This is a genomic window from Enterococcus sp. HY326, assembly GCF_026157065.1.
In the GTDB taxonomy this organism is placed as follows: domain Bacteria; phylum Bacillota; class Bacilli; order Lactobacillales; family Enterococcaceae; genus HY326.
Map to the genome: position 1 here is coordinate 57,672 of NZ_JANLGQ010000007.1, position 57,671 is coordinate 115,342.

At 38.7% G+C, this 57,671-nt stretch carries 49 protein-coding genes (2 of these 49 cut by a window edge); 12 read left to right on the top strand and 37 right to left on the bottom strand.

Annotated features, from left to right (window positions below; genetic code table 11):
• Together ORH16_RS16175 and ORH16_RS16180 are read left to right on the top strand one after the other, a co-directional pair.
• Positions 1-182 carry the 3' portion of a 2-methylaconitate cis-trans isomerase PrpF family protein gene (locus tag ORH16_RS16175; protein ID WP_265459913.1) on the top strand. It extends 952 nt beyond the left edge of the window, so only the last 182 of its 1,134 coding nucleotides appear in the window; its start codon lies beyond the left edge, outside the window; its stop codon occupies positions 180-182.
• 14 nt (positions 183-196) lie between these two features.
• On the top strand, positions 197-1,564 hold the full coding sequence (locus tag ORH16_RS16180) for a CitMHS family transporter (RefSeq protein ID WP_265459914.1): 1,368 nt from the start codon (positions 197-199) through the stop codon (positions 1,562-1,564).
• Here the strand turns inward: ORH16_RS16180 and ORH16_RS16185 are convergent.
• The gene (locus ORH16_RS16185) at positions 1,556-2,473 is read right to left on the bottom strand and encodes a LysR family transcriptional regulator (protein WP_265459915.1); all 918 of its coding nucleotides are present in this window, start codon (positions 2,471-2,473) and stop codon (positions 1,556-1,558) included. The genes ORH16_RS16180 and ORH16_RS16185 overlap by 9 nt on opposite strands.
• An 87-nt stretch (positions 2,474-2,560) precedes the next feature.
• Between ORH16_RS16185 and acnA the strand changes: the two genes are divergently transcribed.
• On the top strand, positions 2,561-5,233 hold the full coding sequence (gene acnA / locus ORH16_RS16190) for an aconitate hydratase AcnA (RefSeq protein ID WP_265459916.1): 2,673 nt from the start codon (positions 2,561-2,563) through the stop codon (positions 5,231-5,233).
• Positions 5,234-5,447: 214 nt separating this feature from the next.
• On the opposite strand, the gene lepB (ORH16_RS16195) is transcribed toward acnA, so the two are convergent.
• The 22 genes from lepB (ORH16_RS16195) to ORH16_RS16295 all read right to left on the bottom strand — a co-directional run bounded on the left by lepB (ORH16_RS16195) (position 5,448) and on the right by ORH16_RS16295 (position 33,924).
• The gene (lepB, locus tag ORH16_RS16195) at positions 5,448-6,224 is read right to left on the bottom strand and encodes a signal peptidase I (protein WP_265459917.1); all 777 of its coding nucleotides are present in this window, start codon (positions 6,222-6,224) and stop codon (positions 5,448-5,450) included.
• 11 nt (positions 6,225-6,235) lie between these two features.
• Positions 6,236-6,901 carry a hypothetical protein gene (locus ORH16_RS16200; protein ID WP_265459918.1) on the bottom strand — a complete coding sequence of 222 codons (666 nt, stop codon included), beginning with the start codon at positions 6,899-6,901 and terminating at the stop codon, positions 6,236-6,238.
• 18 nt (positions 6,902-6,919) lie between these two features.
• Entirely contained in the window at positions 6,920-8,023 is a 1,104-nt protein-coding gene (locus tag ORH16_RS16205) for a DUF916 and DUF3324 domain-containing protein (protein ID WP_265459919.1), read from the bottom strand.
• A gap of 205 nt (positions 8,024-8,228) precedes the next feature.
• Complete coding sequence (locus ORH16_RS16210) at positions 8,229-9,044, bottom strand: WxL domain-containing protein (protein ID WP_265459921.1); 816 nt, start codon at positions 9,042-9,044, stop codon at positions 8,229-8,231.
• A gap of 25 nt (positions 9,045-9,069) precedes the next feature.
• Entirely contained in the window at positions 9,070-9,876 is an 807-nt protein-coding gene (locus ORH16_RS16215; protein ID WP_265459922.1) for a WxL domain-containing protein, read from the bottom strand.
• Positions 9,866-10,249 carry an LPXTG cell wall anchor domain-containing protein gene (locus tag ORH16_RS16220; RefSeq protein WP_265459923.1) on the bottom strand — a complete coding sequence of 128 codons (384 nt, stop codon included), beginning with the start codon at positions 10,247-10,249 and terminating at the stop codon, positions 9,866-9,868. The genes ORH16_RS16215 and ORH16_RS16220 overlap by 11 nt, the downstream gene beginning before the upstream one ends.
• A 19-nt stretch (positions 10,250-10,268) precedes the next feature.
• Positions 10,269-14,204, bottom strand: a complete 3,936-nt coding sequence (locus tag ORH16_RS16225; RefSeq protein ID WP_265459924.1) for an isopeptide-forming domain-containing fimbrial protein — start codon at positions 14,202-14,204, stop codon at positions 10,269-10,271.
• 400 nt (positions 14,205-14,604) lie between these two features.
• Positions 14,605-15,333 carry a winged helix-turn-helix domain-containing protein gene (locus tag ORH16_RS16230; protein ID WP_265459925.1) on the bottom strand — a complete coding sequence of 243 codons (729 nt, stop codon included), beginning with the start codon at positions 15,331-15,333 and terminating at the stop codon, positions 14,605-14,607.
• A gap of 1,230 nt (positions 15,334-16,563) precedes the next feature.
• Positions 16,564-17,037, bottom strand: a complete 474-nt coding sequence (locus ORH16_RS16235; protein WP_265459926.1) for a JAB domain-containing protein — start codon at positions 17,035-17,037, stop codon at positions 16,564-16,566.
• A 17-nt stretch (positions 17,038-17,054) separates the two neighbouring features.
• Positions 17,055-17,291 (bottom strand): DUF960 family protein, encoded by a 237-nt coding sequence (locus tag ORH16_RS18980; RefSeq protein ID WP_416207875.1) that lies wholly within the window; start codon positions 17,289-17,291, stop codon positions 17,055-17,057.
• A gap of 260 nt (positions 17,292-17,551) precedes the next feature.
• A complete protein-coding gene (locus ORH16_RS16240; protein WP_265459927.1) occupies positions 17,552-20,152 on the bottom strand; it encodes a YfhO family protein in 2,601 nt (866 codons plus the stop codon).
• A 20-nt stretch (positions 20,153-20,172) separates the two neighbouring features.
• The gene (lepB, locus tag ORH16_RS16245) at positions 20,173-20,916 is read right to left on the bottom strand and encodes a signal peptidase I (RefSeq protein ID WP_265459928.1); all 744 of its coding nucleotides are present in this window, start codon (positions 20,914-20,916) and stop codon (positions 20,173-20,175) included.
• Between the two features lie 13 nt (positions 20,917-20,929).
• The gene (locus ORH16_RS16250; protein WP_265459929.1) at positions 20,930-21,595 is read right to left on the bottom strand and encodes a hypothetical protein; all 666 of its coding nucleotides are present in this window, start codon (positions 21,593-21,595) and stop codon (positions 20,930-20,932) included.
• A gap of 21 nt (positions 21,596-21,616) precedes the next feature.
• Entirely contained in the window at positions 21,617-22,720 is a 1,104-nt protein-coding gene (locus ORH16_RS16255; RefSeq protein ID WP_265459930.1) for a DUF916 and DUF3324 domain-containing protein, read from the bottom strand.
• Positions 22,721-22,810: 90 nt separating this feature from the next.
• Positions 22,811-23,605: a WxL domain-containing protein gene (locus ORH16_RS16260; RefSeq protein ID WP_265459932.1), complete on the bottom strand. Its 795-nt coding sequence runs from the start codon at positions 23,603-23,605 to the stop codon at positions 22,811-22,813.
• 30 nt (positions 23,606-23,635) lie between these two features.
• Positions 23,636-24,388: a WxL domain-containing protein gene (locus ORH16_RS16265; protein ID WP_265459933.1), complete on the bottom strand. Its 753-nt coding sequence runs from the start codon at positions 24,386-24,388 to the stop codon at positions 23,636-23,638.
• On the bottom strand, positions 24,385-24,768 hold the full coding sequence (locus ORH16_RS16270) for an LPXTG cell wall anchor domain-containing protein (protein WP_265459934.1): 384 nt from the start codon (positions 24,766-24,768) through the stop codon (positions 24,385-24,387). Before ORH16_RS16270 ends, ORH16_RS16265 begins: the two co-directional genes overlap by 4 nt.
• Positions 24,769-24,783: 15 nt before the next feature.
• Complete coding sequence (locus ORH16_RS16275; RefSeq protein WP_265459936.1) at positions 24,784-29,883, bottom strand: WxL domain-containing protein; 5,100 nt, start codon at positions 29,881-29,883, stop codon at positions 24,784-24,786.
• 283 nt (positions 29,884-30,166) lie between these two features.
• Positions 30,167-30,631 (bottom strand): winged helix-turn-helix domain-containing protein, encoded by a 465-nt coding sequence (locus ORH16_RS16280; RefSeq protein ID WP_265459937.1) that lies wholly within the window; start codon positions 30,629-30,631, stop codon positions 30,167-30,169.
• A 34-nt stretch (positions 30,632-30,665) separates the two neighbouring features.
• Positions 30,666-30,938, bottom strand: coding sequence for a hypothetical protein (locus ORH16_RS16285; protein WP_265459938.1), 273 nt, complete (start codon positions 30,936-30,938; stop codon positions 30,666-30,668).
• 298 nt (positions 30,939-31,236) lie between these two features.
• Positions 31,237-32,343: a tyrosine-type recombinase/integrase gene (locus ORH16_RS16290; RefSeq protein ID WP_265459939.1), complete on the bottom strand. Its 1,107-nt coding sequence runs from the start codon at positions 32,341-32,343 to the stop codon at positions 31,237-31,239.
• 477 nt (positions 32,344-32,820) lie between these two features.
• Positions 32,821-33,924: a tyrosine-type recombinase/integrase gene (locus ORH16_RS16295; RefSeq protein WP_265459940.1), complete on the bottom strand. Its 1,104-nt coding sequence runs from the start codon at positions 33,922-33,924 to the stop codon at positions 32,821-32,823.
• Positions 33,925-34,161: 237 nt separating this feature from the next.
• Between ORH16_RS16295 and ORH16_RS16300 the strand changes: the two genes are divergently transcribed.
• Complete coding sequence (locus tag ORH16_RS16300) at positions 34,162-35,667, top strand: helix-turn-helix domain-containing protein (protein ID WP_265459941.1); 1,506 nt, start codon at positions 34,162-34,164, stop codon at positions 35,665-35,667.
• A gap of 103 nt (positions 35,668-35,770) precedes the next feature.
• Here the strand turns inward: ORH16_RS16300 and ORH16_RS16305 are convergent, their stop codons facing one another.
• From ORH16_RS16305 to ORH16_RS16315, 3 genes are all read right to left on the bottom strand, one after another.
• Positions 35,771-36,820 carry a zinc-binding alcohol dehydrogenase family protein gene (locus tag ORH16_RS16305; RefSeq protein ID WP_265459943.1) on the bottom strand — a complete coding sequence of 350 codons (1,050 nt, stop codon included), beginning with the start codon at positions 36,818-36,820 and terminating at the stop codon, positions 35,771-35,773.
• Between the two features lie 317 nt (positions 36,821-37,137).
• Positions 37,138-38,226 (bottom strand): L-dopachrome tautomerase-related protein, encoded by a 1,089-nt coding sequence (locus ORH16_RS16310; protein ID WP_265459945.1) that lies wholly within the window; start codon positions 38,224-38,226, stop codon positions 37,138-37,140.
• Between the two features lie 28 nt (positions 38,227-38,254).
• A complete protein-coding gene (locus ORH16_RS16315) occupies positions 38,255-38,785 on the bottom strand; it encodes a YbhB/YbcL family Raf kinase inhibitor-like protein (RefSeq protein WP_265459946.1) in 531 nt (176 codons plus the stop codon).
• 165 nt (positions 38,786-38,950) lie between these two features.
• Here ORH16_RS16315 and ORH16_RS16320 point away from each other — a divergent pair, with 165 nt between their 5' ends.
• From ORH16_RS16320 to alsS, 3 genes are all read left to right on the top strand, one after another.
• Positions 38,951-39,319, top strand: a complete 369-nt coding sequence (locus ORH16_RS16320; protein WP_265459947.1) for a winged helix-turn-helix transcriptional regulator — start codon at positions 38,951-38,953, stop codon at positions 39,317-39,319.
• A gap of 152 nt (positions 39,320-39,471) precedes the next feature.
• Positions 39,472-40,119, top strand: a complete 648-nt coding sequence (locus ORH16_RS16325) for an endonuclease III domain-containing protein (protein WP_265459948.1) — start codon at positions 39,472-39,474, stop codon at positions 40,117-40,119.
• Positions 40,120-40,297: 178 nt separating this feature from the next.
• Positions 40,298-41,977, top strand: coding sequence for an acetolactate synthase AlsS (gene alsS / locus ORH16_RS16330; protein WP_265459949.1), 1,680 nt, complete (start codon positions 40,298-40,300; stop codon positions 41,975-41,977).
• A gap of 306 nt (positions 41,978-42,283) precedes the next feature.
• Here the strand turns inward: alsS and ORH16_RS16335 are convergent, their stop codons facing one another.
• Both ORH16_RS16335 and rlmH read right to left on the bottom strand, forming a co-directional pair.
• Positions 42,284-43,567, bottom strand: coding sequence for a WG repeat-containing protein (locus ORH16_RS16335; protein ID WP_265459951.1), 1,284 nt, complete (start codon positions 43,565-43,567; stop codon positions 42,284-42,286).
• Positions 43,568-44,139: 572 nt separating this feature from the next.
• The gene (gene rlmH, locus ORH16_RS16340; RefSeq protein ID WP_265459952.1) at positions 44,140-44,619 is read right to left on the bottom strand and encodes a 23S rRNA (pseudouridine(1915)-N(3))-methyltransferase RlmH; all 480 of its coding nucleotides are present in this window, start codon (positions 44,617-44,619) and stop codon (positions 44,140-44,142) included.
• 448 nt (positions 44,620-45,067) lie between these two features.
• Here rlmH and ORH16_RS16345 point away from each other — a divergent pair, with 448 nt between their 5' ends.
• On the top strand, positions 45,068-46,375 hold the full coding sequence (locus ORH16_RS16345; RefSeq protein ID WP_265459953.1) for a S1C family serine protease: 1,308 nt from the start codon (positions 45,068-45,070) through the stop codon (positions 46,373-46,375).
• A 141-nt stretch (positions 46,376-46,516) separates the two neighbouring features.
• Here ORH16_RS16345 and ORH16_RS16350 read toward each other — a convergent pair whose 3' ends face one another.
• The gene (locus tag ORH16_RS16350) at positions 46,517-47,173 is read right to left on the bottom strand and encodes a Crp/Fnr family transcriptional regulator (protein ID WP_265459989.1); all 657 of its coding nucleotides are present in this window, start codon (positions 47,171-47,173) and stop codon (positions 46,517-46,519) included.
• A gap of 222 nt (positions 47,174-47,395) precedes the next feature.
• Here ORH16_RS16350 and ORH16_RS16355 point away from each other — a divergent pair, with 222 nt between their 5' ends.
• Both ORH16_RS16355 and ORH16_RS16360 read left to right on the top strand, forming a co-directional pair.
• The gene (locus ORH16_RS16355) at positions 47,396-48,622 is read left to right on the top strand and encodes an MFS transporter (protein WP_265459954.1); all 1,227 of its coding nucleotides are present in this window, start codon (positions 47,396-47,398) and stop codon (positions 48,620-48,622) included.
• 15 nt (positions 48,623-48,637) lie between these two features.
• Positions 48,638-48,814 carry a hypothetical protein gene (locus tag ORH16_RS16360; protein WP_265459955.1) on the top strand — a complete coding sequence of 59 codons (177 nt, stop codon included), beginning with the start codon at positions 48,638-48,640 and terminating at the stop codon, positions 48,812-48,814.
• Positions 48,815-48,949: 135 nt separating this feature from the next.
• Here the strand turns inward: ORH16_RS16360 and ytpR are convergent, their stop codons facing one another.
• From ytpR to pepA, 4 genes are all read right to left on the bottom strand, one after another.
• The gene (gene ytpR / locus ORH16_RS16365; protein WP_265459956.1) at positions 48,950-49,561 is read right to left on the bottom strand and encodes a YtpR family tRNA-binding protein; all 612 of its coding nucleotides are present in this window, start codon (positions 49,559-49,561) and stop codon (positions 48,950-48,952) included.
• A gap of 93 nt (positions 49,562-49,654) precedes the next feature.
• Complete coding sequence (locus tag ORH16_RS16370) at positions 49,655-50,122, bottom strand: universal stress protein (protein ID WP_265459957.1); 468 nt, start codon at positions 50,120-50,122, stop codon at positions 49,655-49,657.
• A 29-nt stretch (positions 50,123-50,151) separates the two neighbouring features.
• Positions 50,152-50,469 carry a thioredoxin family protein gene (locus tag ORH16_RS16375; protein WP_265459990.1) on the bottom strand — a complete coding sequence of 106 codons (318 nt, stop codon included), beginning with the start codon at positions 50,467-50,469 and terminating at the stop codon, positions 50,152-50,154.
• Positions 50,470-50,577: 108 nt separating this feature from the next.
• Positions 50,578-51,654, bottom strand: coding sequence for a glutamyl aminopeptidase (gene pepA / locus ORH16_RS16380; RefSeq protein ID WP_265459958.1), 1,077 nt, complete (start codon positions 51,652-51,654; stop codon positions 50,578-50,580).
• Positions 51,655-52,069: 415 nt separating this feature from the next.
• Here pepA and ORH16_RS16385 point away from each other — a divergent pair, with 415 nt between their 5' ends.
• The gene (locus ORH16_RS16385; protein WP_265459959.1) at positions 52,070-52,411 is read left to right on the top strand and encodes a PepSY domain-containing protein; all 342 of its coding nucleotides are present in this window, start codon (positions 52,070-52,072) and stop codon (positions 52,409-52,411) included.
• A gap of 152 nt (positions 52,412-52,563) precedes the next feature.
• Here the strand turns inward: ORH16_RS16385 and pepV are convergent, their stop codons facing one another.
• Complete coding sequence (gene pepV / locus ORH16_RS16390) at positions 52,564-53,973, bottom strand: dipeptidase PepV (protein ID WP_265459960.1); 1,410 nt, start codon at positions 53,971-53,973, stop codon at positions 52,564-52,566.
• Between the two features lie 193 nt (positions 53,974-54,166).
• Between pepV and ORH16_RS16395 the strand changes: the two genes are divergently transcribed.
• Entirely contained in the window at positions 54,167-54,991 is an 825-nt protein-coding gene (locus ORH16_RS16395) for an NAD(P)H-hydrate dehydratase (RefSeq protein WP_265459961.1), read from the top strand.
• Positions 54,992-55,044: 53 nt separating this feature from the next.
• Here the strand turns inward: ORH16_RS16395 and ORH16_RS16400 are convergent, their stop codons facing one another.
• The 3 genes from ORH16_RS16400 to mreC form a co-directional block, all read right to left on the bottom strand.
• Positions 55,045-56,292, bottom strand: coding sequence for an NlpC/P60 family protein (locus ORH16_RS16400; RefSeq protein WP_265459962.1), 1,248 nt, complete (start codon positions 56,290-56,292; stop codon positions 55,045-55,047).
• Between the two features lie 161 nt (positions 56,293-56,453).
• Complete coding sequence (gene mreD, locus ORH16_RS16405) at positions 56,454-56,954, bottom strand: rod shape-determining protein MreD (protein ID WP_265459963.1); 501 nt, start codon at positions 56,952-56,954, stop codon at positions 56,454-56,456.
• Between the two features lie 3 nt (positions 56,955-56,957).
• Positions 56,958-57,671, bottom strand: partial view of a rod shape-determining protein MreC gene (gene mreC, locus ORH16_RS16410; protein WP_265459964.1) — the 3' portion only. Its footprint extends 153 nt past the window's final position; the window shows 714 of its 867 coding nt (coding positions 154-867); its start codon lies off the right edge, out of view — the gene reads right to left on this strand; it ends in the stop codon at positions 56,958-56,960.

A 57,671-nucleotide genomic window follows, 5' to 3' on the forward strand; every position in this document is an offset into this window, starting at 1 on the left:
TTCCTAATCAATTGTGCAATTCTAGTGATAAAATTACGCATTTAACATTGGGGCATGGAGACGGCTTGATTGATACAACCATTGACTATCAGGAAGTAGCAAATGAAATCAACATCAAATCGATTTCATCCTTTAGAACAGCCCGAAAAATTTTATCTGGAACTGTCTACATTAATAATTGAGGAGGTAACACAGTATGTTAGCATTTTTGGGATATGCAATGATTATTGTTTTCATGATTTTACTGCTTTCGAAAAAGATTTCCCCCTTCGCCGGACTTATTTTAGTTCCTGTGGCTTTCGGCTTTATTGCAGCTGGAGTCACTGATCAATCTTTCTTAAATGTTTTTGAATGGATTTATGAAGGGTTGTACTATCAAGTCGTTGGTGGTGAAGTGAGTTCTGGGGTTGCGCCAACAATTACATTACTATTATTTGCCATTTTATATTTCTCTATTATGTTAGATGTCGGATTATTTGATCCATTGAGCAAAATCTTAATCAAATGGGCTAAAGGTGATCCCCTGCGCCTCTGTCTAGCAACAGCAGCAATTTCGATGATTGTTTCTTTGGACGGAGATGGAACGACTACAGTTCTAATTGTAACCGCAGCAGTCTTATCCCTCTTCAAGAAAATGAAAATGCGGCAATTATACTTGGCCGTCTTAATCGCCATTCCGAATTCGATTATGAATTTAGTTCCATGGAGCGGGCCGATGGCTAGAGCGATGCCCGTTTTAAATATTGGACCAAAGGAATTCTTTGTACCATTAATCCCTGGGATGATTGGTGCGATGGCCATGACCGTTTATATGGCTTATCGCTATGGGAAAAAGGAACGAGCTCGGTTAAATTATTGTAACGGTGAAAGCATTGTTTCAGAAAAAGAAATTACTTCAATCATAGATTTCCTAGATTCTGATCCAAAAAATTTGAAACGGCCAAAACTGTTGCTCTTCAATTTCTTGTTAACTGTTGTCATCATGGTCCTACTAATTTTAGATATAATAAACGGCGGTATTTTATTCTTAATAGGAACTAGTATTGCATTGATTGCCAACTTTAAGGATCCAAATCTGCAGGCCAAACGTTTAACAGCCAATGGCGCAGAAGCCCTTGGACCTGTCAGTCTAGTCTTTGGTGCTGGTATTATTATGGGCGTGCTTAACGGTAGCGGCATGAGTGCTGGAATTGCCGAAAATATTGTGTCATTGTTACCAGAAAGTATGGGAGCTTATATTCCCTTACTGCTAGCTTTGATTTCATTACCTGGTCTATTCTTCCTGCCAAATGATGCCTTTTACTTTGGAATTTTGCCGGTAATCGCTCCAATAGCCTACAGCTTTGGTGCAACACCTGTCGAAATCGGAGTCGCTTCTTTGCTTGGACAAGCAGTTCGTTTTGCAAGTCCATTAGTTGCCTTCTTATATGTCTTAGTCGATCGAACGGAGGTCAACTTTGGCGACTATCAAAAGGAATATCTGAAATGGGGCATCCCTAGCTTCTTCATTCAATTAATTATCGCCATCTTAATCGGTGTCATTCCTTTGCCCTTCTTAAATTAAGGTTTTACACATCTCAATAAATTCTTGAGTATAGGGCGGCAGCACCCGATTTTTCCGATAACCAATCAACACTTCTGAAGCGAATAAATTAGTATTCGGCTGGCTGATGGAAAAGAAGTACGGCTGCTCCTTCAAGTTTAGATGCTCAACGTGATTTTCATAAACAAATGAAATTCCATAACCTGCAACAGTTAGATTCAAAGCTGTTTCGATATTTTTAGTATAAAAGACATTTTTAGGCTTCATATGATAATAACGAAAAATTTTTTCCGCCATTTGACCCGTTCTCTGGTTCGGGAAATGCAAAATAAATCTTTGGTCTTCTAATTGCTTCAAATCAAGGTAAGGATACTTTTTGGCTGACTGACGTTCCGGCTTTTGTCCTTGGCAAAAAACTCGCGGCACAGCCAGCAGTATCTCTTCTTTTCTGACAATTTCGTAGTCCATGTTTAATGTCCGGTCCGGTTTATTCATGATAATGACATCTGCGTGCCCATCTTGGATTTTTTTCTCCAAGTTAACAGAAGCATCTTCAATTAGTTCAATCTGAACATTAGGATACAGTTCACTAAATTTCGGCAAAATTTCTGGTAGCAGATACGAGCTACGCAGCAAGGGAATTGCTAAACGAATTTTACCGTAGCGCTGCTCCCGCATAGTCTCTAGGGTACTTTGAAAATTATCTTTTAACTCGAGAATTTGAACGCCTGTTGCCAAATACATTTCCCCCATGGACGTCAGCATAAACTTTTTGCCGACGACTTGGAAAACTTGAAAGCCTAAGCGTTCTTCCATATTTTTGATATAAATGCTCAAAGATGGCTGAGTGATAAATAGAGATTCCGCCGCTTTTGTCAAATTTTTGTGATTCATAATCGCCCGGATGTATTCAAAGTCTTTGATTTCCATAAAAACACAGGTCCTTTCAGTCTTATTACCCTTTATCATAAAGTATTTCAACTTTAACACAATACTTACTTATTTGGAGGCACCCACATGCAAAAGAAAATGATGATTAATAATCAAGAATATAGTTATTTTAGCCTTAGAGAATTAGCTGCAAAAAATCAGGTAGAGCTTTCCCGACTACCTTATTCAATCAGAATCTTAATTGAAAATATTCTACGTCAGGAAACAGCAGAAGGCGAATTGGTCCTGCAGCAATTACTACACTGGAATTTACCAGATACACATAAGGTAGAAATCCCATTTAAACCAGGTCGTGTTATTTTACAGGATTTAACTGGTGGCGCTGCTATTGTCGATTTAGCCTCATTAAGAAAAGCTGTGAAGGACTTGGGCAAGGATCCAAAGGTAATTAATCCTGATATTCTAGTTGATTTGGTGATTGATCATTCCGTTCAAGTAGATTTTGCTGGCTCAACAGCGGCTTTTCAAAAAAATGAAGAACTCGAGTTCAAGCGCAACATGGAACGCTACCGCTTTTTCAAATGGGCGGAACAATCCTTTGATAACTTTCGGGTCGTCCCTCCAGCAACTGGCATCGTACATCAGGTCAATCTTGAATATTTAGCAGACGTTGTTACAGAAAGAACGGTCGGCAATGAAACTTTACTTTTCCCAGATACTTTAGTCGGCACCGATTCTCATACGACGATGATTAATGCTTTAGGCGTATTAGGCTGGGGCGTTGGCGGCATTGAAGCGGAAGCCGGCATGTTAGGACAACCATGCTACCTGAGCACACCAGATGTCATTGGCGTTCGCCTAGTTGGAAAATTGCAAAATGGTGCAACAGCAACAGACCTTGCCTTAACTTTGACTAAAGTATTACGGGAGAAAAATGTTGTCGGCAAATTTGTCGAATACTTTGGTGAAGGCTTAGCTAATCTAACGGTATCCGACCGCTCTGTTGTCGCTAATATGGCGCCAGAATACGGTGCTACCTGCGGATTTTTCCCCATTGACCAAGAAACCTTAAATTATTTAGCCTTCAGTGGTCGCAGCCAAGACCAACAAGAAATTATCGAAGCCTATGTAAAGGAAAATCTATTCTTCTATGACGCTACCAAAGAAGCTGACTATACAGACGTCATTGAATTAGACTTAGCTGCTATCGAACCAAGTTTAGCTGGACCAAAAAGACCACAGGACCTGGTTCCTCTTTCAAAAGTCAAACAAGGTTTTATCGATTCCCTAAGCCTACCAAATGGCAATAGCGGTTATGGTTTGCAGCCTGAAGAAGAAAATAAAAAAGCAGTAATCCACTACGCTGACGGAGAAGAAGAAACTATTGAAACCGGCGCTGTAGTGATTGCTTCAATTACAAGTTGTACCAACACAAGCAATCCATTTATCATGTTAAGCGCTGGCTTGCTAGCAAAAAATGCTGTTGAAAAAGGGCTAAAGGTCAAACGCTATGTGAAAACTTCTCTGTCGCCTGGTTCAAAAGTGGCGACGCGTTATTTCGAAGATGCTGGTCTATTACCTTACCTTGACCAATTAGGCTTTGATGTTATCGGCTACGGCTGTATGACTTGTGTCGGCAATTCTGGTCCGTTAGATCCCGCAATCAGCAAGACGATTCAAGACAATAACTTAGTCGTTTCAGCAGTTTTAAGCGGCAATCGGAATTTTGAAGGCCGCATTCATGCTGACGTCAAGGCAGGTTACTTAGCTGCCCCTCACTTGGTCATTGCCTACGCCTTAGCTGGAAATGTCAAAGTCGACTTAACACGGGAACCAATTGGCTATGACGATGCCGGAGCTCCAGTTTATCTAAAAGATATCATGCCTTCAAACGAAGAAGTTGAAAAATTAGTTGCCCAATATGTAAAAACTGATTTATATAAAGAAGAATATAGTTCTGTCTTTACCTCTAATCAGCATTGGAATGAAATCGAAGTCACTCCTTCAACTACCTATGAATGGGATGAGCACTCGACTTATATTGCCAACCCGCCATATTTTGATAATTTTGAAGAACAGGTTCATCCTATTACACAATTAAAAAATCAGCGTGTTTTAGCAAAATTAGGGGATTCGATTACCACCGACCATCTGTCACCAGTTGGAGCTATTCCAATAAACTCACCTGCTGGTAAATACTTAACGAAGCATGGCGTAGATCCACGGGCTTTCAATTCTTACGGTAGCCGCCGAGGCAATCATGAAGTGATGGTCAGAGGAACCTTAAATAATATTCGTCTACGAAATCAACTGGCCGATGGCAAAGAAGGCGGCTTTACCAACTATCTGCCAACAAATGAAATTATGCCGATTTACGATGCCAGCGAAAAATATTTAAAGGATCAAACTGGCTTATTAATCCTTGCAGGAGAGGACTATGGCATGGGCTCATCTAGAGACTGGGCAGCCAAAGGCGTTCGTCTTTTAGGTGTCAATTCCGTGATTGCCAAGAGTTTCGAACGAATTCACCGTTCAAATCTCTTAATGATGGGCGTTTTACCACTACAGTTTTTAACAGGTGAAGATGCCGATAGCTTAGGATTAACTGGCGAAGAATCCTTTGACTTTTCAATTGATGATACTATTCAACCAAATGCTCTTATCACAGTTCGAGCAACAGATGACTCAGGCAACATCAAAGAATTTGAAGTTACTGCTCGCTTTGAATCAGATACCGAAATCGATTATTATCGAAATAATGGCATTTTGCCGATGGTCTTGCGGGGGAAGGTCCAATAGCCCTTCCTTTCTAACATCAACTTCAAAAAACAACCCCATTAACGTTCAGGAAATCTTTCGGAAGATTCCTAAATGTTAATGGGGTTGTTTTTTGTTTATAGCTCTTCAGAATTACCAAACTGCTGCAAACGTAGTATATATGGATGACTAAAGATGCTTTGTAAGAAATAAGTAGTTAGATGGTGATTTATATATAATAGTAGCAGATTGCTTTTTAAAACAATTCTAGCGTTTCCAAAGGAAGTAATCTTGCTGTGACTTTGCCAATGATTTGTTCAGTATTGATTAAGCCATAATAACGACTATCTGTAGCGTATGGACGATTATCACCAAGGAGCAAATATTGATCCATCGGCACTGCTTGTTGGGAAATAATTTCCATGAGCGAAAAGTCCTCAGTAAATTGATGACCATTGCTCTGACTTTCATTTATTTCAGACACAATAAATTTTTCATCTATTGCCTGATCATTTACATATAGAGTGTCTTCACGGTAGGTTATCTTTTCACCGGGCAAGCCGATTACTCGTCTAACTTGAATGGCCTCCCCTCTTTTAAATGCCACAATATCAAAACGTTTTATATCAAAATTTTTTTGAAGTAAAACCAATTCGTCATTGCGCAAAGTAGGTGACATTCCATACCCTTGAACCTCTTTTAGGGATACGAAAGCTGAAGCAATCAGTGATGCTAGCACAGCTGCTAACAATATGGCACCAAAAATCTCTTTCAGCAATCTTTTCCTTCTTCTCTTTTTATATTTAAATCGGCTTTTTTTTGACAAAATTGCTTTTTTCTTTTTTATTGCTAGTGAATTGTTCTTCTTAAGTTGTTTTCCCCTTTTTTTTAATGTAGGATTATCACTTATTCTAGTATTTTTCTTTTTTGCTACTTTTTTTTCACTACTTTGCTTTGTCGAGGCTGAGTTTAAAACTGGCTTTTGTTTATTTCTTTTAATATGTCTTTTCTGTCGATTAGTTGTTTTTCTCATGGAAAACACCTTTATTCCTCAAGAAGAGCAGCTTCATCAACATTGTAAAAATCAAAAACTTGTTTTTCATAACTTTTTACTTTTTCAATGTCCTGTAAATATTCATCCGATAGTTCTGTGTTGCCATAAAATAGGGTATAGTTGGCACTGCCATTCACGCCTAGCTCCTTAATCGCATTATAATAGCGATTTAAAGCTATCTGCCCCTCAGTAGTATTCAATTCACTCGCCTTCAAAGTACCATAGCTAGCCATCGAAGTGGACAAATAACGAATATTTTTTTGTAGTTTATCCTGCTCGTCCTGTTGGTCTTTAGCCAGTTGAATTTGATCTTCAAAATCTCGAATTAAATAATAGGATTTTACAATGGAGTCGGCATCATCCACTGACAAATTCATGGCTTGATAATAATTTACATAACCAGCTCCGCCACCAGCTATAAGAGTCAATATAAGAAGTATTGCAACACTCCTTATGTTGCGCTTTTTTCTTTTTTCCAATTGCATTTTTTGAATAGCAAATCTTTTTCGTTTCTTTTTATTCCGTACTTTTTTCTTCGGCAATCTTTTAATCTTTTTCTTTGTCTGAAAATAACGAATAAAGAAGAAGATAGCAAAAATCAGAAAGAGAATAGCACTTGCCAGACAGCCAATAAAGACCCATTCTAAAACTGTCATCTACTCCCACCTTTTCCTTTAAGCATTATGCTGTTTTTTCAGTTTTCTTCTTTTCAATCGTTCAGCCTTTTCCCGCTTCTTCTTATTTTTTTTGATTACTTGAATGACCACAATCAAAAAAACTACAACTGCAATAAAGCCAGCGACAATTAGAGCAATTAATTTCCAGTCAATTCCTTTTTCCTGTACTAAACCAATGTCCCGTTCGTTAAACTCATCTGCTTGTTCTTGGGTAATCTCAAAATCCTCTGACCACTCCCAGCGTTGATCTCCCGCCGTCACTAAAATAGTTGCTGTATAATTTCCTGCCACCATCTGTTCACCATTCATACTAATCGGAAAATCTATTTGAGTATTTGGTGCCATCCGCATTTGAGTTTTTTTCGTTTCATAAAGGACAGTACTTTCCCCTTGGTTAGTAATTTGCACCTCTGTCGACATATCATTCAAAATAGTCGCCTGTGTGTTGGAATAATTAATAAAAATCGTATTCCGATAATTTGCCGTTCCTGGATAGACTTGATTGAATTGTAAATCAGCTGCCACGGCAGTATCTGTTTCTTGAAGAATCATGGCGATTGCATAGGCAAACTTATTTTTAACAACTGAACCGCTGACTTCTTCCGCTTCTTCATCACTATCTTGTTTTTGCAGGCGAATACCGCCTAAGATGATGCCATCGTAAGTAGTCTCAGGCATTTGAATGTTGAGCTCTAAATCGCGGGACTCCCCAGCTGGAATCTCGACTGTATTGGGACCAGTCACGATATCGGCGAAATCAAATTTCAAAGAAGCATCATTTTCAATAGTCGTTTCACCGTACTCTAGCACACCATTTTGATTTGTTTTGGCACCATTTATGCCTATCTCAACTACAATGTCTTCTTCACTCGGATTGATTAATGAAATAGACACAGTTTGCTGCTGACTAGGACTCATCTGCAAATTAAAATAGCCTGCATCTCCCATCTGATTTTCAGGGAAATTGACATTGTAAGTAAAGCACGCTGCTCCTCCTGCACTATTATCTGAGGTGCTCGCCTCTGCTGAAGTTGCAGTACCTATAACAACACTCAAAATTAACAAAACTAAAGATACTATGTAATTTTTTTTTACTTTCACGCTTATTCACTCCATCCAACTATATAAATTGTGTAGTAATATTTACTTCTTTCTCTTTGGAACAAACTGTATGTTCCGTTGAAGAGTTTTCACTTGGTCTATATAGATTGTTGTAATATGTATAAATCATTGTAGATACCATCTGAAAATAAGAGCTGATGGGGATACCCACATCAGCTCTAGATCTTTTTTAGTTCATTGATAATTAAGGTTGAACAGCAATTGTCCAAGTTACTTCTGCTGCATAGTCACCAGTAGTCATTAACCCAACAGTATTTCTAGGTACAAATAATGAAACTGAGGTATCTGCACTATCAGTAACCCCTTTGTTAGCTCCTAGGTGATCATCCGCAACCCAATCAGCACTTTGTCCATATTCTACAAAGTACTCACCTTTACCTGTTAAGGCATCTGCTGCAACTGTTCCTGTATCAACAACAGTCGCAGAATCACCACTTTCATCTAAAGTAAAGCTAGAAAGCATGCCAGCTTCTGGCCAGATTCCTACATCGTAAGAAGAGTTCATAATTCCGTTATTGTAACTGATTGTTGCACCTTGTAGCGTTTCAGTTCCACCAACTTTAGTAAATTGTGTAGTCAGAGCTGCCGTTAAAGTATAACCCCGTTGATCATTACGAATATCTGTCCATTGTACATAAGCACCACGGCTGATTGGACCATTAGCATCAGTTGATGTATTTGCTCTTGCATAAGTAGTTACTGCATCTGTACCAGTTGTGATTCCATCAAAATAGAGATTAGAAACTGCTTGAATAATTAAAGTTCCAGTTTCTGTAGGTGTTGTTACTTCTCCTGGATCCGGTGTAATAGGTGTTGTTGGATTTTCCGGGTCTTTAGTATCACCGCCACCGCCGGCTTCCCCTTGAGTTACTTCAACTGAACCTGATGATACAACAGAGTTTCCAACAACTCCTGTTGATGCTGCCGCTGTTGTAGCACCCACTAAACTTAATCCCAAAGCAGCAATTAAGGTTGTTGCACATAAACTTCTTTTTTTCATTTTTATTTCCTCCTAGTTTTTTTAATTATGGTAACTCAGCTAAAAGCCAAGTTAACTCCGTTTCGTATTGCACCGGATAAATTTTTGTAGCATCCGGTATCGTTAATGAAATAGCACTATTTTGATAAGCTTGCTTTTGATAAAGCTCATCTATAATGGGAGCGCCAGTTTCATCAACTAATGGTGTTAAGGTGTTCCCCTGATCATTTTGGTTGCTTCCAGATGCCCCAAACTCAATGGTCCATGTCCCATAGCCATTGCCGGAAGCAGCTCTAGCAACCTCATAAGAGTTATTAATATTACTAATATTGATGGTATCCCTTGTAACAGTTGGCATTTTACTGGTATTTATTGCGTTCGCCCAACCTTTGTCAAAGGAAAGAACAGCCCCTGTTAATTCTTGCTCTGAGCTTTCTTGTACAACATCATTTCTAAATTGATAGTTTTGTTTGACTTGTAAGGTCCATCCATCTGCGTTTTCTCGTTCGTCAGTAATCTGAATGTAGCTACCTCTTGCTGGAGTATCACTATGAAAAAGCTGTCCCCGTACATAAAATATCCGATTACTATCGGTAATTTTTGCATCTCCAAAGTCTAGCGAAGAAACAAAGTCAAAGCGCAAAGCGCCTGTTGTAGAGTTATCTTCACCTGGATCGACTTCTTCACCGGGTGTTTCTGGATCAACTGGATCAGTTGTTCCTCTACCGGTCACTGTTACAGATCCGCCTTGATCAAGGCTAGATGCAGAAACTTCACCTTGATTTACGACTAGTGTTAAACTGGCTGCTGTCAATATAAGTAGAAATGAGGAAAGAAATCGTTTAGCTTTCATGATTTTCCTCCTTCTTTCTTTTTCTATAGAAAAGTATCGCAACAATCAGTAACAGAACTCCGCCAGCAACTGCACTAACATTTCTCACAATTTCTCCAGTTTGCGGTAATTTCCCTCCTGTACTTGGAAGTGAACTGGAAGTAGTTGATTCCTCAGTACTACTTGATGAGCTACTTTCACTATCACTGGAAGATGAAGAGGCTTGTGAAGAGTCACTACTTTCTGACTCCTCATAAAAAGTAATTTTCCCTTTGGTAGAAACCTCACCACCATTTACTGTTCCGCCTTGTGCTATGCCGCTAGTCGGAAAAACAATGAACGTTACCAAAAGCAGAACAGAGAAAACGATGATTGATTTAATTTTTTTTCTCATTTCTTCCTCCATTCTGTTTTTACGGTGGAGATACTTCTAATGTCCATAGGATAGTACCTTGATAGTCTCCTAGTCGGCTGGCATCGATGGCTTGGATATCTAGTTTTAGCCCATCTCCATCTGCGCTCCAAGCAGAGCTAATATTTTGACTACCACCACTACTCTTTTGATAGACTGTCGTTGACTCATCTTCTAACAAAGTTAAGTCACTATTCCCATATTGATAATGTAAGGCATTTGCTAAAACATGTGACCCACCCTCTAAAGTCATAGGCTTTTCAACAGTGGCTTTGATTTCCCAAGCGGTTTGACCACTTGCTCCTCGAGTATCACTAACTTCAAGGTCATCTCCAATAATCTTCGCTTCATTTACACGAATATTTTGAGCACGATATTCAATTGGTCCAAAGTTAATTTCTGACGGTGCTCTGACAATTTCAACTGTTCCTAAGACCACACCTCCAGGATTTACTACAGAGTCGGAAGCCGTTAAAGAATCTCCAGGAATAGTTTTTCCTTCAGCATTTACCGTATTAGTGATCGTTGTATTATAAGCATCACTTTCTACAACTGCAGTAAAACTAATCGTTGCTGTTTCTTGTGAAAGCAATGTTCCTGCTGTAAAAGTCAAAGTTCCATTTTCAAAAGAATAGTCTGTTGATTCAAGAGTTGTCCCATTGATATTTCCCGTGATTGAGCTTTCATCAAGTGTTAGAAAATCTGGTAACACATCAGTTGCAGTTACATCATTCAGGGTAGACGTCACACCATCACTACGACTATTTGACACTACAATTGTATATGTCAGCCTATCTCCAACCGATGTTGTACCATCTGTACTACTTGAAACAACTGTTTTGTCAACAGCGATATCCGGCATAATATCCTCTACGACATACTCTGTAACACCGGTAAAGGTTGCATCATGATAACTTATCGTTTGATACGGATTAATATTCCCTGTAGTGTTATTGGTACTTGGTGGGCTTACAACCGTGCTCGCCTCGCCTGCATTATCATTGAAGAAAATTGAAACTTTTTCTCCAGCAACAAAATAATCACTAACTGTCACTGACCAAGTTCCATCCGACTGAACTGTGAAGGTCTCAGGAAGGAAAATTGGCTCGTCTGCATCACCGGCTGTAGCACTTTTAACACCGATATAACCAGTTGCCCCAGGCTCAGCATCACTTCCACTTAATGTTCTAGAAGCATTGGTGACTTGATCGTCAGTTATGGTTGGTGTTGGTATGGTTGGAGGTGTCACATCAACCGCTGTAATTGGAGTTTGTACCCAACGTTCATCAATAGCTGGTGTCCCAACGTGCACTTGACCACTATCAGGATCGCCAGTTCCACGCCAAGCCCTTAAAACTTCTATTTCGGAGCCCGCTTCTATAAACTCAGTGTTACCATTTACAATATTCTCAATCGTGAACATACCGTTACGGGCTGTTTCACCATAGACAGAAACATTCGCAGAAGTTACCCCTGTAAGAACATAACTTGTGCTGTCAGGTTTTGTTACTCTGACCTCAACTGTTACTTCATCCGTCCAAGCATCGCGAATACCTTCTACCCCTTCAGGAATTGAAACGTGTCCATAGATATATTTGTCAGCATCTGTTGAAACTCGCAGCTCATCGACAATTGGGTAGGCATTATTCCCACTTACTCGGGCATAGTTTTGCATCCGATTTGCCGTTACATTGAAAAAATTATACATTTCTGTTGTGGATGCGAAACTAGTTCCAACTAGTCCTGGGAGCAACTCCATTGCGAAACTCGCAGCTACAGTATTAAATTGAGCAGAGCTGCTAAACCCCACATCGCCTAAAGTAAAAGCTTGCGCTGGGTCCCCATCTAAGTTGACGGAGTTACCAATCCTCCAGACACTCATATCCGAATTGACGGAGCGCATCACTCCCGTACCATTGAATACCCTCGTATGATTGTTATTTCGGAAATCGTAATAAAGCATGTTATCAAACTCTAGCGTGCTATTGGTTCCATAATTAAAAGTGTAACCTGACCCGCTAGAAGCAACCTGAAATTCTGTTCCAGATTCAGCTATGATATTCACTGCATAATCTGAGATAATACCTCCAGAACGATATGAGTCGATGTCAACCATACTGCGGGCATCCACTAGGTTGAAAGCATTTCTCATCGAACGGCTTGTATCATACTCAATTGCATATTCATTGGAATTACTTTGGACGTAGACCCGTGATTGTCCAGAAACATTCACCACATTATCGCCGCCATACATACGAATAGCCGCTCCACGATTAGCCGTCGCTGCAGCACCACTAGCGTTGATATCTTCTTTTTCTACTCTAAGAACGGAGTTATTCTTGATATTAAAGGTCATGTGACCTTCTAATCTGAAGCGGATTGTGCCCCCCAAAGTGTAACCATTGTCAGATTGAACAGAAGCATTAAATGTAGATGCTTCGTCTACATCAAATATCCCGTAGTCACTCATCATTACTGTAACTGGTGACCAGCGGCCATCCAAGTCCAATAAAGAACCATTTGCCACGGAGTAATGGGCGTTTGGACCCTCTACGCATATGAGGCCGCCGTAACGGTCGCGATACCTTGTCGTTCCGCTCAATTTAACAGTACTAGGTGCTGAACCATCATCTACTCCCGTGTAAAAATTAAAGTAGGATCCCTCAACAGCTATCAGAGGCGTAATTTGATTACTTCCTTCCAACGTGGATCCTTGTTCAACTCTGAATTGAGCTCCGTTTGTTCGGTCAGTTCCACTAAATGTTGAATAATAAAGCATGTCCACTAAATCCACTTGAAGATGAGCAGCATCAGTCAGAACAAAAGACTTAACTTCAAACATCCGTTGCCAGTCTGTTCCAACAGACGTTTGTCCAGAAGCATTATTTGGTGCGGTTCCATAGTCACTAGCAATCAGGTTATTTTGCCCTCTAAAGGTTGCAGTAGCTGTTGGAGCATACATGATACGCTTTGTATTTCCCAGGCCCTTGTTATAAACAAAATTCTCAAAATTAACCGACCAAAGTCCGTTAGTTTCAGCTGAATAAAGTAGCGCATTTCCCAGTCTATTATCTGCAGTCCGATCTCCCATCCCTCTGAACTCAACATTTGTAAGACTAAGGGAAGTTGCAGTTGTGATACCACTGCTCAATACAATCCCTGCACCAGCCGTTCTGTATGAATTACCAAAATTAATCACTCGATTAGCTGGTTGACCTGTATCGTCTACTCCGATGATTTCTAAGTTTTTGGATAGTGTTGCCACGTATGGATCGACTGTTGGCGTAGGATTCGCAATATCTGCAGTTAATTGGATCACTGTTGTTGTTGCATCAGAAATAGCTGCCGCAAACTCTGCCCAAGTTGCTACTGGTGTAATAACCTGTGTCCCAATAGCTCGTGCATTTCTTGTTGTAGCAGTTTGAATTGTTGGAATTTCCAACTCTTCATAAGTTAATATTTCTGCTTGTTGATATAATTGAAAATCTTGTTCAGCAACAGAAGTCCCATCAATGCTTAGGGAAACTTTACCTTGCTCGACTCCTTCAGTTGCCTTTTCTTTCTTCATGCTGCTTTCAATTCTCAATGATTCATCCGCTGCCTGAGTTTTAATGGTTAGTTGCTGTTTTTCAACATCAACCGTCACATCAATTGCTTGATTGCTTCCTGCAGCCAATTCATCACCATCTTCTTCACCGATTACCAATCCAGTTGTATCTAGTACCAAGGTTTCATCACTTGGATTAGCAATAACAATCGTAAGTGCTAGTCCACCTTCAGATTCTGCAGTGTTGGACAACTCCAATTGATAATTAGAAGACTCAGCTCTAGTTACCTCAGTATTTGCAAGTTCTTTTCCTAAAACCGAAATTAGCATGGTAATCATTACGGCTAGCAGCAACACACTAAATCTGTATTGCTTTTTCCCAAATTTCATTTTTTATCAACCCCTTTCTTGTCCCTTTTTGTGTACTAGGTAGGAATAGACACATTGACAAATTAGTCACTCCCTGTAGTCTAAGGCAGGAAGACAAAGAACCTTTTTTAAGGTTCTTTTCACCAACAAAACACCACCTCCTTTAAATTTCAACTCCTAAAAATTGTCAATCCAATGCTAGTTAGGTAACCGACCTACTACTCAAAAGAAATTTTTCCTTTTCCGCTGATAATTAACGCAAGCCTTATATTCCTTCAGGCTTTTTAAGAATATAGGCAGCAAGTAATGCCTTTGAAAGATTGACAACATACTGCAGGTATAATGCTGGTATATTCACAAAGCTACTTAAACTTATTTCTTGTTCTAATGTTTAACTTCCTGACACGATAGAATAAATTAATTACGTTACTTTCTCCGCTAAATATGTAGGAATACTGGCACACATTTTTTCTTGCAGCGCATATCCTTTGTTCCAATGAGTCTCAATTAGATTTTCATCTAAACCTGCCTTAACCATTTTTTTCTTTAAACGACCAATAATTTGTGATAGCTGTGCTAAAGAAGAATTTGAGACCCCCTGCCCCCAAATTGCATCACTTAACTCCACACGGCTGACAAACTCTCCGTTGTTCTCTAACAAGATATTAAAAAGTTCTTTTTCTTTTTTGGACATCGTTGACATAAACGAAGCTACTAAATGAATTGGAATTTCAGCCATGTTAGCCTCTTCACTACCTTTAGGAAACACCGTCGCAAAAATTTTAACTGCACGAGTATCCATCAAAGTTTCTCGTAATTCTGTCAGTGTCATACTCGAATGCAAAAGTTTAATCTCATCCAATTGATTTGCTTCTTCATGGTTCGTTTCAAAATCCACTTGTTCATCAATCCGAAACAAACGAACTTTGTTGGATTCCGCTAGTTCACTAATTTTTTCTGCCTCATCATTAGCAATGCTTTCACTTAGAACAACTGTTTTGAACAACCTGAACATGCTTGTGTCACGATTACAAAGTATTCGCTCCAACAATTGATTTGAACAAAAAACTTCATAGCCTAATTGTTGAATTCTAGATTGCCATTCTCTATCCATATAGATGTTTTTTGTTAAAAACAGAACCTGTTTCATAATAATCACCTCTATTTATTTATTTCACAGCTAGGTTTTAAAATGAGTTCATATAGGAAAATCTAATTAAACTTTTGTGCTTGCTTTAAAGCCAATTAGGATAATGTGACACATTTGATTGTCAATCCTTCGAAAAATTAAGAAAGTGCTTTAACTTCCTATAACTATATATTATGCGAACCTATTATTTATTAGCTTTACTATCAGGGTAAAACCGTCTTTTGACGGTCTGTAAGACGGCCAAAAGGAATGTGCCATTTTTCTATTTTTAACAAACTGAAAAAAATCATTATTATTGTTCTATCTATAACTTTCAGCCATAATGATATTTGTATAAATATATTTCAATAATATTTTTATCTACCTATTAAAAAAAAATCCTACACATAACCCTCCTTTTTTCTTGAAAGCCTTCCTCAATTAATTCCTAGATTTCAACCATCTATATTTTGTGTACATTAGGAAACAACAACAAATTGCTTCGCTCGCTATATTGCTATCTCATTATTCTAGCTATTTTCACTTTGTTTCACCGACATTTCCGCCATCACTACTCATTTATTCCTAAAAATCTTCGCATCTAAGAAATATTTTTTTGAGAGCAAATTAAAATATCAAAGAATTGACTGTTTTAATGACGGCGGATAATTCTCTCAGCATAATTTGAAACAAGAAACACTGTTAACTAAGCTTTTTATCGGCAAATTTTTCTTTAAATATTTGATAAAAATGAAAAGTTTAAAATCACAAAAAAACCTCATTTTTTTAAAACCTCATTTTTTTAATCATATTTCATAATATTTTATTTGAAATAGGATTGACATTGGAATTAATTACATTTAAAATTTAATTATTACGAAATATATGACGGATAATACCTATTATTTCGCATAATATATAGTTATAAGAAATTTAATCACTAAAAACCGATATTTTTCATCATAAATATAAAAAACAATTCTGAAGATCAGTATTTTAAACTGATTTTCAGAATTGTTTTTTGATTATATTATTTACTTCAAAAATGAACTAGTCCATTTCCTCTTAAAGAAACAGCAAGTCGAGTTATTTCACAAATAAATATTAGCTTGACGGTTAATAAAAGGATTTTACAATCCTTTTCCTTTACGATGCTTACATATAGAGTAACTCTTTCAATGATAGACTTAGAATAATCAAAACTTCTTTTCAGACCATCTCCTCTAGTTCATCCATCAATACCACACCTAGCTAATTGCCTTTCCCAACTCTTAATTTGCGACTTTCGTTGCTGATATATTCCCGCAATAACTTGAATGGAAAAGGGTACACCGTTAGTGAACCATTTTTGACAATATCAATATCTGCTAAAGAAAGTTCAACTAGCTTATGTTCAGAAATTGAACTGGGGTGATTGTGTCCGACCACAACAGAAATACTGTTGGACAACAAAGCTGGTTTCAAGATATCCCGCGGGATTGCCAGACTTTGATTTAGTCCACCAATATGTGCCAAATGGATAAATGTGGGTTTCCTGCGTGCATTTAAGCCGGCGACAATAAGGTGTTCCCGATCTTTTTTCTGAATAAACGGCGCAAATAATTGATACAGTGCGTGCGGGCTATCGACAACCCGTTCGGCATACAAAATGGACGATTCTTTGACTATCTCCAAGTGAACAATGGCGACTCTTTTTTGTGGAATGTAGCTGTCTGTTTGACGCATTTAGTTTCCTCCTCTACTTAATATTCATCTGGTAACAACATCGTTTGATAACTGCCATCGTCTATCACCCAGACCTTTTTTACGTGAAAATGAGCCAGCTCTGTAGTTAAGGGGTATTGATGATGCGAAATGACAAAGGGTTCTTCTTGGTGGTGAATGACTTCTATGGACTGCCTTTGTTGGTCTGGATTGAACTCAAAAATTTGTAAGTAGTCTAACGAGATATCTCCCTTTTCCTCTTTGGTATCAATCAATTGTCACAGGTAGCGTTGTAGCGATTGGGGAACCGCACCAGCCACTCCTTTGGTCATGTATCGATTTTCTTTCCTCTCAAACATGATTTTCCTCCTTTCATTTTGAGCACAAAAATGGACCAATCACCGGTTAGGATGATTGGTCTTCATGGTTATAATATATATTTAAAATTTGAATGGATACAAACAAATCATAGACTAGTTACTCAGAATATGTTTGTGCAAGATAGTGCTGCTTTTTTCTATGAGATGTGTAACCGTTATCTTTTTTTCCGACGTACCGATACCGTTCCTACAAAGCCAATCAACGATACTGCCGCAAGTCCAAAGCCTACTTTTAAGCCTTGGGGAAAGAACACCAGCTCAATCTGATTCTTGCCGGCACTCAACGGGAGGGTCAAAAAGGCTTCCTTAAATAAAGGAATCACCACTTTCTCACCGTTGATATAGGCTGTCCAGCCTTTGTCATAAGGAATCGTAGTAAACAAGACTTGGTCATGGTCCACCGCTACGCTCCCCGTGACGTGGCTCCCCTCAACCGCTAACTCCACTCCCTTTTCAGCCATCTGTTCATAGCTGGATACAAAGCGCTCGTGATCAATTAAAACCATATCGGGTTTGACCCATTCAAATTCTTGTTCTTCCCCCTCATACATCAAGTTACTAATTTCAATCGTAAACTCAATTGTTTCAGCTTCAGAATAGCTGCCAAGATTGTAGTATTGCCCATCCATCAAAGAGGAATTAAATTGCGCCTCGTCCAACTTTAACGTCAAATACGGATTTCCAATGGCAATACGATCGGAAAAATAGGCAGAGAAATAGGCTTGTTTCCCTGCTGGAATCTCTGCACGATAGGTCAGTTCAATCGGCTCGTCAATGTCATCCGGCTCCAATGCTTGTAACGTCGTAGTGTTCACGGTTTCTTCGCTAATGGTGACATTTTGACTGTCCACTAGCTCCACTGCTTCAAAATCAAAAAGAGATTGATTTGTCCCAGCCAACTGATTAAACAGCTGGGATTGATTTTCTACCGTATTGTCTTGGTAAATGCCATCATCTGTTAAAATCCCTAAGGGCAGGACATACTCATTTTCATACAGTCCCAAATCGCCTTCCCGCTCAATTTCTTGATAACCAAACTTCGACAAAGGTTGATGGGACAAGTTATACTGAATCCCTAAAATACTATCCATCAAAATGGTGTTGTTGATATAGCGAATATTTAAGTTGGTATCATGAGATCGAAAACCCAAACTGTCCAGATACGCCGACGAGTGTCGATTGCGAATCGACGAAAACATTGAGACACCATGGTAGCCGTATAAAAAGGAATCATTTGGCGTACTCGCGGTGACATTCTCCATCCGGAAAAAATCTTGGTTCTCTGCCTTTGCTAGAGCCACTAATTCAGATGTGGGGGCATAAGTCTTGGTATACAATTCTCCGGTGGCATAATTCCATTCAATCGCTACACCACGGATAATCCCAAACGTATTAATCCCAGCCTCGCCAATCATCACCAATGTCAAAAGGAGCCAGCCGATTTTCTGCCATCGGAATTTGTGCCCCACGACAATAAGCTCGAAATAGACCAGTAAAAAGCCAATCGTCCAGAGATAATTGTCCCCATAGATGTAACTCTCCTCTTGGCGATCCATCCACAACTTGACACCCGTGAACAAGATCACTAGCACAATGATGATTCCGCTCAGTATTTCCCAGTCCTCCTTTGAAACAACTTCTAAGGCATAGGCCGCCAGATTGATCAATAGAAAGGAAAAGACAAAGCTAAAGCGGAACAAGAACATATTCGGTGCATGCATCCCTTGCCAGAGCAGATTCAGCGGTTCCAAATAGAAACTCAGGAGAATAATTCCTAAAAAACACCCGAAGGCAAGCTTCATGTTCCGAGAAATTTTCTTAGTAATGAAGAAAAAGAGGCCAAAAATAAGGGCGACCAACCCAATCGAAAGAAAGGGGATTGAGCCAAACTTGGTCGTATCATAGACCCCGACAAAATTTTTCAATAGGAGATCTAACGGTCCTGTACTATCCGTTATCAGATTGGTAATGGGAGTGAAGGACTCCCCATTTTGGGTCAAATCCAACAAGACCGGCAATAAAAGCGGCATGGCGGTGCCCCCTGCCGCAAAGGCGGTTCCCAAGTAAGGGAGAATCGCTGACTTCCGCTGTTTGAAATCAATGGCACTATAGGCAACGAAATACAAAAAGCTAAACAAGCCCACCATAAAGGCCATATAAAAATTGGAAAGAAACATCAACACATAGCTGACAAACAGCAGGACAGGCTTTTTCCTTTGAACCAGCCGATGAATCCCCCAAATAATCAGTGGCAGGTAAATCAGCGCGTCAAACCACATGATAATTTCAGATGTCGCCACCATAAAAGACATCAGCGCATAGGCAACCGACAGTCCCACCCGAATTGATGTACCTAGCCTAAAATTATAACGACAGTATACGGAAAAGCTGAGCCCCATTAAACCAAATTTTAAGAGTGTATAGAAATACAGAAAATCTGGTATCTGATTATTTTGAAAGAACAAGACCAGCGGGGTAAAAATGCCACTAAGATAATAACTCATAAAGGACCAGTTGTTTAACCCCAACGAGCCCGACCAATTAAAGAGGACGGAGTCGCCCTCTTTAATCATCTGATTAAAAAAGGCATGGAAAACGGAGTATTGAGAAAACGAATCACTCGCCATCACGGTCCGTTGACTGCCAGGATAGATACTTAAGAGGTTATACACGATGACCATGATGCCAATCGGAATCAGAAAAGATAAGAGAAAACTCAGGCCTTCTTTTTTTAGATACTGCGACACTTTTTTCATAAAATCCTCCTACAGTCACATTATTCAATCCCACCAAATCGTTGCCATGGGTAGACTACCATCTCCACAACTCCGGTAATATCCGTTGCGGCAACGAGACCAAACGCACGACTATCCACGCTAAAGGATCGATTGTCCCCTAAGACCAAATAAAAGCCATCGGGAATTCTCGTGTGATACTCCCCGGGCAATTCCCGCATGGTAAAATCTTCGGTGACTTGAAAGCCGTCTTGGTAGGCTTGTTGCAATTGTTCGATTAGAAATCGTTCTGTAATTTGTCGACCATCCACCCATAGCTCATCATCAAGGTAGCGTATTTCTTCACCGGGAAGCCCGATAATACGGCGTATTAAAGACTGATTCTGACGATTCGGCACTTGAAAGGATACAACAGAGAATCTCTCAATATTGCTATATTTGCTTATAATCACCTTGTCATTTGCTTGGATTAAAGGACTCATCCCATATCCGTCATTTGTTTCAACACGAAAAAAAACAACAAAAACGGTCATGAGAATCACCAGCACAATTACATTAGTGAGTAATATATCCATGACAATCCGTTGTCTCTTTTGGATTTTTTTAATCTTAATTCGCTTTTCTTGTTTCTGCTTCTTTCGATTGCTTCCTTTTTGTAAACTAGCAACTTGCTTTTGACTTTTTTTCTCTAATTGTAATAAACGAGACGCTTTATGTGTTCGTGAGGTTCGAACATCTTTTTTGATATACTTGACTGGTCTCTTTCTTCTTTTCGACCTCTTCATAATCAGGCGCCTCCTAAGAAGCTGACAAGGTGGATTCATCAATGCGGAAATACTCAAACACTTTTTGTTGTGAGGATTTCAGCCGCTCCACATCAGATAAATAACTGCCATTTTGATCCGGATCTTGCATCTGTTCGATAGAAATTCCCGACAGATTAATCCCAAGGCGCTTCATTCTCTCAAACAAATCCTTCATTAAAAGTTTACCTTCTTGAGATAATCTGGGATCCGGTGTCTCCGTTCCATAACTAGCTAATCGAGCAGCAACATCATAAATCGTCGCTTGCAACTGTTCGGGATTATCCGTTGTTGATACATCCTTTAAATCTCGTTCGATTTCTTGAGTTAGGGCGTAGCCTTGAACTAAGGCATCAGAGTTCCCACTTGAAAGTGTGGTTGCTTGATAATAGCGAACATAAAAAGAGAGCGGTATAAGCAGACTTCCCAAAAGAAGTAAGATAAAAAATCTTTTGCGAAATATTCTCTTTTGTTGATTTATACCATGCATAGTTCTTCGCCAACGTTTTACCAATGGTTTCTTTTTTGGAGGTCGTTGTTTTCGATGCACCTGCAATTGTTTTGACTTAATATACCAATTGACCAAGCAAACGATTGCAAATAACAGACACAACACGGCAAGGGAAAGTAATCCAATAACGAGCCAATCTAAAAATTCCAAACGTCTGCCTCCTCAATTCTTTTATTTTTTTTTCTTTCGTATTCGTTTCTTTTTTGACAACTTGATATGTTTCTTCTTTCGTAACATACGAATTAAGAACCAAACCAGTAGGAATAGAACCATTATTCCCAAAACAATCAATGTAATCAAACGCCAATTAATTCCGGACTCTTGGACAAGCGACAAATCAGATTCGTTATACTCACTGGCTTGCTCTTCGGTAATTGTAAATGGTTCAGTCCATTCCCACCGACCGCCAGCCTCAGTTGTCACAACAATATGGGCTCGGTAATCCCCTGAAACCATTTCTTGCCCATTTAAGGAGACAGGAAACGTAATCATCGAGTTAGGTGCCATTCGCATATTGGTTTTCCGTGCATCATATAAAACTTCATCAGAAGTATCTGACATGATTTGAACCTCTGTTGCCATTCCATTAACAAAAATCGGTGCGGTATTAGAATAATTGACAAAAATAGCATTCTGGTAATTGTCTAAACCTGCGTACGTCTCGTTGTATTGCATATTTTCTGTGATTCCTTCAGTTTGCCCGACACTCAAAAGCATTCCTGTCATATAAGCAAATTTGTTTAAAATCATTCCTTGTTGCCCTTCAGATGCCGTTCCTTCTGCAGTAACTTCTTCCAAGCGAATTCCACCGGCAATAAATCCATCAAAGGATCCATCAGGCATATTGATCTCAATATTTAATGGGACAGTTGAATTAGCGGGTATTTCAACATCATCAGGAGCAGTAACAATATCTGCAAAATCGTAGACCAAGGATGCATCGTTGTCGATATCAATATCAGAATATTCAATTACACCGCTACTATTGGTCTTTCCACCATAAATTCCTACTGATATTGAGATTGGCTCTGATGAATCGTTCGTTAGATTAATTTGTACTACTTGGTGTTGTCCGGGTTCCATCGTGAGATCAAAGTAGCCAACACTGAGATTGCGTTGATTTTCTGGACGAATGACTTCGAAGGAAAATCCACCTTCTTGTTGTTCAATCGTAGCCTCATTGCTGCTCTCACTAGTGGCGTAAACTGGTGTCGCAAAAGTCCAACCAAAAATTATGTACAGTAGTAAACACACTAAAAACCTTTTTCTTCGCATAGCTGTTCTCCTTAAAAAGTGGACAAGAAATCCTTAATTTTGGATTTCTTGTCACACCATGCTTCATGTATTCTATTGTTGCTAAGTTACTTAGGCAGTAGTATCTACATAATCCCCAATAGTCCACGTCACAACTGCATTATAAACACCTTCACGTACAGGTGATCCTGGTAAACGGTGTAAGGTTACAGAATCATAGACCGGATTTGGATTAGTCTCCGGATCAGCTACCGGTAGTTCACCGAAGGTAAGCTCAAATGTACCAAATCCTAGTTTGATATCACTTTCATCCCCAGCCCAATTTACCATTAGGGCTTGTTCGCCAGCTCCTACTTTCGTGGAAGCTGCTGTTGGCACAGCATTAGTTGGAATATTATTTACATATTCCGCATAAGAGGTAGTTAAGCGGGCATTTTTATACTCAATCTCTGCTCCTGTTAATACTGCCGTTCCATTTGCAAATTGATCTGTAATTTGTGCTGTGACTGCAAAATTATTGACAGGTACGTCTGTTCGAACATCTTGGAAACGAACAAAGTGCGGCATAGAAATTGGTTCCCCACTTTCAGTTTCCACAGTATTATATACTGTTGCATCATAAGCAGTTTCTGTTTCCAATGCTTCGTGCACTTGGAAATCTAAATCAGTTACAGAAATAATCCGACGTTTTGACAAATCCTCATTTTGAGTTGGTTCGGAAATTTCTGGGCCGCTAGTATCGTCTGGTGGGCGATTGGTTGGATTCGTCGTTTGTGATCCAGCTGTAAATTCTACTTTTCCCTTTCCTGGCATAGATGTTTCAGCATTCGTTTGTGCAGATAAGACTGCACCGACTGCAACAGTTGCTAATAGTGCTGCTCCAGCAATTTTGTGTGATCGTTTCATTACATTTCCTCCTAATTTTTCCCTTTTTTATTATGGCAACTCGGATAAAATCCAAGTTAGCTCCGTTTGATAAGTCTTGCCAGCAACCTTTTCTGCTCGTCCAGGTACTGACAATTGTATGGCACTGTTTTGATACAACGGTTTACCCAATGTTTCATGTACTACTGGGGCTCCGTCTGCATCCATAATTGGGGCCAAATTATTTGTGGAATTCCCAAAGGAAATACTCCACGTTCCAGCCCCTTGTGTTGGACTGGCTGTCGCAATTGTTTGCGTCTCTCCAACCGTCATCCGAATGACATCCTGAAATATAGTCGGTTCTTGCGAACGGTCAGTTACCGTAGAATTAGGCCATGAGGCTCCAAATGAAAGCTCAGCACCATCTAAAGTCTCGCCGTCGCTAGTTTTGAATTGTTCCTCCTGACAAACGCTCAGCGTCCATCCGCTACCCGTTCCACGCACATCTGTCACTTGAACAAACTGCGCCCGTGCACTTGTATCGCCGATAAAATTAACGGCTTGAGGACTATAAGTTTCATCTATGGCCAGTATCTGTTGCACTCGAAATTGTAATGTCGGAACGTAATCTAGCCTTAAGGGTCCTGTATTTTCTAGCATACCATCCTCTGGGATAACGATTGTTTCAGGGCTTTCTGGATCATGAATTGCTTGTGGTCCTTCTGTAAACGTGATTTCCCCACCACCTGTTTGACTAGCAGCCAAAGTGTTTAGTGGCATTGCTATCAATAAAATACTAGTTGCAAGAATCCATCTCATTTTCATGGCTGGTTCTCTCCCTTCTTTCGTCGTTTCCAAAGAATAAAGAAGAAACCAATAATAAGCAATCCTACTCCAGCTATCACTAGACTTCGAGTCACCAACTCATTCGTTTGTGGCAACTTTCCATCTCCGGTATTTGGCAGTTGTGTACTACTACTCATCACGGTAGACGAAGAACTTGACATAGAATCAATAGTGGACGAGGTAGTCGTGGTGATTTCCTCAAAAGTAATTGTCCCTTTTGAAGTGACCCGTTGAGATTGTTCAACCTGCCCCATATTACTTGCAGCAAAAACTGGAGCGGTCAGTGAGATTCCCATCAAAAAAAATGAGAAAATAGCAACAAGGAATTGTAGCTTGAGGACTCGATTCTTACCTTGCATTTTTCAACATCCTTTCTACGGTGTATCACTTAATGTCCACGTGATTTCTGCCTGATACTCTCCAAGTTGACGAACTATTCCGGCGGGAACTTTTAATTTGAATCCCGCTGATTCGCCTCCCAGCCATTCACTACTTATGTTATAAGTTGTTTCATCATCGGCAATATTACCTGAAGCAATCAATTGATCTTCAGTATCCAAAGGCTCATCACGACCGGAATTATCTTGGCGATAATAATAAATCGCATCTGGAAGAGTTTTGCTTGAATCAAGATCTGAAGTTAGTACCTGAGTTAATTTTGCTTGTAAGTACCAGGTTGATTTTGTGCTTCGGGTATCAGATATAATCAAGTCATCTTCACTCCAAGTTGGATCCTCAATCACCGCTCCTCGAGTTATATCTCTGACTCCAAAATCGATTACGGTAGGCGCAGATTGTAAAGTTAGTATACCTTCTACTGTGATATTAACAGTGATATCTATTGTTCTTTCCCCTATACCGCCATCATAAGAGGTAGTATAAGTAATCGGAACTGGCTCCAAACCAGCAGATTTAATTTGATTCAGATACTCTGCATCTAATTCCGCTGTCCCATTAACAGTGTTATCTGCATAAATCACCTGTGCATTTGTTTTTGCATCCAAGGTTGGCTGAGTGATACTATCGGCTTCTACAGGTGTCAGTTTTGCATCATTAGCATAGATTGCAAAGTCCTTTTCGGTTGAAATTTTTGCCGTGTCTGGAACGATTACGATATTCCAAGTTCCTTCAGCTTCATTGGCCGGATTAGTTTCATGATCTTGAACATGATATTTCACAGGGATTTTCTTTGAATAACTGCCTTCTAGACCAGCTTGTAAAGAAGCTAAGTCTGCTTGACTGAGGCTAGTTGTCAAAAATGGTCGTCCAAAAACTGACTGAGCGGTCCTTACTAAACTATCATTGGTTAAATTTTTGGCTTCGCTTTCCGATACAATGACATTCTTTCCTTCTAACGTCATTTCATTTGAAAAGACGATATCAATGGTATAACTATATTCATTGGCGTCTGAGCCCGTATTAGCTCCCATAGTCCAATCCACAGACTTCCAACGCATAATATTGGCATCAGGATCGAGTTCCCGATCAGCGTCTAAATCCATTTGCTCTGGAATAGTTTCGTCATAGCTCGGATTGGTGACCTTTGTTGAATCAATGGTTCCTTTTCGTATCCAAGAACCCGTCGGATCATCAGGATTAAAAGTTAAAGTTGGGTAAATAGGATTTTCATCTAAAATAGGAATCACTAACCGTCCCTTCGTTGTACCATTTTCAATACCAGAAAGCTGGGTAGCATAAGCAGTCATAGGTGGCTCCAATGTTGTTTTCGCTTCTGTTACATCGTGACTGATTAACCCAGTACCTGCACTAAGCCGATTGTCCAAATCTTCTGGGTCATAATCTCCACTTACTGTAAAATCAATAATTGACCCAGGTATCATAATCCCCCATTGCCGATGATTCGCTGCTGAATTTAAGTTTTTGCCAGTTGTTGTATCTGAGTCTCCAACAAAAGTTTTTCCGGTATTATCCTCAATTCCCATGAAATTTAATGGTGTAAGTGCATTAGACATATTTTCATTCACAGGATTTGAAGAAAATGTCAAAACTTGATAAGCTTTGGATATACCAAAATAATCACCGAAAGAATCCATTTGACTTACTCCACCAACTTGTTTGTGCCAAGTTAATCGAGCAGTCTCGTCATTCATAGTTAGCGAAGATAGATTGATTTTTCCGTTGCCAGGTGGGGAATAGACCGAAGCTTCCCCATTAATTGTCATTCTCCCCAAGGAAAGAATCCCCGTATCATTGTTCACGCCAAAGCCTGCTCCATCACTAATCGTCACATCACCAAAATCATCATAATCAGTGTAATGATTGGTTGCGCTCGCATTACGACCATTTTTAATACCACCATTCCCGGCTAAAGCTTTAAAGCCGTTTTCTACAGCTAGGCTGGTAAAGTTCACTAGCCCCGTAGCTCCGAAAGTAATATTTTTTTGATCAGCAGGTATATCTGTTGGTTTAACTGCATAGCCAGTAAAGGGATTCTCTGCAAGCTCTGTACCCAACTTAACATCAATATGTTTAGCTTCAGCTGAAGCATTTTCATAAATCCAGTTCGTTACATTATCTGAAGTGTTGTTACCAGTTCCAGATAAAGCTCCGATTGTCCCTGCTCGCAAAACGTTAATATCTACATTTCTTAATAGTGTGCGACCACCGCTAATATTGGAGTAAGATGTTGCATAAAGACTACCAATTGTAGAATCGGGAGCATCAATATTCATTGTAATATGTCCAGAAGCGGTTCTGGCTGAATCTCCTGCATCACCATAGATGACAGCACCATTTAAGACATTTGATCCAGGATCTGTATAAATATTTAAGGTGATAGTATTGTCAAAAGATGAACCTACATATGTTGTACCATTTGTATTTTGTCCACCCGTAATATTTACCCCACTAGGAAGCTGAAATCCGGAGGTTCCTCTTAAGTCCAAGGTTAAAGAAACATTCCCTGTAATTCTTCCAAGATTAGTTGGACCGCCAGAAAAGCCGCGCGTTCCATGACTAGGATATCCAGAAAAATTACCACCGGTTACATAAACATCTGAATTACCATTGATTGTGTGCCGAGCGGCGGAGCCATATGTTCCACCAATTGCACAATTAATAATCCCACCAGTACAATAGGCTATGGCATTTCCAAAAATTTGATCATCGTTCCAACCGCCACCGGAAAAGAAGAAGTTGACTTCTCCGTTGTGCATTTCTGCTAAGGTATCTCCCCAAATTCTATCTGTATAATAGCCGCCACCTTCTAAAGTATCTATTAAGCCACCATATACTTTATTACTAGTATTCCCATCAATTGTTCCGTAATAACCACCGCCATATGTCCAACGAGCCAAGACATTGTTTTGAATCAATCCAGTATTTCCACTTACATAACTGGTATAGGTTCCTGACGCGGCTCTAGAAGTACCTCCAAAAATATCCCAACCGTTTCTCCTATACGTTCTATTAGTAGTGCTATTAGTAGCGGTACTTGGCCCCACCTTATAAGCTAAATCATCACCTACGTTAGAAAAACCACTCGTACTGGTACAATAGTTGTAACCGCCAGCTCGTGAATCATCACTATTTAAAATACCTATTGTGAGGAAAGCATCTCCTTCATAGTATCCTTTGACACCTGTAGCATGGGCATAACCTTCTTCACCACCAGATGAAAAAGCCCCGCCCAAAATATGACTATCAATATTACCAATTGTAATAACCGTTAATGCATTTCCAGATGAATTTTTTGCTGCATTGAAGGCATAGCTTTTTCTACCAACAGAATCGTCAATGCCAAACGAGTTAATTCCTCCATCCGTAATACCTAAACGCACACTGTCATCTCCAGCAGAACCATTAAATCCGTCAATTGCGCCTGTTGTTGTTGTCTTGCCAGCACGGACTGTATTAATTATATTTGCATAAATAAACCCTCTAGTCTTATTTCCTCCACTCCACGGAAAATTACCATTAGTGAATAAACTAGAATCAAAAATAGTTTTGATATAATTCTGATTGCCTTCAGTCCCAACATTGCCAGTATCAGATCCACCATAAAAGCTGGATGTAAGAGCACCTTGACCAGCAACAAGAGTCTCAACATTACCAGCTACGATTCCAGAATTAGAAGCACCATAAAAATTAGTGACCGTTGGACGATTTGCAGAGTCTACTGCTCGCAATTTTGTATAGGCACTTCCAGTCACCCAACCAGAGTTTACACCACCATATATATTTGTGATGGTATTCCTACCGCCATATATTGATAAATTGGTGTTTCCATTAATGACACCGGATGATTCATTTCCACCAGAGACAGTGGTTATTGAAGCGCTAAAACTATTAATAACTAAATTAGTATTTCCGTTAAAGTTACCGCTTCTTGTCCCTCCGTATAGGTTCCAAACACCAGTCCCCGTTGAATTAATGGTCACTGAAGCTCCTAGTTTTGCATTGGCATCGCCGTCATATGCTCCACCGTATACCGTAGTAGCTCTTGTCCCCCAACTCCCACCACCCAAAGTGAGTGAATTTCCATTCGCAGCTAGAAAAGGCGTACGATAACGAATATTTCGGAATTCGATATTCGTACCGAAATTTAAACCGTTAGCAGCAGTAGTACTAAAATTCAACAAAGCATTTCCAGTAGGAGCACTGGTGGCTGGCGTATTGTCAACCGGATCACTTGCAGAACCAGTTATAGTGAGACTTTTTGCTCTATTACTCAAGGAATAAAAACTGACGTCAGAAGAATTTGTAGCAGTTTCATTTTTATTCCCAATTGACGAATAGGCAGCTGTTCCCAAATTAAGAGTACTATTACCAGTAATTGCGATAACATAATCTTCTCCAGGTTGATTATCTTGATAGATATCAAACATAGCCGCTCTAAAATTATCTGGTGAAATACCCCGTGCAGAGAGTTGCGTGAAATTACTGCCATCAAACCGATACACTATGATATTATTAGAAGCTGGCCCTACATTACTGATTGATGGAATTCTTTCAGCAATCGTCGTCCCATAATTTTGTTCCCAAATATCTGTCGTGCCTTCTGTTCCTTGAGCTTCATAAACAGCTTCAAAAGTTGCTTCATCTCCATGATAAAAAGCGGTTCTAAGTATTTCATGTGGTTCATAAATTTCATTAACAATCAAGTCATACGGATCAGTTTCCGGATTTTGACCTCTTGTCAATTGATGTTTGACTGCCGTTTCAGCTGCCAAATGCAAAGCCGTCAGTTTCCAACCAACAAAACTATAAGCATCATTATCTTTAAACATTGGCATTTTTGTTGTTTCTATGGCCTCTCTGTCAGTTGTAACTTCTATTAACATGCTATTATCTTCAAAAATATAATCGCTGCTCGTCTTAAACGTAATTTTCGCAACAGAATCACCATCCGCTGCATTTGTTTCATCTGCCTCCTGAAACACACTAGCAATTCCTAGAGCACCAAAGACAAAGATGATTGCAAAAAAACCAACCATTATTCTTTTAAATTTCATTATTATCCCCCCATACACTTCTTTCTGATGTTTCTGCACAGTCAGTATCACATTCAAATTCGTGCTCGCAGCAATTACCTATACAAGCTAAATCTTCATACTCTATGAGTCTATGAAATACATCCATTGATTTTTGGCATGTCTGACTGCTCAGAAGTGAAGGATGTATCGCCTCCTTCTGAAAAATATTTTAGACATTTGCAACATTAAGTATTAAGTGACTCTAACCAACTCACTCTTTAAAAATCTTATTTATACTATTTACCATCCCCTCTTCTTTCACTTACAACACTGCTAATTTTTGGATAGTCCTATCATCTTTATGCATTTCAATACTCTCGTACAATGATGAGTGCAGTGCGTAGCCCTTTTTCCAATGAGTCTTAATTAAAGAACTATCAATACCTGTCGACTGCATCTTTCTCTTAACGCGTCCGACAATCTGTGACAGTTGAGCCAATGTTGAATTATTTGGGTCTTTTTCCCAGATTAATTTACTCAAATCCATCCGAGAAATAAACTCACCTTTTTTTCTGTAAAGGATATTGAAGAAAACTTTCTCTTTACCTGATAAATTAGAAACTAATGCAGTTAATGATTGAATCGGAATATGATCAGAAAACTCAGTTGAAGATATTTGTGAATACTTTAAAGTAAACCCCTCATCTCTTATAGAGTTAGCTAAAACTTCTCGAACTTTGGACAAACTCATTGATGACGACAAAGTGAATACCTTAACTTGACTCACCGATGGAATAGCTTGTTCTTTCTCAGAGACATCACTAGTAATTCGATAGATGATTAGTCCTTTCCTTTTTTTTTATAAAAGAGCTAATCTGAGCAACTTCTTCATCGGTAATACTTTCACTAAGCACAACTATCTTAAAGAGCGAAAAAAAACTTGTATCTCCAGCTATCAAAATCCTATCTACAAGCATACTGGAACAAAATACTTCATATCCTAAATTTTCAAATTTTGTCTCCCAATCATTATCCAAGTGGAAGTTCTTGGTTAATAAAAGAATTTGTCTCATTTTCACACCTACTAAATTCATTGTTTGACTACACGAAATAATTACTTACATTCATCAATTTCTAAAATTCGAAAAAAGAGACTGAAAATTTGTGTTGATTTTCTTGACGAACGTCTCTTGTAACCCTAAAATATCAAAGGGCCAACCTATCATTATAAGTTTTCTCATAACTACGTATTAAGCGAAAAGGCAAACCATGCCTTGGTAACCCTGAGTTTTTGATATTGTGACGGCGAAAGTGACGGCCAAAAAAATTGTAAACCAACTTTTGTCAGGCCTAATTTAGTTTGTCTAGCTTAACTGTTTAACAATAGTTTTATTAAAATAAAAAATTTAGTTTTTCTATTTCTTTCTTTTTTTGATTCAGTGTAGAGTCACTGTAAGTATCTAAAGTCAACTTAATCGATTGATGTCCCAACAAGCGACTTAATGTAGCAATATCCATTCCTTGTTCCAAACACCTTGTAGCAAAGGTATGCCGCAACGCATGAAAATGAATATCTGAGAACTTACTATTTGCAATAATTTTTTTAAACCGATAGTTGATTACTCTCGGCTCTGTCATGCCATATCTAGCAGAAACCAGATATGGCGATGTGCTAACCTCTTTCATGTCTAGTAAATATGTACAAAGAATTTTTGGAATAATAACGGTGCGCTGCGAAGAGTCTGTTTTGGGTGAGCTGACAATCACCTTCGTCTTTCTTGAGTTGATATTTTGACACATGATTCGGCTGACCGTTCTATTTACTTTGATTGTCTGCTGCTCAAAATCAACATCTGCCCAAGTTAAACCACAGATTTCACCAATCCGGAGTCCTGAATATAAAGATACTAAAATCGGTAATCCATAATCGCTTTGCCGAGCTAAATCTTCTAACTCTTGTTGTTGCTTCAATGTCAACGCATGAACGTTATGACGTTTTTCCTTAGGTAGCTGAATGTGTTGGATGGGATTTTTAGTCAAATATTCTTGGCGTAAAGCCGCAGAGACTGATTGCTTCAAAAAACTTAACACTAAACGGATACTGCTATTTTGCAATTGTTGTTGCAGCAAGACGTCAACAAACTCTTGAACTGTTTCGTCAGTAATTTCCGAAAATGATTTGTCCTTAAAAAAAGGTTCAATATGAATAGAGACTAAGCGAAAATAAGTTGAATATGTTGACTCTTTTACCTTTCCTTCAATACTTGGTAAATAATGTTTAAATAACCAAGCAATATACTCACCATCATTTTTTTCTGAAGAAATTTCAGGTTTTTCTTTTTGTAAACTTTTTATATGAGCGAGCTTTTCCTTCACTTCTTGGTATTTTTTTCCATATACATAACCGTAGACAATCTTTTTTTTGCTAGTGCGCCTTTTAATAAAGCGCCCTTCCCAGCGACCATCTTTTCTTTTGTAAATATTTTCACCTTTGCGCATGACTTTGCATCCTCTCAATGACTAAAATTTTGACGGCTAAAAAAAAAATCTGATAATATTTGGGCAATAGTACTCATTTTCCCGATAAAATACTCTAAAAAAAGAAATTTTATTTAGATACAAACCAACAGCTATCACTTGAGCTATTTATCAACGTAATCAACACTTTACAAAGAAGTTTATGAAATCATTTTTTATGAAAAAACATCATTTTTTGTCTAAAAAATTTAATATAATTATATTTTGGGTTGACAATTGACATGAATGTTTATAGACTAAATTACATAGAGATAATAATCTTAATCGCTTAATACGTAGTTATCGGAAAACTAATTTGTCATCAAAAAGAGCATGAACCCAACGTTTTAAAGGGTTTCATGCTCTTTTCTATTTTCTTTAAATAGCCAAATAATTAAGAAATATTCTTAAATAAAGAGATTAATTTAGCAAAAAAATTTCTCCTACTCTTAAATTGGATTAAAAAAGATTATCAATTTTTAAAATTTCTTTTTTTCGTTGTTCCATCAGAGAATCGCTATATATATCCAGGGTTAACTTGGTTGATTGGTGCCCCATAATTCGACTTAAGGTAACAATATCCATGTTATTTTCAATACAACGAGTTGCAAAGGTATGGCGAAGCATATGGAAATGTATTTCCGAAAATTCTGTATTGCTAATTAACTTTTTGAAGCGATATCCAACAACACGAGGCTCAGCCAGACCATCTCTTACAGAGACTACATAACTAGAGTAACTGTTTTTTTTTACTTTCTTCAAGTAATCACTTAATGTTTTAGAAAGCGGAACTAAGCGATTGGAAAAATCTGTCTTTGGAGGAGAAATCACAACCTCAGTTCGTTTATTTCCACCTGTTTTGCTTAAAACACGATTAACTGTCTTATTGACACGAATTAGCGACAGCTCAAAATCAATATCTTCCCATGTTAATCCGCAGATTTCACCAATCCTTAGTCCTGAATATAGCGAAATCATGATGGGCAAACCATCATGACTTAACTTGGCTAGCTTTTCTAGTTCTTTTTGCTGGTGAAGTTCCAAAGCAATAATTTTTTCGCTTTTTTGTTTAGGAAATTGTAGCCGCTGAATGGGATTTATCGTTAACAATTTTTGATGTACTGCTTCTGAAATCGATTGTTTAACTAAGCTCAAAATTAAACGAATGCTATTAGATTTTAACCCCTTTTCGCACAAATAAGATATAAATTCTTGAAGAAGCTCTTCAGTTAGTTCTTCAAAGGTAATTTGATTAAAAAAAGTTAGGATGTTTTTTTTATACAAGCGATAATATGTAGTGTAGGTAGAGGCTTTAATCCGTTTTTCTAAAATCGGAAAAAACACTTTTTCCAACCAAATGCAATATAGTGTGGGTTTTGAAGAGTTTTTGATCAAAATAATATTCGTTTGTGATCGGATGATATTCAAGCGATCTTTTACTTCAGTGTACTGTCTACCATAGATATAACCGTACACAATCTTCCCCTCGTGAGTTCGATTTTTAATATAACGCCCTTCCCAACGCCCATCTTTTCGTTTATATATATTTTCTCCTCTGCGCATAAAAATTACTTACCTCCTATTACATGGCTCCTGTTTATTTATTAATTAGTAAAATTCCATATTATTCATAACTTCTACCTTTATATTTTATTCATATAACAGTATTTTTCCTTATCATTTTTTGTCAATCTACATGCCAATTTATAATTAGAAGTTTGATTTCATCTTGAACTTTACTCTTTACAATAATCTGAAAAGTCCTTTATAATTGTTTTGCGTTATTTCAAGGAGGAAAACATGGATATTCTAAGTACTCTAGATACAAACTCTCAAGGCTTATTAAAGCTTTTAAAATTCTTCGAGGTAGTGGATGGACAAGCATTAAAAAAAGATATTTGTGATGCTCTCAACATCTCTCCAAAAAAACTTCGTTATCAAATAGAAAATATGCAAAAAAATTACCAAGAAGACCTAATTTGTGATAATTTGATGCATGAGGTGAGGATTACGTATCGGGAAAATTCCTCTTATCTTGTAATCAAAAACCGAACTTTTCAACAATCGATTCCGCATAAGCTAATGATGGAAATGCTGATGAAGCCCGCATTGACCTATGAGCAGCTAGAACAAACTTTCTTTTTAAGCACCTCTAGTATTAGTCGCTATCTCAGTCGTCTTCGGCTTTTACTTAGCAATTACGGATTAGAGTTAAAAAAGACCAAGATCATTGGCTCTGAACAACAAATCCGTTTCTTTTATCTTCATTACATTGAAGAAGTTTACAGTCTTTCAGCTAAAGTTTTCCAAGAAATACCTGAAGTAGAAAATATGATTGAGAGCCTAATTTTCCATATTGAAAACTATGACAATGTTACCTTAGCTCAATATAACCAACTACGAATCCGTCGTTTGCTTTATATTTTTTATTATCGTTCATTTTTTTGCACTAGTAATAAAACATCCAAAAACGACTTTTTCAAAATTAGTTATCCCAAGGATACGCCTTATTTGCGTGATAGTTTCTTACAAAAGGATTCAGCTTTTCCTGAGTCATTATTAGCTGAAACAGAATTTGATATGTTAATGCAATTCTTTTTTGGACTACCTCTCGTATCTTATGAAGGGTGGCTATATAATCGTTTTCTGATTCAACAACGACAACAACAAACAGTCTTCTATCAAGTCTATAAATATTCTAGGAAAATTCTTTCACCTGCCTTCACCACAATTAGTAATGCAATCTTAAAAAAACGATTGGAGCTCATGTTATTTTGCATTAATAATAATGGCCTACTCTTTAATATGGATAAAGACCTTTCGAATCAGATTGTGATAAATGCTGCCAAGTTAAACCCAGATCTTCATGTTGCTGGTGATCGATTTTTGAAGCAAGCTATTCTGAAAATCAATCAATTCGTCACAAATATGGGATTGGCTCCCTTCAATCTGAGTTATTTATTAGATCAATATGGTCTTTTGCTCATTCGTAGCGGCATGTATGAGGAAAACAAAATTCATATCGGTATTTTTTTAGGAAAATATCTTTTTAACGCTCAAACCGGTTTTGAATATCTAGAGACACGATTACAAACTCATCCACTTTTTGCCTTTCATGACTTATTGATCGAGGAGGTCGCTTGTGATTACTTGATTACAAATGATTTGACATATGCTCATGAAAAAAGAGATCTCTTTAAAGATTGTAAAATTATCAACTTTTTCAATCCAATAGCTGATTCAGAAGAGCTTTCGATGTGGCTTTTCGAAAAAAATATCGAGCATAACAATAAAAAATACGAATAACATACTAATGGAATGGACAAAAAAACCGATAGAATTGATAAATGCTTTAGATTGAGTTTCTCAAGCAAATTATCAATTTCTTCGGTTTTATTTTAAATCAGGACTATTTATCTGTTAGGCCATTAAATGGACCGCTAAGGACTACTTTTCCAAGCATATGTCCAGATTCAACATCCTTAGTGGCTAATTTTAGATTCTTAGCATTGATTCCATCAGAATATACTTTACTCAGTGTAGACTGGATACTCCCTTTGTCCGCTAGATTAGCAACTAAGGCTAAGGCTTCTCCTTGTGTTTCAATTAGGTAATCATAATCTGTTTTGGCAAACATGTACTCCCAATCAAAACTCACGGAAAGATTCTTCCAATCGTTTAAATCCAAGGGCTTTGTAACTCCTACGATAGTTCCAACATGTCCAAATGGTTTAATGAGATGTTTAATTTGCTCCAAATATAGATTGATATCAAATAAGACAGCCATATATTCGACTTGTTCCACATTTAATTGTCGGAAACTGTGATTTAAATCTTCATGGTAATCAATTGGATGATCGACTCCTAATTTTTTTAACCAATCAAAATTTTTGGGACTAGCTGTAGCATAAATTTCTAATCCAGCCCAGTGAGCTAGTTGGTTGAGAATTGAACCGACTCCTCCAGCACCATTTATAACCAAAATCCGTTTGCCTTTATTGGCATTTTCCTTTGGAATCAACTTAAACTTATCAAACAAAAGCTCATAAGCAGTTAATGCTGTTAAAGGAAGAGCTGCGGCTTCCTCATCTGATAAATTCTCAGGCGCCAAAGCTGCAATTCTTTCATCAACTAATTGAAATTCTTGATTACTGCCAGCTCTAGTAGTAGTGCCGGCATAAAAAACCCGATCTCCTAGTTTAAATTTTTTTACTTCATTACCAAGGGATACTATTTCTCCTACTGCATCAAAGCCTAATATTCGTAAAGCATTTCTTTTTCGAGTCGTTTGCCGTAATTTTGAGTCAATTGGATTCACTGATATCGACTTTACCTTCACTAATATATCTTGAGGCCCTGGTGTCGGAATAACTTCTCGTTCATCAATAAAACTATTCTCATCTTCAAGTGGCAAACCTTCAAAAAAACCGATAACATTCATATATTGTTTCTCTGACATAAATTTTCCCTCCTTAATTCTATTTAAATTATGAATCAAAAACTCTAAAAATGAAAAAATTTGGCTTTTACTTGATAAGTTGGTGGACAGTGGAGAAGGCTTGTCTTTTTTTCTACTATATCTTCTTTGCGATAGACGTAGCCGAATGAACCGATAGTAATCAAACTTTTTTCATATTAAACAGACGAACTTTTTTGAAAACACCCTTAGTCCCATCATAAAATTTGATGACATGGTAATTTTGGTGTGGTGTTATTAATTCTTTATGCCAATTTTCATGCTTATGCATAATTTTACTCCAGCTAATTTGGAAATAATTACTTTACTTTAGCTGGCCCTTTACCAATATAAATTCTAAAAAGACTGTAAGGTTTCTCCCGTAAATCTATTCCTCTGTGAAAGCCAGCTTGTCTTTGTAACTGATTAGCATTGAAATACAGGTACTTATCAGACCCAATAGATAAAGTATCTGGCCATAGGATTCTTGAATCATGAACTACAGTGGACATCGTACCATCAGGATGAATCGCTCTAATGCTGTTATTTTCGTAATCACCAGCATAGACAGTGCCATCTTCAGCGGTAATCATACCATCGGAGGCACCTTTTTCACCCCAATCTTTTACATGCTTTGCTAAATCTTGATCTGCAATCTCAGAATCAAAAATCAAATCAGTCTCAATAGAATACAAATGTCGGCTTGACAATGGGCTAAAATATAATATTTTTCCACCAGGAGAAATCGCAATTCCATCAACAGCAACTTGCCAAGGTGAAGTAGAACCATCAGAATCACGATTCATCAAGATTTCCCCTTCAACTTTGGGTAAGAAACTTGGATCTGCTGCTGTCGATATACTGCCATCTAAAATACGGAAAGCATCCCCCGTCGCCAAATCAAGCACTATAATTGCACCTGGACCTTTAATGGAAGAGTCAGTTATATAGGCCACTCCTTCAGCATTCCGACGAAGATCAATCCTAACATCGTTCAGATAGGTTGTTGGCAAAACAACTTCTTCCGAAAAACTGTATACTTTTTTTACAGTATTCGTCGCCAAATCAATTGCAACTAATTTTGCTCCACCTTCAATAGGTACAGAGAAATTAGGCGCAGCTGTATCTAGTACCCATAAAGTGCCGGCACCATCAGCCACAATACTTTGAACACTAAGAAACGCTTTTTGTGGATATTTAGAATTGAACGTATTCAGTTCTTGATTTGGATAGGGAATAACTTGTTCTCCGACAATCTCAGCCACAGTCGCTTTAACTTTATCTCCCCATTCAGGAAAATTAACAAAAATGCGACCATTCTCACTGATACTAACTCCTGTTGGCATTTCATCATAAAATGCGTGAACTTGTTCTAGTTCACCAAAATTTTTTTCAGTTGGTAAAAACATAATTAAACATTTCCTTTCGTAAATCTAATTATTTCACTTCTACTTCAAATTTTAAGACACCTCTTGCTAACACGTGTGTATACATATTGAATCCTAAAAATGCTGGAGTTGAGTCTTGAGGAATAGCAACTTTTTCAATATCTAAAGCCCAGACTGTTAGAAAATAATGATGAACCCCATGTCCCTTTGGAGGTGCGGCACCAATATATTTCTTCGCACGTGCATCATTAGGAAGCTGAATAGCACCTTCTGGAAGTCCACGCCCATTTTCGTTGCCAGCATCTTGACTTAATATAGTGCTAGATGCGGGAATATCCATGACTGCCCAATGCCAAAAACCAGAACCAGTTGGTGCATCAGGGTCATAAAGAGTAACAACAAAGCTTTTCGTATCTAAAGGAGCGCCTTCCCACGAGATAGCAGGAGAAACATCTTGCCCACCTTCTATTCCAAAAATCCCTGACATAAATTTCAAGTCCAAAGTAGCCCCAGTTTGAATATCAGGGCTTGTAACAGTAAAAGATGGAACAAGTGGTAAACCTAAAAACGGATTATTCATAATTTTTTCCTCCAATATTTTTGATGTAAATCAAGAATACTCAGCAATTCAATAGAAGTAAATTAGGGAATTTTTTTATACGTATGGAATATTGGAGCTCTATTATTTTACAAAAAAATGAAATATGACTACAATGAACGACATGATAGTCAGGAGTGAAGTAAATTGACCAGAAAAATATATAATTGCGAAAAAGGCTGCTCGGTTGAATCTACCATGCAAATTATTTCCGGACGCTGGAAAAGTGTCTTGCTTTATCATCTAATGTTTGAAGGAGAACACCGCTATAGTGAACTTCAAAAAACTATTCCTGGAATTACGAGAAGAATGCTTTCACTACAATTGAAGGATTTAGAGCAAGATGGGCTCGTTTATCGGAAAGTCTTGCAGGAAAAACCCTTGATGGTTGCTTATGGTATTACTGATTACGGAAATTCTCTAAAACCGTTAATTGAGATGTTATATCATTGGGGTGAGGATTTTAATAAAAAAAATTCTGGAAGATTAGAGGAAGAGTCTCTGCTGTATTATTAGATATTTCCAAAAAACTTGCTGCAGTACAAATTGGGATGCACTGATATTCATTAAAATAGCTCCTACTGGTCATCGTTTAGATGATTTCAGTTAGGAGTTTTTTCTATAATTTGTGTCTATACGATATCTAATATAAAAAGGAGGAGATGGTTATGATTGACAATCTCCAAGAATTATATGAAATTTTAAACCAGAAAATGAGTCATAGAAAATGGTGGGATACCGATAATCCTTGGGAAATCGCAATCGGAGCTGTACTTGTGCAAAATACTAATTGGAAAAATGTTGACTATTCTTTAGCCAATTTAAAAGCTGAAACCAATCTACAACCTGAATCCATAGTAGCTTTAAACAATGATAGGCTCGAAGAACTTATTCGTCCAAGTGGATTTTATAAAAATAAAAGCAAAACTTTATATGGATTATTCAACTGGCTTAAAGAAGATGACTTTGATTTATCTGTTTATGACCAGCTTGATAAAACTCTACTTAGAGAAAAATTGCTGGCGATTTCGGGAATTGGTCCGGAGACTGCAGATGTATTATTAGTTTATGTTTTCAATCGTCCCATGTTTATTGCCGATCGCTACGCTCAGAGAATCTTTCAAAACCTTGGCTTAAAAGGCACGCTTAATTATTCTAAATTACAGGCAAAGGTTTTACTGCCTCCAAACTTTTCTTATCAACAAGCTCAAAATCTTCATGGCTGGCTGATTGATTATGGACAAGTTCATCTTAAATCTGATGAAGCATGGCAACAAGGTTATTTATCCAATTTCAAGCTTAATATAATAGAGTAGGCTTTAAGATTCTATGCATCTATAGATCCTCAATTTTTTTTAGTCAAGGTATAAATAAATTCCCTAATTTACTCAACCAATTTTTCGGACTATTATGCTCTTGTAAGCTAATTTATTACCTTTACAAGTCCGTAATCCTAATAAACAACTTGCAATAAAATTTTAGGAGCGATTTATTATGAGTAAAAATGGTGCAGATTTAATTGTTGATACACTGATTAAAAACGGTGTTAAACACGTATTTCAGTTACCCGGAGGAAAATTAGGACCACTGTTAATGGCCTTAAAAAAAAGAGAAAAAGAAATCGAAGTAATTACTGTTCGCCATGAACAAAATGCCGGATTTATGGCACAAGGAATTGGACGTTTGACTGATCGTCCAGGTGTTGTGATGACAACTTCTGGTCCTGGTGCCTTAAACCTTGTTACTTCCCTAGCAACAGCAACTTCAGATGGTGATCCAGTTTTAGCAATAGCCGGTCAGGTACCTCAGACTAAATTGCATACTCCTTATCCTCAAAATCCAAATATTGCTGGTGTTATGAATGATGCCACTTTAACCAAATATGCTAAAGAAATTCAAGCAACCGATACCCTAGCTGATGAAGTTGCGAATGCCTATTTCGCTAGCATCGATGGTAATCCTGGAGCAGTCTTCATGGATATTCCTGGCAATATTTTATTAGATCAAACTGAAACAGAAGGCTTAGCATTTTTAAAATTAGCTGATCAACTAGGTAATACTGTTATGGAAAATGAAATTATTTCAGAGGTTGCCGCAAAAATAAAAAAAGCAAATCGACCTATAATACTTATTGGAGCCAGAGCAGATACTAAAGAAGCTGCGACTGCCATCCAAGACTTTGTCACTAAAACTCAAATTCCAGTCGTTGAAACTTTCCAAGCAACTGGACTACTAACTAAAGAATTTGACAAAAACTACATTGGTAGAGTTGGCCTATTTAATAATCTGCCAGGTGATGAGGCGGTTTATAATAGCGACTTAGTAATTACATTGGGCCTTAATTTAGTTGAGTATTGGGCTTCTGCTTGGAATAACGATGACAAAATCATTATCGATTTCGATACTACTATCGACCACTTGGATGAAGCGTTTATACCAGAAACCCTAGTACTTGGTAATATAGCCAAAAATTTACAGAGCCTAACTGAAATCATTGAAACTTCAACAATTTCTGAAGATTGGCAAGGTACTATAGCAATCTTGCAAGAAAAACTAGCAGCTAAAAAGGCAATTCCTGCTAAGACATCCGAAAACTCCCTACACCCGCTTGAAATCGTTAATTCATTACAAAACATTCTTGATGCCAATCCTAATACTACTGTTGTTATGGATGGCGGTAGTCACGAAGTCTGGATGGGGTCTTACTTGAAAGTTTATCAACCAAAGCATTTCCTAATGTCCGACGGTCAGCAAACACTCGGAGTTGGCTTACCATGGGCAATTTCTTCCGCTTTGGTACGTCCCAATGAAAAGATTCTTTCATCTGGTGGTGATGGCAGTTTTATGTTTTCAGCTCAAGAATTAGCCACTGTAGCCCATTATAATTTAAATATTGTGCAATTAATTTGGGTAGATAAAGAGTATAACATGGTAGAATTTCAACAAGAACTAGACTACGATGGACAAGAAGAAGGCGTCGATATTGACTATATCGATTATAAGAAAATGGCTGAGAGTTTTGGAATCAAAGCCGTTCGTGCAACCAATAAACAAGCTCTAGATGCTGCCTTAACTGAAGCATACGCTAGCAACGAACCAATGGTAATCGAAATTTGGGAAGATAATAGCCAAAATATTCACTTAAGAGACAAGGTTGACATGAAAAAAATCTAAAAATATAAATTAGAATTTTTTTCTAACAAGCTTTCTGGAACTCCAATTGCATTTGAAAGTGTAAAAGCTTATGCGAACAAAATTTGTAAGTAGTCTAACGAGATGGTCTCCCTCTTCCTTTTTGGTATCAATCAATTGCCACAAGTAGTGTTGTATCGATTGGGGAACCGCACCAGCCACACCTTTGGTTTTGAGCACAAAAATAGACCAATCACCTGATGAGGTGATTGGTCTTCATGGTTATAATGTGTAAATAATTTTTGTATTCCTACTTCATTTAAGTACCTATTCAAGTATAATAAACTTCTAATTCACAAACCAAAATTGTTCCCCCTTAACTTCTTCCAAATCCTTCACAATATTCTTTTCTACTAATAAAGTACCGTCTGATTTGTTGTATAAGGAGAGATTCCCTTCTCTATCTTGTAACAACACTTCTTTTTCAGTAGTAAAAACGTGCTGTACATTTTTACCAAATGTCGTACCACCATATAAATAGGCCACCCCAGCATGTATTAAGACATCGTTGTCCCAGTCTTCAAATATTTGAACAACATTGCCCTTTCTATCTAGCAACTCATTTACATCGCTGTTCAAATTTGTATGGAAAAAATAATCAGCGCTTCGAGTATCTGGTCCGCTAAATGCTGGCCAAATGTATTGTTCTTCCCCAGCTTCTATTGTTGCGGTCACTTGACCTGATAGATCTATCAAACCACCTTCATCACCTGTAATAAACCCAAGTATGCCCTCTGGATTGGGTGAGGAAAGATAATCATACGTGGGTGCAATAATAACCTCACCGTTTTCATCCATCAATCCCCAGAGTCCATTCTCATCGGCAAAACTAAAATAGTTCTTATTTTCACTCGTTACCAAACCTGAACCCATGACATCACTAGCTTCAAAAGTTGTCGTAATGGAAAAATTTCCATCTAAAATTGTCCCAGTTCCCGTTTCTTCATCAAGAAACAATAAAAGAGATGTACCAAAACTTCCCGGTGAGGCACTCCCAGCAACAGAAGTGACATCATTTCCAGAAAAATCATAAACCTGTGATTCTCTATCAGAAGACAACATATAATGATTGTTATCAATAACATAAATTACGTAAGATGTATCATTTTCTAATTTAAAAATCTCATTTCCAGTCTTATCGATAAGTACCCTTTCTATCTCCTCATCATAGCTGTCCAACAATGTGTAGCCACCCCTGACAATCACACGATCATATTCAGGAGGGTAAATAATATCTAATTCTTGGTTCACTAGGCCATACATATTATCAGTTGTTTTAAAAGAAAAAACGTTTTGAGTATCTAAATTTTCACGAGAAGATGATGAAGATGATTCCGTCTCTTTATCGCTTGGTTCAACAGCTAGTTGTTCTTGAGATTCTATATCCTGATTAGTCTCAACTTGAGAGCAGGCACCCATTCCTATCACATTTAAAATTATTAACGAAATAAAAACAACGTGTAAAAGTCGTTTCTTGTTAAATAAAAAGTTTCCTCTTCTAATTTTAGTTAAGCTTAGTGGTATCCTCAGTCTCGCTATTAACTTCTGAGTCCATTTCTTAAGAAAAACCATATGAATCTTCTCCTTTTAATTTTGATAATAACCCAATAACAAAACTCATATCAGTTCGAAAAATTACACCCGTTATCTTAATTATACTGGAAAAATTAACTATATCAGTATATAGTGCGAATAATTTATGGTCTAAAAAATATTTTTTTACTTTTTCAACCAAAAAATTCTATCCGTTTGTTGGCAAGAACTATAAAGTGATGAATATATTTGAACTAAGATCTATTTATGGAAAGATGAGTCATTTAAAAGCGAGTCTTTTTCAGACGATTTTACTAGTTTAGCTTCCCTCAACAAAGTAGATTTCAAACTTCGTGGATACAATTTTTCACTTTCAATAAAAAAGAAGGACTTAAAAAGCCTTCTCTCTTCTTTCAACTGCAATACGATTAGCATTTTTCTTGATGCCTCTTTAAAATTCTTTCTGCTTTTGATTTAGTAGGTTATTCAACACACACAACCACAGATAGTTCATATTATCCTATCAACTTATATCACTTCAATCTGCAATTATCACAACCAAACATTGATTTAGAAACTCATACTCCAACCCTCACCTTCAAAAAATATCATTATTTATGATACGGCTCCCCTTTTATAATCCGAAAGCAGCGATAAATCTGTTCTACTAAGATTAAGCGCATCAATTGGTGGGGATAGGTCATTTTGCCAAATGAAATTTGGCTATTGCTTCTATTAAGAACTTCAGTGCTGAGGCCGAGGGAGCCGCCGATGATAAAAGTTAGCTGGCTTTTGCCTTGAATGCCGAGGTTTTCGATTTGTTTGGCGAAGGCTTCGCTAGTAGGATTTTGGCCGTTGATGGCGAGGGCAAAGACGTATTCGCTGTCTTTGACTTTGGCTAGGATACGCTGGCCTTCTTTTTCTTTGACTTGGACCATTTCTGCGACACTCAGGTTTTCCGGGGCTTTCTCATCGGGGACTTCAAGGATTTCAATTTTGCTGTATTTACTGAGGCGCTTAGTATATTCTTTGATTCCTTCTATTAAATATTTTTCTTTTAATTTTCCGACTGTGATGATTTTGATTTGCATGGGAGGGCTCCTTGCTTTAGATTTCCTCAATTTTAACATGAAATGCTGTCTTTTGAAGAAATCAGTTTATTGGTTGTATTTGAAGGTGAAAATTTATTTAAATGTGGACAAGTATGAAAGATTTCCACATTATTTGGGGATAACTTATTATTTTCCGGGGATATCTCTATTAAGAAAAAGTTTTATTTTTCATGTTTCGCTAAAACTTATCCACTTATCAACAGAATTGTGGATAAGTTTTGTGGGGATATCCCCAATTATCCGCCTAGTTATCCACAAAAACTGGGGATAACTTATTATTCAAATAAATCTAACTTTTTTCATCAATTGTAGCAAAAATTCCACGGCTTCTTCATTGAAAATTCAAATACTCTCAGTAGACTATAGGTATAGATTACGGGTATACTGAATGGACTACCCGATAAAGAAAATGGAGGATTAGGTTACCATGAGTGAAAACAATAATTACCAAAATTTTGATGATAATAATCAAACACCCAATCCAGGGAAAAAGAAGAAAAAATCTGGCGCTTCTGAAACATTGAAACGCTTTGGAATTGGTTTGGCGGGCGGACTTTTAGGGGCAGCTTTAATCGTCGGTGGCTACGCAGCGTTTAACAGTGGTTCAAATAATACCACGACAAACACCAATACAACATCTAACACATCTGGCACGACACAAGTCAGCAATGTCTCTGTTAATGTTAATTCTGATATTACCGATGCCGTCAGCAAAGTGCAAGATGCGATTGTTTCAGTTATTAATTACCAAGCCAGCACTTCAATGGATATGTTTGGCAACACGCAAACAGACAGTTCTGAATTGACTGAATACAGTGAAGGCTCCGGCGTTATCTACAATATTGACGGCGATACAGCTTATATCGTTACCAACAATCACGTTATCTCTGGTGCTGATAGTTTAAGCGTCTTATTATCTGATGGAACTTCTGTCGATGCAGAATTAGTCGGTACTGACGAATATTCCGACATCGCTGTTTTAAAAGTCAGCTCTGAAGGAATTGACACCACTGCCGAATTTGGCGATTCTGATGCACTAACGGTCGGCGAACCAGCGATTGCCATTGGTTCTCCATTAGGAACAGACTATGCCAACTCCGTTACTTCAGGAATTGTCTCTTCTTTAAATCGTGAAGTTCAAATTTCTACTGAAAACTCTAATGTTGTAACAAGCTATGCTATTCAAACAGATGCAGCAATCAACCCAGGGAACTCTGGTGGGGCTTTAGTCAATATTGAAGGCCAAGTAATCGGGATTAACTCCAGTAAAATTACTTCTACTTCAAGTGGTGAAAGCGTTGAAGGAATTGGTTTTGCGATTCCAAGTAACGATGTCGTAAAAATTATCAATCAATTAGTTGAAAACGGCGAAGTTACTCGTCCAGGGCTAGGTGTAAAGATGTACGACTTGTCGTTCTTCAGCTCACAACAACGGGAACAATACCTATCTAGTCTCCCTGAAGATGTGACTTCTGGTGCAGTGATTGCGTCGGTTGTCAGCGGCTCCCCTGCTGATGAAGCTGGCTTGCAACAATACGATGTCATCACCGCCATTGACGGCGAAGAAGTTACTTCAAGCAGCGACTTGAAGAGTAAATTGTATGATAAGAGCGTCGGCGATTCAATTACCGTGACCTACTACCGAGATGGTGAAGAACAAACTGTCACAGTCAATTTGACAATGACGACTTCCGATTTAAACACCGATAGTGGTAGCACAACGAATAGCAACTAATAACCAACAGGAAAAAAGGAGCAATCAGTTAATCTCAGCTGATTGCTCCTTTTTTTCATGTATTTTTCAACATCTCAGCCATTCGATTGGCTGAGGCCTTGCTGATCGGATAGATTTTGCGAATTTCAGCAGCAAAATCGGTTAGATAACAATATTTTCTTGAATCTGCTCCAAGTCAGTAATAATTATTTTACGATTTTGCAGCTCAATTGCGCCTAAATCCTTCAGCTGCTGCAGCATTCGGCTGACACTGCTAGCCGAGGTGATTCCGCAAAAGTGGGCAATTTCCTCATTGGTCACGACAAAATCAATTAAATAGCCGGCTGGAGTCTCAACGCCAAAGGTTTCATACAACTCATTAATTTGGGCGCAGACAGCCCCGAATTTGCCGTTCATCAGCATCTGCTGCATCTTTTTCATGGAAAATAAGAGCCGTTCCCGATAATAATCCTTCACATAATTTTGCAGTTCAAAACTTTGATTCACATCCTGCCAAAAACGCACCCGATCAATGCGATACAGTTCCGCCTGTGGTGACTCGATACGAATGTTAAAGGGCGCATCGGTAAACTGAGAATATTCATCCCGTAACAGTGAAACAATCTCGACAGTATTGATGTAGCGCCAATTAAATTCCCGTCCATCACGGGAAATAACGCTGGTTTTGATGACCCCATTTTTCAAAATATAAACAAAACGATCCTGCAATCCTTCATAGGTTAAATATTTTTTTCGATCCTTTATGACCACTGGAAATTCTTGGCTACTTAAATAATTTTTCAAGATGTGATTGTCCATCTGCTGACACGCTCCAATTAGGCAATAATTCTCCATTAATTTACCACTATTTAAGCGAAAGACCTAGCAAAAAACAACAACAAATGTTAATGCTTTTTGTTATCGTATTTTATTTACAACAAAGAACCGCAGCAAATCAGCTTTTTTTCTCCGTGGAAATTGCGTACGCTTAGCTCGTAAAATATTTATTTGCAGAAAATTTTCATTTGAGGAGCAGAATTGATGGAGGAAAAATTATTTAACAAAGGCTTTATCAGCATCACCATGATTAACTTTATTGTCTACCTTGTTTATTATTTATTGATGGTGATTATTGCCGTCATCGCCCAAGATAATTTGAATGCCAGCTTAGGTCAAGCTGGTTTAGCTTCTGGTATTTATATTATTGGAACACTATTGGCCCGCTTATTTATGGGAAAAAAATTGGAGCAATACGGCCGCAAAGCCGTCCTGCGTTATGGTGCCATTTTTTATTTGCTGACCACCATTGCTTATCTTTACATGCCGACTATCGGAATTTTATATCTCGTGCGTTTTTTGAATGGCTTTGGCTACGGAACAGTTTCAACCGCCACTAACGCCATTGTGACAGCCTATATTCCCATGAAAAAACGTGGTGAAGGAATTAATTATTATGGCTTGAGCACTAGCTTGGCCGCCGCCATTGGACCGTTTCTGGGAATGATTTTATTAAATACTACCAGCTTTTATACAATCATCCTCACTTCGATTGTGATGATTGCCGCTACTATGCTAGCCTGCTTTTTCTTCCCGGTAAAAAATATCAGCTTGTCAGCGTCGCAAAAAAAAGCTGCAGCCTCATGGAAGCTGGAGAGCTTTATTGAGAAGAAAGCCTTATTTATTTCTTTTGTTGCTTTCTTTATGGGCTTGGCCTATTCAAGCGTGCTTTCTTTTCTCTCTTCTTACGCACAAACGATTCATCTGGTGACCGCTAGCTCGTTTTTCTTTGTCGTCTACGCCTTAGTTATCACCGCCACTAGACCAATGTCTGGAAAAATTTTTGATGCCTACGGAGAAAATGCAGTGATTTACCCCAGCTATTTATTTCTGACGGCTGGTCTGGTGGTTTTAAGTCTCACTAGCTCTGCTTGGATGCTATTAGTGGCCGGCGCTTTGGTGGGCTTGGGTTATGGCACCTTTATGTCAAACGGGCAGGCCATTTGTTTAAAAATGGCCGATAGCCAAAGAATTGGGATTGCCCTGTCAACTTATTTTGTCGGCTTGGATTTAGGCCTAGGTGTTGGCCCCTACTTATTTGGTGAATTGCGCACTCTACTTTCCTTTCAAGGCATGTACCTCAGCGCTGCCGTTTTACCGCTTTTTTGTACCATCCTTTATAAGCTTTTTTACAAATCAGTACCCGCTACAGCAGACTCTGTGGAAGCTGCGCCCCTTGAAGATTTAATCGAAGTCGATGAAGAAATATAAATTGGAGTGAGAAAAATGAATGAAACCTACTTAGATACTTTCCAAAAAGCCATCGAAAAACTAGATGAAATTTGCCGACGCCTCGAACATATTGAAGAAAATACCCACCTTTTAGATAATCGCCAAAAGGAGCTGGACTCAGCTGTCATCCAGCTGCGCCGGGTTGTTGGCAATGATAATATTATTGGGTAAAGGTGGCTGCCAACAAAAGCGAATTACTTTTGTTGGTATTTTTTCTTACTAAAGAGAAAGCTATATAAGAGCAGAAAAAGCAGCTCTCCCCTGATAAAAAGGAAGAACTGCTTTTAAAAAAATCAACTACAATTTTTATTTCCCAACTGCAAAGGCTTCACCAACCACCGCATCAAAAGGCAATTCTAAAATGCCTTTTTTCTCTGGGGCATCTGGCAAATGCAATTCTTTGGCGGAGCAAATCATGCCAAAGCTTTCGACACCTCGCAAGACGCCTGGCCAAATTAATAGACCATCCGGCATCATTGCGCCGGGTTTGGCAACGACTACTTTTTGACCGGCTTTGACGTTGGGAGCGCCGCAGACAATTTGTAAAACTTCACCATCTCCGACTTCGGTTTGTGTGATGGACAAATGATCCGAGTCAGGGTGTTTTTTACTGCTCTTAACAAAGCCAACGACGATTTTTGGCTCATCATCTGCTGTCAATGTTTCCGTAAAGCCTGCTGCCATCAATAAGCTATTGAGTTTCATAATATCTTCATCCGTCAGAGAAACTTGGCCGTTTCCTTGAATCTCTAGATAATTTGAGATATTAAAAAAGTTCCAAGCTACAACTGTATCATCCGCTAATGTCACCCGAGCAACATCACCTTTTCTGATGACAAAATTTTCTTGGGCGTGGTCATCATTGACAATCACCAACAGCGTATCGCCAACATTTTCTTTATTGTATGCAAAAATCACAGGTTATTCCTCCAATTTAATCAAAATTCCATAGGTCAACATGCCCTATCATAACAAAAAACCCCAAGGAAGTCATGGGGTTTTCACAGTCCTCTAAGAATTCGCTTTTTCCTGATGGGTCGGTCTTACAACTAAGACATCACAGGGTGCTTCACGAATAATATAACTGGAAACACTACCCAGCATAAAACGCTCTACCGCATTTAAACCGGATTGGCCGACCATAATCAAATCAATTTGATATTTATTGGGCAATTGATGGGCCATCGCTTCTTTAGCTGAACCATAGGCTAAAATCCCTTCAACCTCTGTAACACCTGCTTTTTGAGCATAAGCTTTCGCTGCATCAATCAAGGACTTGGACTGATCAATTTCCGTCTCGACGACCGTTTCACTGATGGGCGCAAAGCCTATAAAGCTATAAGCCTTTTGGTCTAAGACATTGGCCACAAACAAAGCTGAGTGATTACGTTTGGCAACCTCAACGGCTTTTTCAAAGGCTTCCTGCGCCTGTTGACTGCCGTCAATTCCGACTAAAATGCGTTGATATTCTTGTTCCATGCGGGCACCTCATTTCCATTCATTCAAAACTAATTTTCGACGCTGGTAAGAAAGCTTTCAATCTCTTCTTTGGTTTTACGGGCCTTATTGACTAAACGGCCCTGCTCTTTGCCATCTTTAATCACCACAAAGCTGGGAATCCCAAAAATATTCCACTCTGCCGCAACATCAATATACTGGTCCCGGTCCACTTCAATAAAATTTAATTGGGGAAAATCCGCCTCAATTTCTGGCAGCTGTGGTTTAATAAAATGACAATCGCCACACCAACCGGCAGTAAAAAAGAAAACATTCTGGCCTTTTTCAACATAGCCAGCCAATTCCTCTAGAGATTTGGGAATAATCATACGCTTCATCCTTCCTCGTTTTGCTAACTTTATTATACACCTTTTAAATAACAAAGGAAAAGAAGACTCCTCCAGCAAAAATTGCTTGAGAACTCTTCTTTAAGTGAGCTATTTTCCATAAACAATGGTATTGACTGTTGATTTGTCCAAGCCCTTCAAGGTTTGAATCAACATTTCCCGAGCTGCATCAAAATCGGCAATGCTGAACATTGTTTGGTGGGTGTGAATGTAACGACCCACAACTCCGATGACCGTGCTTGGAATGCCTTCATTAGCTGTATGTGCTGCGCCAGCATCGGTGCCGCCTTTTGAGACAAAATATTGGTACGGAATCTTGTTGGTTTCAGCGGTATCTAAAAGATATTCCCGCAAACGAGGCAATTGAATCAAGCCGGGATCATAAATCCGCATCAAGGTGCCTTCGCCTAGATGACCGAATGTACCATTTTTCGTCATGATATCATCAGCCGCTGAGCAATCAACTGCAAAAAACAAATCAGGATTAAATTTCGTCACAGAAGGTTTTGAACCCCGCAAGCCAACTTCTTCTTGCACATTGGCGCCGGCGATTAAGGTGTGGCCCAGTTTTTCATCCTTCAAAGCTTCTAAAGCTTCTAAGACAACTGTGCAGCCATAGCGATTGTCCCAGGATTTAGAAATAATATTTTTACCGTTGGCAGTTTTGATTGTTTCCACCTGTGGCACGATGGAGTCCCCGGGCAGTACACCATAACTCAAGGCTTCTTCCCTTGAAGAAAAGCCAGCGTCAAACAACACATCAGCGACTTCCAATGATTTTTGACCGCCTGTCCCCCGTAATAAATGTGGCGGAATGGAAGAAGAAATGACTGGATAGTTGCCTTTGCGGGTTTTCAAAGTGAAGCGTTGTGCCGAAACAACGTAAGGATTCCAGCCACCTAAAGGCACCACTTTAAATAATCCATTGTCTTTGATTTCCGTCAGCATAAAGCCAACTTCGTCCATGTGGGCCGCAACCATGACCCGCGGCACATCTTTTTCTTCATGATGGCGAATACCAAACAGACCACCTAAACCGTCCTGTTGAATTTCGTCCACCAGACCTTCCATGTGTCCCCGTAAATAGTCACGGATATCATCTTCAAAACCTGAAGTCCCTTGTAATTCTGTTAATTCTTTGATTCTTTGATAAGTTTTTTCTTCCATAATTTGTTGACTGAAAATAAGTGAGTTGCCCAAACCACAATTTTCTTTTGTTGGCGGCTAATGCAATTTCAGTTCAGTTGATTTCCAGTCTCAAAGCCTCCTTAGAAAAATTTCGTCAAATCGATACGTGTCTATTATAGCGCAAGCAGCGCTAAAAATTGGGAACGATTAAGCAGATTTAATACCCTCCTAAAAAACTTCATTTATTTCTCATCTTTATTAGGCGGATTGACAATTTTTAATAAAAATTTTTCCTGCAAATTAGCATTTAGTTCTTTTCTGGGAAAGTCTATGGTAGAATAATGGTGAAGCTCTGGATTACCAAGCTTACATTTTAATCACTCAGAATGTATCAGAGAATGAAATCAAACACAGCAAACTATCCTGATTCCTGACGTTGAGAGGAGGAATTCCCTTGAATGAAGAAAATCAATTGAATTATTTTAAAGGCGGTTTGGCAGTTGGTGTCGGCTTCGGTCTAGTCAGCGGTGTCGCCTCAGCATTATGGTACAACAAAAAGAGAAGCATCACCCCCGACCAAGTTTTAGACAATGTAAAGCAGGCCTTTTTACAGGAAGGCCCGATTGAAGGCTCTTGGATTTCCTTTGAAAAACAACCCTCCAGAAAATTTGCCATCCGCTCAAAAAGCTACCACGGCGGAATTTCTCGCATTGAAGACGATCAGCTGGTCATCTACGAATTTATTGCCGATGCCTACACCGGCACTGTTTTGGATATTAAACGGATTATGGAATGATTTTAAACCACCTCAACGACTTTCACTAATAGTGAAGTGCTTGAGGTGGTTTTAGTTTACTCAAAAAAATTGTTCAACCATTGTTGTTATGTAAAATAAATAAGCTAAGACTTGCATTTTCAAACACAAGTCTCAGCTTATTTCATATCCTTTTACTTCGCCAACCGATAAATTGCATCTGCATAAATCGCAGTTGCTCTAAATAAATCATCCAAAGCCATGAATTCGTTAGCTTGATGCATGGTGTCCGTATAGCCAGGGAACATAGCGCCATAAGCAACGCCACGTTTTAGTAAACGGCCATAAGTTCCGCCGCCAATCACTTGCTCAAAGCCTTTTTGACCTGTATGATCTTCATACACTTGCAGCAAAGTTGCCACCAAAGGATCATCCATCGGCACGTAATGAGGTGCCATGTCGTGGGGGCGTTTTTCGATTTTAGTAATAGCCGCACCAAATTTTTCAGTTAAGACTGCTAATAAGCCGTCTGATGTTTGCCCTTGAGGATAACGAAAGTTCATATTGATAAAGTTTTCTTCTGAGCCAGCAGTGAAGGTAAAAAGGCCAGCATTCATAGTCAGCTTACCCATTTTAGCATCATCCATAGCAACACCTAATTTTTCACCATAAAAATCTTCATGTAGTGTTTCACCGGCTGCTTTTAAGAAGGCAGCCGCACCGGCTTCAAAATTATATCTAACTAAGAATTTAGCTAAGAAAGTTGCCGCATTAATCCCGCTTTGAGGGCTCGCACCGTGAGCACCTTTACCTGTTACATTTAACGTGATTTCAGTGCCTGAAACTACCGCTTCACCAGAAACTGGTTCTGCTTCTAAGTAGGCAGCAAAAGCACCGGCAATTGCTTCCTCAGAGCCTTTAGGAACCGTAATTTCAGCCGTGGCTGCACCCGCAACCATATTTTCCCGCAGACCTGATTGAAATGAATTTAAGACATATTCTGAGCCATTCGTTCCAGAAAAATAGGCCCGAATAGACACGTTGCCTTTTTCACCATTGATAATCGGGAATTCCGCATCCGGAGAGAAACCGAAATCAGGTGCTGTTTCCTGTTCGAAATAATAATCCATATCGCCCCAGCCGCTTTCTTCATCAGAACCGACTACGAAGCGAACTTTTTTAGACAATGGCAATTCTAAGTCTTTGATAATTTTTAGCGCATAATAAGCTGCCATGCTTGGGCCTTTATCATCGCTAGAACCACGGGCAAAAATTTTGTCCTCTTTAATAACTGGTTCGTACGGATTTGTATCCCAGCCATCTCCAGCCGGCACCACATCCATGTGACCAAAGATGCCTAATGTTTCTGCACCTTCGCCGTATTCAATATGGCCAGCGTAATTGTCAACATTTTTGACAACAAAGCCATCCCGTTCGCCGTAAGCCAACATATGTTTTAAAGCATCCCGGGGACCAGGTCCAAAGGGTGCATCCGCTGTTGCTTGGCTGTCATCTCGCTCACTGTTAATTCTTAAAAGGTTTTGCAAATCTTCAAGAAGGGCCTCTTTGCGGGCTTCCACTTCTTTTTTCCAATCAATTGTCATGATTTTTGCCTCCTAAAATTTAATCTTTTACCGACTGTCCAGTAATTTTACCGACAATCTGCAAAGCTCTCGCCTTTCATCTTACCATTATTCAAAGGAAAAGAAAAAGAAATCTCTTTCGTCGCAACAAGATTTTTCTGTAAAATTTTTTTAAGGGTATAATAAAGAAAAAAGATCTTTAAAAGGAGTTCGTATGCAAATTCAATCTGAAATTTTAGCTGAAGTCATCAAAAAAAGACCAGCTGATTCCCATAAAGGAACCTTTGGCCGCAGTGTCTTAATAGGCGGGGACCATCATTACGGCGGCGCTATAATTATGGCTGCCGCAGCCTGTATCAATAGCGGCAGCGGTCTGACCACCGTGGTGACGGACGAGAAAAACCACGCTCCTCTGCATGCCCGCTTGCCAGAAGCGATGGTGCTGAGTTTTACCGAAGAGGACTTGCTTAGAGAAACTTTACAGACGGCCGATGTAATTTTAATTGGTCCAGGGCTAGGCTTATCCGCCCAAAGTTTATCTCTGTTAACCTTAGTTTTGACGCAACAGCAAGAAAATCAATGGCTGATTGTTGACGGTTCTGCCATCACTTTGTTTGCTGAAGAACACTTAACCTTGCCTTATCCAAAGCAAACCATATTTACTCCCCACCAAATGGAGTGGCAACGGTTGAGCGGTCTTACTATCAACCAACAAACTCTGGAAAGTAGTCAAGAGGCCCGTGATCAATTAGGGGCTATCATTGTAGCTAAAAGCCACCGAACAACCATTTTTTCTGATAATCCGCCGCTAGAAAATCCATTGGGAACTCCCGCCATGGCGACTGGCGGCACCGGCGACACCTTAGCCGGCATCATCACAGGCTTTTTAGCCCAGTTTCCAAGAAATCCGCGAACCATTGCTGCTGCTGTTTACCTCCACAGCATGATTGCCGATGATTTGGCCGCAGATGCCTACGTCGTGCTACCGACACATATCAGCGAAGAATTGCCAAAGTATCTCAAGCGCTTTGAAAATTAGCCGCAAAAAAAGCCTTCACCATTTTCGTGAAGGCTTTAAAATTCATTTTAAAATTATAATACACGGACTGCAAAGCTTGGTGCATAGTAAGCAGTGCTAGTAATTTTCACAACATCACCAGTTTGTGGTGCATGTATAAATTGGCCACCGCCAAGGTAAATCCCAACGTGGTGGGTGCTACCACGAGAACCGAAGAATACTAGGTCTCCTGGTTGTGCTTCTGAGACAGAAATCACTGTTCCAGCGTATTCTTGAGAAGTTGTTACCCGACCGATACTGATACCAGCTGCATTAGAGTACACATAAGAAGTTAGACCTGAACAGTCAAAACCACTTGGAGTTGTGCCACCCCATACATATGGAGTACCTAAGAATTGTTGTGCATAGCTGACAATTGCACTTCTAACTGATGAAGTATCGCCAGTTGATGGAGCTGGAGTCGGAATTGGTGTTGGCGTTACTGTACCACCAGAGTTTCCACCATTACTATTTGGTGTGCTTCCGCCACCATTGCTACCGCCGTTATTGTCAACAGCAGGAGTATCATTTTGAGCTTCTTCTTGTTGTTGCGCTTCTAAAGCTGCCGCTGCAACACGTTCTTGTTCAGCAATCAAAGCTGCTGCTTCTGCTTCAGCTTGCGCTTTTTGTTCTTCTAAAGCTGCTTTATCACTTTCAGCAGTTGCTTGTTGTGCTGCTAAAGTTGTTGTTAATACGTTTAATTCAGCTTGTTTGTTGATTAAGTCGCCTTTTTGCGCTTCTAATTCAACTTGAGTAGCATTAACTTCTTCTTGCTTTTCAGCAACTTCTGTTTGCTTTTGCTCAACAGCTGCTTTATCTTCTTTTTGTTGGTTGACTAACTCGTTGTTCGCATTGACGATTGTCGTCATCGCTGTCACACGAGAAATCGCATCTGTTAATGATTCAGAGTTGATTACAGCATCGATGAAGTTTGTGCTGCTGCCGTTCACTTGTACGTCACGGGCTTGCTCTTGAATCGTAGCTTCCCGTTTTTCAATTCTTTCTTGTAAAGAAACAATTTCATTTTGTAATTGTTCAGCTTCTTCAGCTAAAGTTTTTTGTTGAGCCAATAACTCTTCAGCTTGACTGTTAATACTGTCAACATCTGCTTGAACGCTGCTGATTTGTGTTTGCAAATCTGATTGTTGGCTTTGTAATGAGTTGATTAAATCTTGCTGACTTTGGATTTGAGCATCGTAATCATCTGCTGATGCTGCGATTGGTGCAACAACTGATAATGCAATGGCACTTATTAATAGCCCTGATAAAACTTTCTTTTTCAAGTTGGTTCCCCCCGAGATGCTTTGTTCTTATTTTTAATATAGTTAAAATTCGTTTAAATTATTTGCTAAATTTAAGCACAAGGGCATTGTATCATAGCTATATGTCAGCGATATAAATATTATATTACAAAAATGTTTCATTAAAATAAAAAAGAAATTGCTTAACGACTAAGCAATTTCTTAAACGGCCAATTAAATAGAATGAAAAGTAAGATGTTTAATAATAACGTTGGACCCAAATATCTGGTGATGAAAAAGAGACTGCTGATAGTGGAAAATTGGAAAATCCACTGCACTAAAATTGAATATACTTCAAAAATTGTAATCAGTATTACCCAACCGAAAAATAACGTAAATATATTCGTATGGATAATATCTCCCATTGCATACATCAGGTATACCACTAGTGGAAAAGCGACTGCGTAGACACCAATCACTCCTATATAATAACTATCATAAACTAGCCCTAAAATCGTCATCGTAATCAACATATACCGCTTAGGAAAATAGTTACTGGCAATCAAGGCTGCTAAGAAAATAAAATGACTATTGGCTAAGTAAACTCCTCGACTAAGGGAGGTAATAAAACTTGTAATATGACTGTCAAGCAGCATCAAAATAAAGAGTAGGATGGGTAAATAATACACCGCATATTTTTTCACTGGCTACTCCCCTCCAACCGCCCGTTCGACAACTGTCACAACGGAAATATTGTAGAGGTCAGCACTTGGTGTAACATAAATTTGACTCGTTAAACCATCACTGTCTGCCACAATTTCAGCGACAGTTCCGATGACTAAATTAGCCGGCGAGTTGCCGCCAAGTCCTGAGGTTTGCACTAAATCACCAACAGCAATATCTGCCGTACCGGTTACTTGAGAAATCACCAGCTGATTTTTTTCGTTGTCATATGAACCTAAGACACCATAAGAAATTCCGGCAGTTTCACCGGTTGCTGTAATTTTAACAGGATAGTGGTTCGTCGTTTCATTATCAGTGGTCAATAATTCCACTTTTGATGTGTTGTCACTAACCTCAACGACACGACCGACGATGCCGTGTTGTGACATCACAGCCATATTTTTGGCAATGCCGTCATTGGAACCGACATCAATCACCAAATTGTCCTGCCACGCATCAGGCGAACGGGAAATCACATTGGCATTGACTGTATCATAATCAGACAAGGTATTCGTCAACTCTAACTGCTGCTGCAGGTCAGCAATTTGCTGCTCATAGTCAGAATTTTGTTGGACAACAGATTCATAGCTATCTAAAGTAGATTTTAAATTTTGATTTTCTTCATAGGTACTAAATAAATCCTGTAATGAAGCCACCCCATCTGTAATCCAGTTGACAGGCGCTGTTACAATGCTATC

Bases quoted from the DNA above. Each gene is read 5' to 3' on its own strand.
- pepA (WP_265459958.1), bottom strand. From the start codon at position 51,654: ATGGAAGAAAAAACTTATCAAAGAATCAAAGAATTAACAGAATTACAA.
- lepB (WP_265459928.1), bottom strand. From the start codon at position 20,916: ATGAAGAGGTCGAAAAGAAGAAAGAGACCAGTCAAGTATATCAAAAAA.
- lepB (WP_265459917.1), bottom strand. From the start codon at position 6,224: ATGAGAAAAACAACTAATCGACAGAAAAGACATATTAAAAGAAATAAA.
- ORH16_RS16285 (WP_265459938.1), bottom strand. From the start codon at position 30,938: ATGAATTTAGTAGGTGTGAAAATGAGACAAATTCTTTTATTAACCAAG.
- alsS (WP_265459949.1), top strand. From the start codon at position 40,298: ATGAGTAAAAATGGTGCAGATTTAATTGTTGATACACTGATTAAAAAC.
- ORH16_RS16290 (WP_265459939.1), bottom strand. From the start codon at position 32,343: ATGCGCAAAGGTGAAAATATTTACAAAAGAAAAGATGGTCGCTGGGAA.
- ORH16_RS16345 (WP_265459953.1), top strand. From the start codon at position 45,068: ATGAGTGAAAACAATAATTACCAAAATTTTGATGATAATAATCAAACA.
- ORH16_RS16375 (WP_265459990.1), bottom strand. From the start codon at position 50,469: ATGATTATTCCCAAATCTCTAGAGGAATTGGCTGGCTATGTTGAAAAA.
- ORH16_RS16180 (WP_265459914.1), top strand. From the start codon at position 197: ATGTTAGCATTTTTGGGATATGCAATGATTATTGTTTTCATGATTTTA.
- ORH16_RS16350 (WP_265459989.1), bottom strand. From the start codon at position 47,173: ATGGACAATCACATCTTGAAAAATTATTTAAGTAGCCAAGAATTTCCA.
- pepV (WP_265459960.1), bottom strand. From the start codon at position 53,973: ATGACAATTGATTGGAAAAAAGAAGTGGAAGCCCGCAAAGAGGCCCTT.
- ORH16_RS16215 (WP_265459922.1), bottom strand. From the start codon at position 9,876: ATGAAAGCTAAACGATTTCTTTCCTCATTTCTACTTATATTGACAGCA.
- ORH16_RS16325 (WP_265459948.1), top strand. From the start codon at position 39,472: ATGATTGACAATCTCCAAGAATTATATGAAATTTTAAACCAGAAAATG.
- rlmH (WP_265459952.1), bottom strand. From the start codon at position 44,619: ATGCAAATCAAAATCATCACAGTCGGAAAATTAAAAGAAAAATATTTA.
- ORH16_RS16185 (WP_265459915.1), bottom strand. From the start codon at position 2,473: ATGGAAATCAAAGACTTTGAATACATCCGGGCGATTATGAATCACAAA.
- ORH16_RS16275 (WP_265459936.1), bottom strand. From the start codon at position 29,883: ATGAAATTTAAAAGAATAATGGTTGGTTTTTTTGCAATCATCTTTGTC.
- ORH16_RS16265 (WP_265459933.1), bottom strand. From the start codon at position 24,388: ATGAAAATGAGATGGATTCTTGCAACTAGTATTTTATTGATAGCAATG.
- ORH16_RS16200 (WP_265459918.1), bottom strand. From the start codon at position 6,901: ATGACAGTTTTAGAATGGGTCTTTATTGGCTGTCTGGCAAGTGCTATT.
- ORH16_RS16315 (WP_265459946.1), bottom strand. From the start codon at position 38,785: ATGAATAATCCGTTTTTAGGTTTACCACTTGTTCCATCTTTTACTGTT.
- ORH16_RS16270 (WP_265459934.1), bottom strand. From the start codon at position 24,768: ATGCAAGGTAAGAATCGAGTCCTCAAGCTACAATTCCTTGTTGCTATT.
- ORH16_RS16310 (WP_265459945.1), bottom strand. From the start codon at position 38,226: ATGTTTTTACCAACTGAAAAAAATTTTGGTGAACTAGAACAAGTTCAC.
- ORH16_RS16240 (WP_265459927.1), bottom strand. From the start codon at position 20,152: ATGAAAAAAGTGTCGCAGTATCTAAAAAAAGAAGGCCTGAGTTTTCTC.
- ORH16_RS16300 (WP_265459941.1), top strand. From the start codon at position 34,162: ATGGATATTCTAAGTACTCTAGATACAAACTCTCAAGGCTTATTAAAG.
- ORH16_RS16305 (WP_265459943.1), bottom strand. From the start codon at position 36,820: ATGTCAGAGAAACAATATATGAATGTTATCGGTTTTTTTGAAGGTTTG.
- ORH16_RS16355 (WP_265459954.1), top strand. From the start codon at position 47,396: ATGGAGGAAAAATTATTTAACAAAGGCTTTATCAGCATCACCATGATT.
- ORH16_RS16295 (WP_265459940.1), bottom strand. From the start codon at position 33,924: ATGCGCAGAGGAGAAAATATATATAAACGAAAAGATGGGCGTTGGGAA.
- ORH16_RS16335 (WP_265459951.1), bottom strand. From the start codon at position 43,567: ATGGTTTTTCTTAAGAAATGGACTCAGAAGTTAATAGCGAGACTGAGG.
- ORH16_RS16260 (WP_265459932.1), bottom strand. From the start codon at position 23,605: ATGAAACGATCACACAAAATTGCTGGAGCAGCACTATTAGCAACTGTT.
- ORH16_RS16255 (WP_265459930.1), bottom strand. From the start codon at position 22,720: ATGCGAAGAAAAAGGTTTTTAGTGTGTTTACTACTGTACATAATTTTT.
- ORH16_RS16360 (WP_265459955.1), top strand. From the start codon at position 48,638: ATGAATGAAACCTACTTAGATACTTTCCAAAAAGCCATCGAAAAACTA.
- ORH16_RS16370 (WP_265459957.1), bottom strand. From the start codon at position 50,122: ATGGAACAAGAATATCAACGCATTTTAGTCGGAATTGACGGCAGTCAA.
- ORH16_RS16235 (WP_265459926.1), bottom strand. From the start codon at position 17,037: ATGCGTCAAACAGACAGCTACATTCCACAAAAAAGAGTCGCCATTGTT.
- ORH16_RS16220 (WP_265459923.1), bottom strand. From the start codon at position 10,249: ATGAGAAAAAAAATTAAATCAATCATCGTTTTCTCTGTTCTGCTTTTG.
- ORH16_RS16210 (WP_265459921.1), bottom strand. From the start codon at position 9,044: ATGAAAAAAAGAAGTTTATGTGCAACAACCTTAATTGCTGCTTTGGGA.
- acnA (WP_265459916.1), top strand. From the start codon at position 2,561: ATGCAAAAGAAAATGATGATTAATAATCAAGAATATAGTTATTTTAGC.
- ORH16_RS16230 (WP_265459925.1), bottom strand. From the start codon at position 15,333: ATGAAACAGGTTCTGTTTTTAACAAAAAACATCTATATGGATAGAGAA.
- ORH16_RS16395 (WP_265459961.1), top strand. From the start codon at position 54,167: ATGCAAATTCAATCTGAAATTTTAGCTGAAGTCATCAAAAAAAGACCA.
- ORH16_RS16225 (WP_265459924.1), bottom strand. From the start codon at position 14,204: ATGAAATTTGGGAAAAAGCAATACAGATTTAGTGTGTTGCTGCTAGCC.